Genomic DNA, 52403 nt, shown 5'->3' with positions numbered 1-52403 from the left:
GAAAACGCTGTGTGATGGCGTGCCTTTTGTAGAATGAACCGGCGAGTTACGATTTCATGCAAGGTTAAGTTGAAGAGACGGAGCCGCAGCGAAAGCGAGTCTGAATAGGGCGCATATAGTATGAGGTCGTAGACCCGAAACCAGGTGATCTACCCATGTCCAGGGTGAAGGTAAGGTAACACTTACTGGAGGCCCGAACCCACGTACGTTGAAAAGTGCGGGGATGAGGTGTGGGTAGCGGTGAAATTCCAATCGAACCTGGAGATAGCTGGTTCTCTCCGAAATAGCTTTAGGGCTAGCCTTGAGAAAGAGTCTTGGAGGTAGAGCACTGTTTGGACGAGGGGCCCTCATCGGGTTACCGAATTCAGACAAACTCCGAATGCCAAAGACTTGATTCTCAGGAGTCAGACTGCGAGTGATAAGATCCGTAGTCGAGAGGGAAACAGCCCAGACCGCCAGCTAAGGTCCCCAAGTATCCGTTAAGTGGAAAAGGATGTGGAGTTGCTTAGACAACCAGGATGTTGGCTTAGAAGCAGCCACCATTTAAAGAGTGCGTAATAGCTCACTGGTCGAGTGACTCTGCGCCGAAAATGTATCGGGGCTAAACGGATCACCGAAGCTGCGGACTGACACCGTAGGTGTCAGTGGTAGGAGAGCGTTCCAAGGGCTGTGAAGCCAGACCGGAAGGACTGGTGGAGCGCTTGGAAGTGAGAATGCCGGTATGAGTAGCGAAAGAAGGGTGAGAATCCCTTCCACCGAATGCCTAAGGTTTCCTGAGGAAGGCTCGTCCGCTCAGGGTTAGTCGGGACCTAAGCCGAGGCTGAAAAGCGTAGGCGATGGATAACAGGTCGATATTCCTGTACCACCTCCCCGCCGTTTGAGTAATGGGGGGACGCAGGAGGATAGGGTAAGCGCGCTGCTGGATATGCGCGTCCAAGCCGTTAGGCTGAAGAGGAGGCAAATCCTTCTCTTTAAAGCGGAGCGGTGATGGCGAGGGAAATATAGTACCGAAGTTCCTGATTCCACACTGCCAAGAAAAGCCTCTAGCGAGGCGGGAGGTGCCCGTACCGCAAACCGACACAGGTAGGCGAGGAGAGAATCCTAAGGTGATCGAGAGAACTCTCGTTAAGGAACTCGGCAAAATGACCCCGTAACTTCGGGAGAAGGGGTGCTCTTTTGGGTGAAAGCCCGAGAGAGCCGCAGTGAATAGGCCCAGGCGACTGTTTAGCAAAAACACAGGTCTCTGCGAAGCCGCAAGGCGAAGTATAGGGGCTGACGCCTGCCCGGTGCTGGAAGGTTAAGAGGAGTGCTTAGGCGCAAGCCGAAGGTACGAATTGAAGCCCCAGTAAACGGCGGCCGTAACTATAACGGTCCTAAGGTAGCGAAATTCCTTGTCGGGTAAGTTCCGACCCGCACGAAAGGCGCAACGATCTGGGCACTGTCTCAACGAGAGACTCGGTGAAATTATAGTACCTGTGAAGATGCAGGTTACCCGCGACAGGACGGAAAGACCCCGTGGAGCTTTACTGCAGCCTGATATGGAATGTTGGTGCAGCTTGTACAGGATAGGTAGGAGCCGTCGAAGCAGGAGCGCCAGCTTCTGTGGAGGCATCGGTGGGATACTACCCTTGCTGTACTGACATTCTAACCCGCACCCGTGATCCGGGTGGGAGACAGTGTCAGGCAGGCAGTTTGACTGGGGCGGTCGCCTCCTAAAGAGTAACGGAGGCGCCCAAAGGTTCCCTCAGAATGGTTGGAAATCATTCGCAGAGTGTAAAGGCACAAGGGAGCTTGACTGCGAGACCTACAAGTCGAGCAGGGACGAAAGTCGGGCTTAGTGATCCGGTGGTTCCGCATGGAAGGGCCATCGCTCAACGGATAAAAGCTACCCCGGGGATAACAGGCTTATCTCCCCCAAGAGTTCACATCGACGGGGAGGTTTGGCACCTCGATGTCGGCTCATCGCATCCTGGGGCTGTAGTCGGTCCCAAGGGTTGGGCTGTTCGCCCATTAAAGCGGTACGCGAGCTGGGTTCAGAACGTCGTGAGACAGTTCGGTCCCTATCCGTCGCGGGCGCAGGAAATTTGAGAGGAGCTGTCCTTAGTACGAGAGGACCGGGATGGACGCACCGCTGGTGTACCAGTTGTCTCGCCAGAGGCATAGCTGGGTAGCTATGTGCGGAAGGGATAAGTGCTGAAAGCATCTAAGCATGAAGCCCCCCTCAAGATGAGATTTCCCTTGGTTTATACCATAAGACCCCTGAAAGATGATCAGGTTGATAGGTCTGAGGTGGAAGTGTGGCGACACATGGAGCTGACGGATACTAATCGGTCAAGGGCTTAATCAAATGAATGTTTTTCAATTACTACTTCTCTTTTATCTGGTTTTGAGGGAATGAACCTCATTAAAAGGATCTTCTGCTAAGATCGCTCACGTCCTGTGAGCAACGCAGAAGTCAGCACATCCTGTGCAAGTAGTCTGGTGACGATAGCGAAGAGGTCACACCCGTTCCCATCTCGAACACGGCAGTTAAGCTCTTCAGCGCCGATGGTAGTAAGGGGCTTCCCCTTGTGAGAGCAGGACGTTGCCAGGCGATCAAGACATCCAAATGTGGGTGTCTTTTTTATTTAAACCGAAGGTTTATACATTATGAAGTAGCCTGAAAAATTATCCTCTTAAACAAGCGAGGATCAGGAGGACCAAGAAGATCAAGGAAGTGAGGGAGAGAGACTCGGAATGGGCTATGCCCATGAGAATCGATCGAGTGAAACTGACGAAGAGACGTTAAAAAAGTAAAAATTAATATAAATGAGAAGTACAATTATAAAGTTTACAATCCCAGCTCCCATTTATATTTTGAAGAATTGTGAGGGAAGTATTTTCTATATAAGTTGTTGGAAACTTTTCAGGTAACAAATATTGCAATGTAAGCCCAATTAAAGCGCCGTGGCTAACTATGAGAATTCTTTTTCCTTTATGCAAGCTGGCGATTTCTTCTATGAATTCAATTCCTCTACTAGCTACATCTGCAAATCTTTCCATTCCTAGGTCTAACTTACGCCAATCCATTCCCCATTTATTAATCCATTCTTCCTCAGTAGTTCCTTCAATTTCTCCGCAATTTATTTCTCGAATTCGCTTATCTGAAATCTGGATTGGTAAATTTATTTTATTACCTATAATCTTTGCGGTTTCAATCGCTCTCGATAAATCACTTGTAATCATCAAGTCCCAACTTTCTCCAGTTGAAAGCCTGTCTCCAAGTTTTATCGCTTGTTTTATACCCTCTTCATTTAAATGAATATCTGATATGCCTTGTGCCTTCCCAAGATAGTTCCACTCAGTAATACCATGTCTAATTAATCCGATAGTCGTCAATAATCACACCTCTGGGTATATTTGATTCAGGTAAAGATTTAACTGGACAAACCCATTTCAGAATAAAAATAAGTTAAGTTTTGTGACGAGAGGGCTGTTTTGGCTAAATCCATATCATACCCATAATTTCCCATGGCCTGTAAAATAGAAGCGATCCTATCTTGTCTTTTCCTTCTTATATTTGATTCTAATTGTATCTCTAAAGGGACTGTAGGGATTAAGTATTCTCCAATCCGAACGTTTTTAGAAAGATTCCAAATGTATTTACCACCTTCCCATATGCCATCACCTGTTAAAGAGTCAGGGATTCCGGCTGAATTAGAAATATGAACAACCTCTACGTTGCAACTATTAATTTCCCATCTAGCTTTTGTCCATGAAAAACCTGAAGGGAATATTTGCTCAAAGACTGGTTCTTCTATAGAAGATAACCAATCATTACTATTTCGATTTGTACATTTTGTGGAAAGGGAAAACTGATTAAGAAGTTCAGCGAATTGTGATACTCCTTCCTTATGTTTAACGTAAATATCAATATCCCCCGGTTCCATTATGCACCCTTGTAAGACAGAACCTGCTGATCCAACTAATATCCAGTCAATTTTAGTGTCAGATTGAAAATAAATTTCACATACTTTTTCTAAAGTACCTTTCCAATGCACATTCATTTATCTCACGCTACCTTTTTTATCCAACCCAATATTTTAAAACTTATACTTGGTAGTTCTCCATATAAACAAAAAAACCTTTAATATGGTGCAATTATTATTGTATATTTTTGCTTATAAGGGACAAATTACCTATGTGGAGGTGATTAGGGTGGATAACAAAAATAAACGTAATCAAAATCGTAATAACAACGCTAGAAACAACAACAATAACAATATAAACAATGAGTTTAATGAAGAAAATGTAAATGTTGAATTCGCAGCTGAAAATGATGCGCAGGATCTAATCGATAACGATAAAAGAAATCGTAATGACAATTGCTAGTAATAGAAAAAAGGGATGGCTCATGCTATCCCTTTTTTTTTTGATAAGAATAACAAGATTTTGGATGAGTAAAATGTTTATGGGCAAAAATAGCATTTCCTATATTATCGAGTATTAGAAAAATATAAAGAGCCGCCGTTATAGAAGCCACAAGAGGAAATCTTTAGCTTCTTAGTCAGAGGGCAAATATCCCAATCCACTATCCATTAAAGGCCTTGCCGGATTTTAAACTTAGTAGGATCATTCTCCCTGTCCTCCTTGAATAACATCTTTTCATTAGCTAAACTAATTAATAGAATAAACTCTTGCAACGAATCTACAGGAAATAGCGAATGGAAAAATCTTGTTACGCCTACGCTAGAATCCTCTAAGGAGAAGAAAAATGAGAGAAGAAGAAAAAATATTTAAAGGAATCCTTTTTGCACCTGGAGAGCCGGAGTTAAAAAAAATAAAGCTAAGAACCCATAACCTGTGTTCAGAATATAATCGAACATTTGAAGATGAAACTGAAAAAAGACAAGCGATCATTTCAAATATTTTCCATGAGATTGGAGAGAATGGCCGTCTACAAGGCCCTATTTATATCCACTACGGAAAACATACAGAAATTGGCGATCACTTCTTTGCAAACTTTAATTTAACTATTCAAGATGATGCGCGAGTCGATATTGGTGATCATTGTAGTTTCGGCCCAAATGTGACTATTGTTACACCCGTACACCCAATGCTTCCGGATGAACGCCGCGCAATTATGGATAAAGACGGTGTGCGGAAGCATATGTGTTATGCAAAGCCTGTTAAAGTTGGTAATGATTGCTGGTTTGGAGCAAATGTCGTTGTTTGTCCAGGAGTAACAATCGGGGATAATTGCGTGATTGGGGCAGGAAGTGTGGTTGTGAAGGACATTCCAAGCAATAGCTTTGCAGCTGGCAACCCATGCAGAGTAATCCGAGAAATCACTGAACGAGACAGCATGATACATAAACCAGAAATTTTGGATGACAATAGAATTATAGAATAAGAAAATTGCATACAAATTTTATAAAAATTTCAGCAAGGAGAAAGTTGCATAAAAATAGTTGACTTAATCCAATGTTTAATTGTTGTTGCAGAATTGTCTATATATGCTATAGTGAGAATATATATGATATTTCACCACTAGGGGAGCCTTTTTGAGGCTGAGACGCATTTTGCGGACCCTTAGAACCTGATCTGGTTCATACCAGCGTAGGGAAGTGGGTCTGCTTTTATTTATAATTATTTAAGCAAACCGCTTCCAACGCTCGTTTAGGAAGCGGTTTTTTCGTGGTAAATATCGTTAAAGTTCATTAAGAAAGTGAGGAGCTTTTATGCAAGAATACAAATTCCTTAAGAAATTAAGAAGTGAAAATCCGCTTGTTCATTGTATAACGAATATCGTTGTTGCCAATTTCCAAGCGAATGGACTTTTGGCGCTTGGGGCATCGCCTATTATGGCAGATGCTATTGAAGAGGTTGCGGAGATGTCGGCCATTTCAAGTTGTACTGTACTGAATATTGGAACGTTGAGGCGAGATACTGTGACTGCTATGTTATTAGCAGGAAAAAGTGCAAATGAACAGGGTGTTCCCGTAGTACTCGATCCAGTAGGAGCTGGAGCAACGGTCTTTAGAAAGGAAACAGTCAGTAAGATCCTTAAAGAGATCAATATTTCCTTAATAAGATGTAATGCTGGCGAATTGGCTGCTATTGCTGGCATTGAGTGGAGTGCTCGCGGTGTCGATGCTGGAGAAGGACAGGCGGATATTTCTACTATTGCGAAAGAAATGGCTCAAAAGCTAGGTTGTCTCATTGCCGTAACAGGTGAAATAGATATTTTAACTGATGGTACTAGATTGCTAGAAATTTCGGGAGGGCATTCTTTAATGTCTAAGGTGACAGGTTCTGGTTGTTTATTAAGTGCGGTAGCGGGAGCCTTTTTAGCCATTAGTAATAAAAATGATTTTGAGGCAGTTGCAGAGGCATTAAGCTTTTATAAAAAGGCCGGAGAAAGCGCATCAGAAAATGCTAGTGCGCCTGGCCAGTTTGCAGTACATTTTTTAGATGAATTAGCAAACTAAAAACATCAAGAGGAGGTACTTAAATGACAAACGTAGCTATGACGATTGCAGGATCTGACAGTGGAGGAGGGGCAGGAATTCAAGCCGATTTAAAAACTTTTCAAGAATTAGGAGTGTTTGGTACATCAGCATTGACAGCTGTAACTGCGCAAAATACTCTTGGTGTTCATGATGTTTTCCCAATTGATCCTAATGGGGTGAAAGCGCAAATACAAGCGATTATGGATGATTTCCACGTACGAGCAATTAAGACGGGGATGTTATTTTCTGCAAATATTATCTACGAGGTTGCTAGCATATTGAAAGAATATGAATCTCCCGCAATAATTATAGATCCCGTTATGGTCGCAAAAGGTGGAGCATCACTTTTACAAGAGGAATCCATTCAAGCGTTGAATCAACATTTATTACCAATGGCAACAGTCGTCACTCCTAATATACCAGAAGCAGAAATACTTGCAGACATGAAGATAGAAAACGATTGTGACGTGGAAGAAGCAGGAAAACGTCTGTTAAATATGGGAGCGAAAGCAGTCGTGATGAAAGGCGGTCATCTAAAAAATAAAACTTACTCAGAGGATTTATTCTTAGCCGCTGATGGGACAAGATTTACTCTTCGATCGAAGAGAATTCATACTGAAGATACGCATGGGACAGGTTGCACGTTCTCGGCAGCGATAGCAGCCTTTATGGCAAAAGGAAAGTCCGTTCAAAACGCTGTAGTCGAAGCGAAAATATTCATTCACGCAGCCATTGGCAATGGTCTTAATCTAGGAAATGGTCACGGGCCGACTAATCATTGGGCATATAGGCTTCATGGAGAAAAGGCTAGGAAGGATGTGATCATCGTTGAATAAAGAGATTTTAAAGCTATATTTCATAATGGGTAGTATGAATGCAAAATCTCCATTAGATGTATTAGAAGCAGCCTTGCAAGGCGGAATTACTTGCTTTCAATTAAGGGAAAAAGGCGACCATTCTTTACAAGGGAATGAAAAATATTTATTTGCGAAGAAATGTAAAGAGCTTTGTCAACGATATAATGTCCCGTTTATTATTAATGATGATGTGGAACTTGCAATCGCGCTGAATGCAGATGGAATTCATATTGGGCAGGAAGACGAAAAAGCAGAAGTTGTTCGAGAGCTGATCGGTCCAACTAAAATATTGGGTGTATCTGTACATAATCCTGATGAAGCTTTTATCGCTTTCAAAAATGGAGCTGATTATGTCGGAATGGGACCTGTTTACCCGACCTCTTCAAAAAGCGATGCGAAGGCGCCTGCAGGAACGAGTATGATTAAAAGGGTAGCCCAATTATATCCAAGTCTACCAATAGTTGGTATTGGTGGGATCACAGAAAGTAATTTTACGCCTGTTATAAAAGCAGGTGGTCTAGGAGTTGCCGTCATATCAGCAATTGCATCATCTGAGCAACCGGCGGAAATAGCAAAAGGTTTTCTTGAAAAAATAAATAGCTCCTTAAGAAGGGCGAGAGGATAACATGAACACAAGAAAAATGATCATAATGACGATGTTTGTGGCCATTGCCGTTGCAGGTTCTATTTTTGTTTCTTTCCCAGCGGGGATCGCTCGTGCCTATCCAATTCAGCATGCGGTTAATGTGATTGCGGCTGTTACTTTAGGACCTATACCAGCAGTAATTATCGCCTTTTTAACAGGGCTTGTTCGGGTGTTAACAGGAACGGGTTCCCTTTTAGCGTTTCCAGGGGGGATGATAGGAGCTTTGCTCGCGGGAGTTTTATATAAGAAGTATAAAAAGGTATGGACGGCTGGGGTTGGTGAACTAATCGGAACAGGCTTTATCGCTTCGTTATTTGCTGTACCATATGCAAAAATATTAATGGGTACAACAGTATCAGCATTCTTTTTCTTTCCGCCATTTCTTGTATCAAGCGCTAGCGGAATGGCGCTTGGAATCCTTCTTGCAGCTAGATTGAAAAGGGCTGGCGTATTAAATCATATAAATCCATTATCCGACTAAGATCAGGGGGAGCGATTGCTCTCCTTATTTTTTAAAAAAACTTTCATACTTTTCGAATTCATTTCTGTTTTTAGGGTATAGGTATATAGATATAGTATGAAGATTTTCCAACTAGAATGGGGGATTCAATGTTAGAAAATAGTTTTGTGATGGTGACCATCATTTTAGTAATTAATATTGTTTATGTATCATTTTTTACCGTTCGAATGATTTTGACACTGAAAGGCTATCGCTACATGGCGGCTTTTATCAGTATGATAGAGGTCGTTATTTACGTAGTAGGTCTTGGTCTTGTATTAGACAATCTGAATGAAATACAAAATCTAATTGCATATGCGGTTGGCTATGGGCTAGGTGTTTTAGTAGGCACTAAAATTGAAGAGAAAATGGCTCTTGGTTATATTACTGTCAATGTGATTACAAAAGAGTATGATAAAGATCTACCCAAACTTTTACGCGATGCTGGCTATGGAGTAACCAGTTGGGTGGCGCAAGGATTAGAAGGAGATCGGATGGCACTCCAAGTTTTAACACCAAGGAAAATGGAGTTGAAACTTTATCAGACGATTAAGGAACTGGATCCGAAAGCATTCATTATTGTGTATGAAGCTAAAACGATTTTTGGAGGGTTTTGGGTAAAAGCTGTTAAGAAAGGTAGGCTACATCGTGAAAAAGGAGTTTGAAGTCTTGGATAATGAAACAATTGAGGATTGTTTAACAAGAATGCAAAAGGAGGGATACACTCCAGTGAAACGAACAGAAAAACCAATTTTCAAAGAAGAAATACATAATGGACAGACTGATTATATTCCAATTGGCAGGAAAATTATTTTTAAAGGTGAAAAGTTAGTCTAAATACGAACGATTATAACAGCAAATGAAAAAAATGTTCGATTTTTAAATTGACAGAATCTCCTCATATTTGATATGATGAAGCTGTCATTGAAAGAACATTACAATTTTAACTGGATCGTTTCAATGAAAGAAATGACATACCATGAAAAATAAGGTGGTGTGAGTGAAGCTAAATCAAACTAAAGTGTTTTCATTTTAAGTATGTTGGTATAGCGTAACTCCACCCCTTTTCCTTTTTTGCCCTCATATATAATGGGAATAGGGCCCATAAGTTTCTACCTGATTACCGTAAATAATCAGACTATGAGGAAAGTCGTATTTGGGAAGCATTTGGATGCCTTTTCAAATGTTGTTATTAAGCCCAGATAGGTTACTTTCTTTATAAAAGTAATCTATTCGGGTTTTTTTATCCCGCATTAACTGGCTGTAAGACCCCCACTTCAAGAATTCGAGGAGTATCCAAGTATTGTAAGTGGGGGATCAACAGCCAGTAAAAGCCCGATTGGTTCAACTAACAATCAGTGGGGGATAAAAAAAACCCCCACTGATTGAAGTTTCACTTTATTTAAATTTAGACGGGGAGATGAATAATAAATGAAACCCGAAATTGGAATCATTATGGGCAGTACATCCGATTGGGAGACGATGAAACAAGCCTGTGATATTTTAGAAGAATTAAAGATTCCTTATGAGAAAAAGGTTGTATCTGCTCATCGAACACCTGATTATATGTTTGATTATGCAGAATCAGCAAAGGAAAGAGGATTAAAGGTGATTATTGCAGGAGCAGGCGGAGCTGCACATTTACCAGGAATGGTAGCAGCTAAAACGGTATTGCCTGTTATAGGCGTCCCTGTAGAATCAAAGTCTTTGAAAGGAATGGATTCTCTACTATCCATTGTGCAAATGCCTGGGGGAGTTCCAGTTGCTACAGTAGCGATTGGTAAAGCTGGAGCTGTAAATGCAGGACTTCTCGCTGCACAAATATTAGGGACAGAAAACAAAGAAATTCAGGACCGGTTAGAGAATAGAAGAAATGATTTAAAACAAGTCGTACTGGAAAGTAGTGATCAGCTTGTCTAATAGGATGATCGAACCTGGACAGACAATTGGAATTATTGGCGGAGGCCAGCTAGGAAAAATGATGGCATTATCCGCTAAAGAGGCTGGATTTCGAGTCGTGATCCTGGAACCATCTTTAGATTCACCCGCTGGGCAAGTTGCGGATGCGCAAATAATCGCATCGTATGATGATAAAAGTGCTCTTTTATCACTGGCAGAAGAGAGTGACGTTATTACATATGAATTTGAAAACATTGATTATGAAGCTTTAGATTGGTTGGCAAGCAAAACTTATATTCCTCAAGGTGCCGAACTTATTAAGATTACTCAAGATCGTATTTTGGAAAAACAAACATTAGTGGATGCAGGTGTAAAAGTCGCTCCTTATGATGCGATTTATAATCAAGAACAGCTATTGGAAGGATTAAAAACGATTGGGTACCCATCTGTTCTAAAAACATCTCGTGGCGGCTATGATGGGAAAGGCCAAATCGTAATTAGAGGCAATGAGGAACTAGATGAAGCAGCAACGCTTCTCGAAAGTGGTCCGTGTGTATTAGAAAAATGGATTCCTTTTGAAAAGGAAATCTCTGTTGTGATGACAAGAAGTACCACTGGTGAGTTGAGCTATTTTCCAATCGGGGAAAATATTCACGTTAATAATATTTTACATGAAACAATCGTTCCAGCGAGAATTACAGTCGAGATGGAAACAAAAGTCAATCAATTAGCCAAGCAAATCGCCGACCAACTTAATCTAATTGGAACACTAGCTGTTGAGATGTTTTTAACTAGTGATGGTGAAATCTTCGTCAATGAGCTAGCTCCAAGACCGCATAATTCTGGTCATTATACGATTGAAGCTTGTACGATCTCTCAATTTGGTCAACATATAAGAGCGGTTTGCGGATGGCCTCTCCAAGAGGTTAGATTATTGAAACCAGCCATTATGGTCAATATATTAGGTCAACATGTACAAAAAGTTATTAAAGAAATTCCGAAAAATCCCCGCTGGTCGATTCACTTCTATGGAAAAAATGAAGCGAAACATAATCGGAAAATGGGGCATATTACAGTTTTAACTGAAGATTTGGAAATGGACTTGAAAAAATTTGATGCTACAAATATCTGGTTTGAGGAGAAGTAAATTACATTCTGATCAATAGAGAGGGGAAAATTTCATGTATAAAGTGAAAGTCTTCGTAAGCTTAAAGGAAAGTGTAATCGATCCGCAAGGGACGGCCACAAAGTCGGCACTGCAAAAGCTAGATTTCTCTGAAGTTGAACAAGTTCGTGTTGGCAAGTTCATTGAATTAACACTGAACAAAACGGATAAAAATATCGAAGAAGCAGTTCATGAAATGTGTAAAAGTTTGCTAGTAAACGAGGAAGTCGAAGAATATGCTTTTGAAGTCGAGGAGGTTCAAGGGAAGTGAAGATAGCGATCGTAGTATTTCCTGGAACCAGTTGTGAAGCGGATGTTCGTAGTGTAATTGAAAATAATCTGGAAATACCAGCTGAATATGTGGGCCATGATTGTAATAATCTCGATTCTTTTGATGTTATCCTCCTTCCAGGCGGTGCTTCCTATGGTGATGCACTTCGACCTGGGGCGATCGCGGCTAGACAGCCAGTAATGAAGGCGATTCAAGAAGCGGCAGAAGCTGGGAAAACGGTACTAGGTATAGGCAATGGTTTTCAAATCCTTTTGGAATCAGGTCTCTTACCAGGGGTACTGCTGAAAAATAGTAATCTCAAATTTATATGTAAATCTATGAAACTAAAGGTTGTCAACAACGATACTATGTTTACAGCAAATTTTGAAGAAGCCGAAGTTATCTCGATACCAATTGCCCATGGATATGGTCAATATTATTGTGATCGAGATACTCTAAATATGTTACAAAATAACGATCAAATTGCTTTTACATATGTAAGTGAAAATCCTGGTGAAAGTATTGAAAATATTGCCGGAATAATCAATCAAGCAGGAAATGTACTGGGAATGATGCCACACCCAGAGCGTGCAACGGATTTATTATTCGGTAGCACAGATGGTTTAAGGATTTTTCAATCAATCGTTCGAAATAGGAGGGTGTCACATGACTAATGAACCAACTCCCACACAAATAAAAGAAGCTCAAATTTACCGTGAAATGGGCATGACCGATGAAGAATTTACTCTTGCAGAGGAAATGTTGGGAAGAACGCCTAATTATACAGAGACAGGTCTATTTTCTGTCATGTGGTCAGAACATTGCAGTTATAAAAATTCAAAACCGATTTTGAAAAAGTTTCCAACAGAAGGAAAACAAGTACTGCAAGGGCCCGGTGAAGGTGCAGGGATCGTGGATATTGGTGATAACCAAGCAGTCGTTTTCAAAATTGAAAGTCATAATTCCCCCTCTGCGATTGAGCCGTATGAAGGTGCAGCAACAGGAGTCGGCGGTATTATCCGTGATGTTTTTTCAATGGGAGCAAAACCGATTGCTTCCTTAAATTCTTTAAGATTTGGAGAATTGGATTCACCGCGAGTACGTTATTTATTGGAAAAAGCAGTTCAAGGCATTGGAGACTACGGAAATAAATTAGGTGTTCCTACTGTAGGGGGAGAAATTCAATTTGATCCAGCCTACGAATCTAATCCACTTGTAAATGCTATGGTTGTTGGTTTGATCAATCATGAAGATATGCAAAAAGGGCAGGCAAAAGGTGTCGGCAACCCAGTCATGTATGTCGGCTCCAAAACAGGTCGTGATGGAATCCATGGAGCAACATTCTCCTCATCCGAACTTGCTGATGAGGAAGAAAAGCAGGAAAGAGCAGCCGTTCAAGCAGGTGATCCTTTTACGGAAAAATTACTAATGGATGCCTGTCTTGAACTTGTAAAATCGGATGCACTAATTGGTATCCAAGACATGGGAGCTGCTGGTTTAACAAGTTCGGCAGCAGAAATGGCTAGTAAAGCAGGATCAGGAATTGAAATGAATCTTGATTTAATTCCTCAACGTGAAGAGAATATGACCCCATATGAAATGATGCTATCAGAGTCACAAGAGAGGATGCTCCTTGTCATCGAGAAAGGTCATGAACAAGAAGTTGTCGATCTTTTTAAAAAATATGATCTTGAAGCTGTCGTAGTAGGGGTAGTTACAGATGATCAAATGTTCCGTTTGCTTCATAAAGGAAAAGTAGTAGCAGAGGTTCCAGCAGATGCTTTAGCTGAGGATGCACCTGTTTATCATAAGCCATCAAAAGAGCCTAATTATTATCATGAATATAAAAAAATGGCTGTCGACATTCCAAAAGTGTCTGATTATAAAGAGACGTTAGTACAATTATTATCACAGCCTACAATTGCAAGTAAAGAATGGATTTATAGTCAATATGATCAGCATGTCGGCGGCAATACAGTTGTCAGTCCTGGATCAGATGCAGCGGTAGTTCGAATTGAAGGAACAAGAAAGGCTATCGCCATCACGACAGACTGTAATGCTAGATATATTTATCTTGATCCAGAAACTGGTGGGAAAATTGCCGTAGCGGAAGCAGCTCGAAATGTCGTTTGCTCAGGAGCTGAGCCACTTGCCATTACTGATGGTCTCAATTATGGTAGCCCTGAAAAACCAGAAATATTTTGGCAACTAGAAAAATCTGCTGATGGCATTAGTCAAGCTTGTCGTGCATTAAATAGTCCTGTCATTAGTGGGAATGTATCGCTTTTCAATGAAAAGGGTGGCAAAGCTATTTATCCAACACCCATCATTGGCATGGTTGGGCTCGTAAAAGATTTAGCTCATATTACAACGCAAACTTTTAAATCTGTTGATGATCTTATTTACATCATCGGCGAAACGAAGCCTGAATTTGGTGGTAGTGAACTGCAAAAGATGATTCAAGGGGATATTTTCGGAAAGGCACCTGAATTGGATTTGACGAAAGAAGTAACGAGGCAAAAGCAAATATTAAAGGCTATTCGGAATGGGGTCGTAGCTTCTGCTCACGATGTATCTGAAGGTGGGGCAGCTGTTGCAATCGCTGAGTCTCTATTTGGCACTAACTTAGGAGCAACTGTAACGCTTGAGGGTGATCCGACATCAGCATTATTTTCCGAAACACAATCACGATTTATTCTTTCAGTTAAAAAAGAACATCAACAATCATTTGAAGAACTAGTAGAGGATGCTCGATTAATTGGGACTGTTACCGAAGCTCCTTCACTCTTTATTCATAACGATGGGAAAGTCCTCGTTAACACTACTGTCCAAGAGTTAGAAACAGCTTGGAAAGGAGCCATTCCATGTTTGCTGAAATGAGAGGGCTAAACGAGGAATGTGGCGTTTTCGGGGTTTGGGGTCATCATGATGCAGCGCAAATAACCTACTATGGGCTACACAGTTTACAGCATCGGGGACAGGAAGGAGCCGGGATTGTTGTCACAGACGGTCAAAGGCTCAAAGGAATACGTGGTGAAGGTCTTGTTAATGATGTGTTCGATGAGAAGAAGTTGGCGACACTCACTGGGAAAAGCGCCATTGGACATGTGAAATATGGTGGGGCAGATAAGGGCGGGATTGAAAATGTTCAGCCCCTCCTATTCCATTCCCAAAGTGGAAGCTTGGCTCTTGCACAAAACGGCAATTTAATTAATGCGTTAGATTTAAAACATCAATTAGAAATGCAAGGGAGTATATTCCAATCGACATCTGATACAGAGGTTCTTGCTCACCTTATTAAGCGGAGTGGGTATCTTGCTCTGAAAGATAAAATGAAAAATGCCCTTTCGATGGTAAAAGGTGCTTATGCATTAGTTTTATTAACAGAAGATGAATTAATCATTGCTCTTGATCCGAATGGGTTACGCCCATTATCAATTGGACGCATTGGAGATACGTACTGTGTTTCATCCGAGACTTGTGCTTTTGATCTAATTGGAGCAGAATTTGTGCGAGATGTTGAACCTGGTGAATTAATCATTATTAATGATGATGGGCTTTATGCAGAGCCGTTTGCATTTTCAACTTCACGAGCGGTTTGCACGATGGAATATGTTTATTTTTCAAGACCTGACAGTGATATTCAAGGAATTAATATTCATACAGCAAGGAAAAACCTTGGGAAAGTGTTAGCTAGCGAAGCCAATATTAGTGGAGATGTTGTAACCGGTGTCCCTGATTCAAGTATTTCCGCCGCAATTGGTTTTGCAGAAAAGGCGGGAATTCCGTATGAAATGGGCTTGATTAAAAACCGTTATGTAGGGAGAACGTTTATTAAGCCATCCCAAGAACTTCGGGAACAAGGTGTGAAAATGAAACTCTCACCTGTTCGAAAAGTCGTTGAAGGCAAGCGAGTCATTATGGTTGATGATTCCATCGTACGAGGAACAACAAGTAAGCGCATCGTGACTATGCTGAAAGAAGCTGGTGCGCTTGAAGTACATGTCTGTATTAGTTCACCGCCGATGAAACATCCATGTTTTTACGGAATTGATGTTTCTACTCATGAGGAATTAATGGCTTCTGCCCATAGTGTCGAAGAAATGCGGGAGATCATTGGAGCTGATTCCCTTACATTTTTAAGTGTAGAAGGGATGCTAGAAGCGATTGGGCGAAAAGGGATTGATAAAAATTGTGGTCAGTGTCTCGCGTGTTTTACCGGAGAATACCCTACAGAAATTTATCCTGATACTCTTTTACCTTATCAAAAAGAGTTAAGTAGATAAGAAACACAGGAAATTCCTAGAATATGATTAGGAGGCTGCAAAAATGACAAATGCCTACCAACAAGCGGGAGTAAATATTGAGGCTGGATATGAAGCCGTAACGAAAATAAAAAAACATGTAAATAGAACCGCACGTCTTGGAGCTATCGGGCAGTTAGGCGGTTTCGGCGGTGTCTTTGATCTTTCCGCCTTACATTTAAAAGAACCAGTATTAGTTTCGGGCACAGATGGAGTCGGGACGAAGCTCAAGCTTGCTTTTATGATGGATCAACATCAAACCATTGGTATTGATTGTGTAGCGATGTGTGTCAATGATATTGTTGTACAGGGAGCGGAACCGCTTTATTTTCTCGATTATATTGGGATTGGCAAAACGATTCCTGAAAAAATCGAACAAATTGTTCAAGGGATATCGGATGGCTGTGTGCAAGCTGGTTGTGCGCTTATCGGTGGAGAAACGGCTGAAATGCCTGGATTATATGATGAAAATGAATATGACTTGGCTGGTTTCGCCGTCGGTGCATGCGAAAAATCTGAACTCATAACTGGTGAGAATATCCAGGAAGGCGATATTCTTATTGGTCTTGCCTCGAACGGCATTCATAGTAATGGCTACTCCCTAGTGAGAAAAATAGTCTTCGAACGTCATAATTTGAACTTAGATGAACAACTTCCTGGGTTAAAGGGTACGTTAGGAGAGGAATTATTAAAACCTACGAGGATTTATGTAAAAGCGATACTGGCAGCCTTACGTGAATTTGAAATAAAAGGAATGTCTCATATAACAGGTGGCGGATTTATTGAAAATATTCCAAGAATGCTGCCCGATGGGTTAGGTGCAGTGATTAGTCCGACATCATGGCCGATATTGCCTATTTTTGAACTGCTAGAAAAATATGGGGAACTAGAGAGAAAAGAAATGTTTAATATTTTTAATATGGGACTCGGATTTGTAGTTGCAGTTAATCCGAAAAATGCTGATCAAGCTATTCAGTTTTTCATTGAACAAGGAGAAAAGGCTTATAAAATCGGAACTGTAACAAAAGGCAATGACATTCAATTTATTCAAGAGGGGAAAGAGAATTGAAGCGGCTAGCTGTTTTTGCATCAGGGACTGGTAGTAACTTTCAAGCGCTTGTTGGCGCGGCTGCATCAAACGATTTACAAGCAGAGATTGCTTTACTTGTATGTGATAATTTAAATGCACCTGTTCTTGAAAAGGCAAAGCAAGTAGGCGTCCCTGTATTTGCCTTCAACCCAAAGGAATTTGATTCGAAAGCTGAATTTGAAGTGTCGATTCTTGAACAACTGCAATTCTATAATATTGATTTGATCGTGCTAGCAGGGTATATGAGATTAGTAGGAACAACTTTATTGGAGGCATATCCAAATAAAATCATTAATATTCACCCATCCTTACTACCATCTTTTCCTGGAAAAGATGCGATTGGCCAAGCGATTAGATCGGGTGTAAAGATAACTGGTGTTACGATCCATTATGTTGATCAGGGAATGGATACAGGTCCAATTATTGCACAAAAGGCAATAGCGATTGAGAAAGATGATACCCTTTCTGATGTTGAGGCGAAGATACATCAAGTAGAACATTCTTTTTATCCTGAAATAATAGGAAAGTTAGTGAATAGGAGGTTTGAAAGTGAAACGAGCGTTAATTAGTGTTTCTGATAAAACTGGAGTTGTTGAGTTTTCAAAGAGTCTTGTTGATTTAGGATTTGAACTTTTGTCAACAGGAGGAACGAAGAAAACATTGGAGGATAATGGGGTACCCGTTATTGGTGTGGAGGAAATAACTGGTTTTCCTGAAATTTTAGATGGTAGGGTGAAAACTCTTCATCCGTTTATTCATGGCGGACTTTTGGCAAGACGAAATATGGAAGACCATATGAAGCAGTTAGATCAGCAGGGAATCAAGCCGATTGATTTAGTTTGTGTCAATCTCTATCCTTTTCAAAATACGATCGAAAAGCCTGATGTTACTTCGGAAGACGCGATTGAAAATATCGATATCGGTGGACCATCAATGTTAAGAGCAGCTGCAAAAAATCATGAAGATCTAACTGTTGTTGTTGATGCAGATGACTATCAAAAAGTTTTAGAAGAAATGCGTGAAAATGGAGATGTATCAAACAGTACGAAACGAAAACTAGCAGCTAAAGTATTCCGTCATACTGCGGCATATGATGCCCTTATCGCAGAGTATATGACTGAATTAGTGGAAGAAGAGCAACCAGAGCGCGTAACTTTTACATATGAATTACAACAAAATTTACGTTATGGGGAAAATCCTCATCAAGGAGCAGCTTTTTACAAGCGACCTTTAGGATCTGAATTTTCCATTGCGAATGCAAACCAACTTCATGGTAAGGAACTTTCCTACAATAACATTCGTGATGCAGATGCAGCTTTACAAATTGTGAAGGAATTTAATGAGCCTGCAGCTGTTGCGGTTAAACATATGAATCCGTGCGGGATTGGCATTGGTCTCACTATTTCTGAGGCTTTCAGTAAAGCATATGAAGCTGATTCAACTTCCATCTTTGGTGGAATTGTTGCCTTAAACCGTGAAGTCGATAGTGAAACAGCACGACAACTGCATGAGATTTTCTTAGAAATCGTAATTGCCCCATCCTTTTCTGAAGAAGCTTTACAAATATTAAAGGCAAAGAAAAATATCCGTCTTTTAACAACTTCATTTACCGGCGTCAATCGAAACGAAAAGGTATTAACATCTGTCGAAGGTGGATTACTTATCCAAGATCAAGACACGTACACATATGAAGAGGCGAGCATCACTGTTCCAACAAAACGACAGCCGACAGAGGAAGAGTTAGCTGCCCTGAAATTAGGATGGAAAGTTGTTAAACATGTTAAATCCAATGCGATCGTTGTTGTCGGCAACGATATGACACTTGGGATTGGAGCAGGACAAATGAATCGTGTCGGTGCTGCAAAAATTGCCTTAGAACAAGCCGGAGAACGTGCTCAAGGTGCGGTAATGGCATCCGATGCTTTCTTCCCAATGAGTGATACGGTGGAAGAAGCAGCAAAAGCTGGCATCACTGCCATCATTCAACCGGGAGGGTCTATCCGTGATGAAGACTCAATCAAAGTGGCTGACGAATACGGAATTGCCATGGTATTTACAGGAGTGAGGCATTTTAAACATTAGGATAGGAGCGGGGAGAATATGAAAGTCTTGATTATCGGTAGCGGTGGGCGAGAACATGCCCTTTGTAAAAAAGTAAAAGCGAGCTCCCTCGTTACGCAAGTTTATTGTGCCCCCGGTAATGGTGGCATTGGGGAAGACGCGATTCTTGTACCTATTCAAGAAACGGATTTTGCAGATCTAATTGAATTTGCCAAAAAGGAAGAAATTGATTTAACAATCGTGGGTCCAGAAGTTCCATTAGTAGCTGGAATTGTCGATGAGTTTGAAGCGGCAGGCTTAAAAGTTTTTGGGCCTCGAAAAAATGCGGCAATTATTGAAGGAAGTAAGACATTTGCTAAAGAATTAATGAAAAAATATCATATACCAACTGCAGAATATGAAACTTTTACCTCCTATGAGTTGGCTAAGTCTTATATAGAAAAAACTGGCACACCAATTGTCATTAAAGCGGATGGCCTTGCTGCAGGAAAGGGCGTAGTCGTCGCCATGACGATGCAAGAAGCCGATACGGCGTTAAAGGATATGCTCTTGGACGCAAAATTTGGCGAATCCTCCGCTAGCGTCGTTATTGAAGAATTCCTTGTTGGTGAGGAATTTTCATTAATGGCTTTTGTTAACGGGGAGAATGTTTATCCAATGGTCATCGCCCAAGATCATAAGCGAGCCTTTGATGGTGATCAAGGTCCGAATACTGGAGGAATGGGTGCTTACACTCCTGTTCCACAAATTCCAGATTCCGAGGTTGATAGGGCTGTAAGAGAAATTCTAATTCCGACAGCGAACGCAATGATCCAAGAAGGCCGTCATTTCAAAGGGATTTTATATGCAGGATTAATTCAAACTGAAAAAGGTCCAAAAGTGATTGAATTTAACGCACGCTTTGGTGATCCGGAAACTCAAGTTGTTCTTGAAAGACTTGAAAGTGATCTTGTTCAGTTAGTTCTTGATTTATTAGATGGCAAGAAACCCGCGGTTCAATGGACAGATGATGCTGTCGTAGGAGTCGTACTTGCGGCAAAAGGATATCCTGGCGCATACCAAAAGGGCGTCGCATTGCCAAATTTAACAGTTCATGATTCTGATGTTTCCGTATTTCATGCTGGTACGGTACGCACGCAAAAAACAGAAGCGTATTTATCTAATGGAGGAAGGTTGCTTTTAACAACGGCGAAAGCAAAAACTATTTCAGATGCGTATGAAAAAGTATACAAGGAAATGCCAATCATAGATGAAAATGAATTTTTCTATCGTAGAGATATTGCAATAAAGGCACTGGGGATAGTGCCACTCAAAAGATAGAAAAATAATGATTGAAACACAGTCTTTTTCGGTGTATTCACAGGGTATATAATGAGCTTTAATAAAAGCAAGTGGAGAAAAATGTTTACCTTTCTCTGCTTGCTTTTTCGTTGTTACACAACATCTGTTTGTTAGTAACTTTTTCTTTACTCGAGACTAGGAAAATGTCTTTTATTACAATCTGATGAATTATTCAAATTAGTTACATAACCTTACTGCGGTAGAAATAATAGTATGTTAGAATAGTAACATAAAGGAAGTTCATTCCTAGGAGGAATAAATATAATGGATCAAAAATTCAGATGGAAAAATAAACAGATTCGTGAACAAGTATCTGTTCTTAATGGTCAAAATTCACCTACGATCCTCTTGAAGAATGCACGCTTTTTGCATTCCGTACTCCGCACTTGGATGGTAGCTAATATATGGATTTTACGTGATAGGATTGTCTATGTAGGAGAAGAATTACCACAAAAAATAGAAAACTGTGAAGTGATTGATTGTACAGGATTAACACTTGTTCCTGGCTATATAGAACCGCATGTTCATCCTTTTCAGCTTTATAACCCATTGGAATTATCAAGGTTTGCCGGGCAAACTGGAACTACGACACTAATTAGTGACAACATTCTTTTCTTTTTACATTTAGATAAAAAGAAAGCGTTTTCCCTAGTTAGTGAATTAAATCAGTTGCCTATTTCGATGTTTTGGTGGGGAAGATATGATTCGCAGACGGAAATGATTGGGGAAGAAACGGTATTTACAAATGGAGAAGTTAAATCATGGTTGGAGCATGATTCCGTTCTTCAGGGAGGCGAGTTAACTGGATGGCCGAAGCTGCTTGCCGGGGATGATCTAATGCTTCATTGGATTCAAGAAACAAAACGTCTCGGCAAAAAGGTGGAAGGCCACTTTCCGGGAGCTTCTGATCAAACTTTGGCAAAAATGAAGTTATTTGGTGCTGACGGTGATCATGAAGCTATTAATGGTGAAGAAGTATACCAACGACTTATGCATGGTTACATGGTTTCTTTGCGCCATTCTTCGATACGCCCTGATTTACCAGTGATCTTAAAAGATTTGCAGAGATTAGGTATTCATCAATATGATTCTATGATGCTTACAACAGATGGCTCCACTCCAGGTTTTTTAAAGGAAGGCATTATAGATCAGTTAATTCGCATTGCAATGGAACATGGAGTTCCTACAATTGATGCTTATCATATGGCTTCTTATAACATTGCTCGATATTTTAATATGTTGCCACACTATGGCATGATTGCAACGGGGAGGGTAGCTAACATAAACTTCCTTTCAAGCGAGAATGAACCAACACCTGTTTCAGTTTTAGCAAAAGGGGTTTGGATTAAAAAGGATGGAAAGGAAGTTAGTACAGCTGCTCATTTTTCATGGGAAGATTATGATCTAGGACCATTAAACTTAGATTGGGATATCCAAGCATCTGATTTACAATTCTCTATGCCATTTGGAATAGAAATGGTCAATGCTGTCATTACTAAGCCGTATAGAGTGTCGATTGATCTTGCAGTGGAACATTTGCGACAAAACCAGAACGAAAGCTTCTTTATGCTCCTTGATCGTAAAGGAAAATGGCGGCTTAACACAATGTTAAAAGGGTTTGCTAATTCTGTAAGTGGATTTGCCTCATCGTTCTCATGTACTGGGGATATTATTTTAATTGGGAAAGTAAAAAAAGATATGATCCTTGCCTTTAAACGTATGAAAGAAATCGGTGGCGGAATAGTCCTTGTGGAAAACGGAAAAATCATCCATGAAATTAGGCTACCACTTGCTGGTCTAATGTCTGATCAAAAACTCGAAGTATTAATGAATGAAGAAGGACAACTAAAGGAACTTCTCATCGACAGAGGCTATCCATTTAGCGATCCTGTTTATTCTTTACTTTTTTTCTCAGCTACACATTTGCCTTATATTCGAATCACGCCAAAAGGAATGTATGATGTTATGAACAAAACAGTACTCTTTCCAACATTAATGCGTTAAAATAGTAAATAACACTCTACATCCACTTAGGGGTTGGAAACAGAAATGATTTGGAAAAGGTTATCTATTTTACTAACATTCAGTTGCTTTTTAGTTTTAGTTGCTTGTAGTAACCAAGAGCAGGAAAAAAAGGAATCTCAAGAAAATCTTACTCCACCAAAAGAAGTTAAGGAGGAAGAAAGAGAACCTGCATTTGCTTATCCTTTAACGGGAGAGGGATCTGAAGAGGCCCGCACTCATCGCGCGATTGCAGTTACGATTAATAATCACGTTTTAGCACGTCCGCAAAGCGGGCTTACTAAGGCGGACATAGTTTACGAACTACTTGCAGAAGGATCTATAACAAGATTTTTAGCGATTTATCAAAGTGAGTTTCCAGACAGGTTTGGCCCGGTCAGAAGTGCGCGTGACTATTTTATTGACGTAGCAAAAAGTTACGATGGTTTGTACATTGCACACGGATATAGCCCGAGTGCAAAGGAAAGACTGGATTCGGGTGAGATCGATAATCTAAATGGTATGAAATATGATGGGAGTTTATTTAATCGCTCTACAGATCGAAAAGCGCCGCACAACTCATATATTTCTTATGAAAATGTTTTAAAAGGAGCAAATAAGGAACAGTACAGTATGCAAGGTGCTCCAGCATCACTGGAATTTCTCACAAAAAGCGATGTCGAAGAACTTCGAGGAGAAAAAATCAATCAAATTAAAGTTGCCTATAGTAAAGGCAGCGAGTTTACTGCCGAGTATCAATTCGATAAAGAAACGGAGAAATATTCGCGTTACTCTAATGGGGAGCAAACTGCAGATTTGGATACGGGAGAACCGGTACTCTTGGATAATGTATTAATTATTGAGACAGTCCATAAAGTATTGGACTCCAATGGGAGACGTTCCATCGATTTGACATCTGGTGGAAAAGCATTATTATTTCAAAAGGGAATTATGCGAGAAGTAGATTGGAAAAGTCAAGATGGTCAGATTTTGCCATTTGAAGATGGAGTCCCCGCTAAACTTACAGTTGGAAAAACGTGGATAAACGTTGTCCCTAATATGGATATTGTTACTAGTGTAGAATAGTGTCAACGAATGAATAAAGGAGAAACCGCCTCATGCAAATTGAAAAGTTAAGAGGAAAAGAATTAGACCAGCTTTTTGAAGCTATCCTTTCATTAAAAGATCTTGAAGAATGTTATCGTTTTTTTGATGATTTATGCACAATTAATGAAATTCAATCTTTGTCCCAGCGTTTAGAAGTAGCAAGAATGTTAAAGGATGGTAACACCTATCACAAAATTGAAACCGAGACAGGTGCCAGTACAGCAACGATTTCGAGAGTGAAACGCTGCTTGAACTTTGGTAATGATACGTATGAAATGGTGTTGGAACGGATTCAATCGGAAAAATAGTCTTAGTATATGGAAGTCTGGTACTCCTTTTTTCTAGGAACCAGACTCTTTTTTCTTTGCCGAGAAAATTGTAAAATTGGATGATGGAGAAGTTAAGAACAATCAAATGCTTTCATAAAGCTAATGATGCATTGCGGCTTAGCAAATTTTGAGGCTTCTTAAACAAAAAGTTAAACACGGTTTTGCTAGAAGCGCACGAAGTTTACACGTCGAAGAGCATTGCGGCTTAGCACTTATTAATTATCTTCTGTGTAGATAAGGCAAATGTTATAATGGTAGTTGGTCAGCAGAATGGAGGACTTTAAAAGAATGTACGATATAAAAAAATGGCGGCATGCCTTTAAGTTAGATCCAAATAAAGACATTTCGGATGAAATGCTTGAGAGGGTATGTGAATCTGGTACTGATGCCATCATCGTAGGTGGTTCAGATGGTGTTACGTTGGACAATGTATTGCACCTTCTTGCAAGAGTAAGAAGATATACTGTACCATGCGTCCTGGAAGTCAGTAATCTAGAATCGATTACACCGGGGTTCGATTTATATTTCATTCCATCCGTACTGAATACTCAAGATATTCGTTGGTTTTCTGGGCTTCACCATCAGGCAATGAGAGAATACGGTGAGCTAATCGATTGGGATGAACTCCTTGTGGAAGGCTATTGCATTTTAAATAATGATTGTAAAGTTGCCCAATTGACCGATGCTAATACAAACTTAGATGAAGACAGCGTGGTAGCCTATGCGATGATGGCAGAAAAAATGTTCCATATGCCCATTTTTTATATGGAATATAGTGGCGCCTATGGAGATCCTAAACTTGTGCAAAAGGTTAAGGAGCAATTATCTAAGACAACCCTCTTTTATGGGGGAGGTATAAAAACTGCTGAACAAGCGGAGGAAATGGCGCAGTTTGCTGATGTTATTATAGTTGGTAATATAATTTATGAAAATATAAATGAAGCATTGAAAACAGTCCAGACTATTGAATGACAATTACTATAAAATAAGTTATAATAGAACAAACGTTCCTTGTAGGTGGTGAAAGGTATGCAATTTTTAACAAATCGCCTTCTTGAGGGGTTAAATCCCGAGCAAAAGAAGGCAGTCCAAACGACAGATGGACCTCTATTAATTATGGCCGGTGCAGGAAGTGGTAAAACGAGGGTGTTAACGCATCGCGTAGCCTACTTAATGGTTGAAAAGGGTATAAATCCATATAATATTCTTGCGATTACCTTTACAAATAAAGCGGCACGCGAAATGAAAGAAAGAATTGGGAAAATCATGGGTGGAACGTCTGAAGATGTATGGATTTCCACCTTTCACTCGATGTGTGTACGTATATTAAGACGTGATATTGATCGACTAGGGTATAGCCGTAACTTTACTATACTAGATTCTACTGACCAATTATCCGTTATTAAAAGTATTTTAAAAGACCTTAACATTGATGCGAAAAAGTTTGATCCGCGCGCTCTTCTAGGTTCCATTAGCGGAGCGAAAAACGAATTAGTGACACCTTTAGAATATGATCAGCAAGCTGCGGGCTTTTACGCACAGACAGTTAGCAAGGTGTATAAAGAGTATCAACGAAGGCTTCGCCGAAATAACGCACTCGATTTTGATGACCTTATTATGGTAACCATTCAACTTTTTCAAAGCACCCCAGAAGTACTAGAATATTACCAACGAAAATTTCAATACATTCACGTGGATGAATATCAGGATACGAATCGTGCCCAATACATGTTAGTTAAAATGCTTGCGGCAAGACTTCGAAATATTTGTGTTGTAGGAGACTCCGATCAGTCGATCTATCGCTGGCGCGGAGCTGATATTGCAAATATCCTCTCTTTCGAAAAAGATTATCCCAATGCAAAAGTGATTATGCTAGAACAGAATTATCGCTCGACAAAGCGGATTCTAGAAGCTGCTAACGAAGTGATTAAAAACAATTTTAATCGTAAGTCGAAAAATCTATGGACAGAGAATGTAGACGGACAAAAACTTGTTTATTATCGTGCAGACGGTGAGCAAGCAGAAGCACAATTTGTAGCTGGGAAAATTAACGAACTAAGAAAATCTGGAAATAAGCGACTTTCCGATTTTGCGATACTTTATCGCACAAATGCTCAATCTCGTGTAATGGAAGAGGTTTTACTAAAATCAAATATTGAGTACACTATTGTTGGCGGGACGAAATTCTATGACCGTAAAGAAATTAAGGATCTACTAGCCTACTTGCGATTAATCGCCAATCCCGATGATGATATTAGTCTCCAAAGGATCATCAATGTACCAAAAAGAGGAATTGGTGCGACATCAATAGATAGAATTGGTGCCTATGCAAGAGAACGAGATTTTTCAATGTTCCAGGCGTTAGCTGAAATTGATTTTATCGGTCTAGCAGGCAAGGCTACGAATGCAGCAGCAGAATTTTACGAACTCATTAGAAATTATACGCAAATGCAAGAATACTTATCTGTAACTGAATTGGTAGAGGAAGTTCTAGAAAAGTCAGGTTATCGAGACATGCTTAAAGCTGAAAAAACGTTGGAAGCAGAGAGCAGGCTTGAAAATATTGATGAATTTTTATCTGTAACAAAAAGCTTTGAAGAGGGAAGTGACGATAAAAGCCTGATCGCTTTTCTTACAGATTTAGCGCTTGTTGCGGATATCGATCGCCTCGATGAAGATGACACAGCGGGTGAAGCTGTTACACTAATGACTCTCCATTCTGCAAAAGGTCTAGAATTTCCAGTCGTGTTTCTAATTGGGATGGAGGAAGGTGTATTTCCTCATAGTCGATCCTTAATGGAAGAAGAGGAAATGGAGGAAGAGCGAAGATTAGCCTACGTAGGGATAACTCGCGCTGAACAAGAACTATACTTAACCAATGCTCAGATGAGAACTTTGTATGGTCGAACAAATATGAATCCTGTATCGAGATTTATTGCTGAAATACCGGAAGAATTAGTAGAATATGCTCATGAAAAGACGATCAAGCCGTCATTTACAAGTAGAGCAAGCCTTGGAAACGAAAGAAGAAAACCAACAATTAGGCCTGCAGCTGTATCTAATTCTAGTAGTTCCGATTGGAGAGTAGGCGATAAGGCAGAACATAAAAAATGGGGAGTTGGAACAGTTGTAAGTGTTAAAGGGGATGAAGGAAATGTTGAACTTGATATTGCATTCCCTAGTCCAACTGGAATTAAACGACTTCTTGCTGAATTTGCTCCAATTCAAAAAGTATAGTTTTGTTCCCTGAATACATCTCACTTTTCCTAGGAAGGGCTGAAATTGATGAATCGTGATACAGCTGAAAAACAAATAAATAAACTTCATAATCTACTAAACCAATATAATTACGAGTATCATGTTTTAGACAATCCCTCTGTTCCGGATTCTGAATATGACAAACTCATGCAGGAATTAGTTCAACTAGAGAGTGAATATCCTGAGCTCATTACTCCATCTTCTCCTACTCAACGAGTCGGTGGTCAAGCATTATCAGATTTTGAAAAGGTACGCCATCAAACACAAATGTTGAGTCTGGCAAACGCATTTTCTGAATCGGATTTACGGGATTTCGATAGAAGGGTTCGCCAAGCAATCGATGACTCATATAGCTATGTATGCGAGTTGAAAATAGATGGACTGGCCGTGTCCCTTCGTTATGAAGAAGGACTATTTGTTCAAGGTTCGACAAGAGGTGATGGGACGATTGGTGAAGATATTACGTCCAATTTGCGTACGATCCGATCCCTCCCATTAAAATTGAAAGAACCATATTCGATCGAGGTTCGCGGAGAAGCTTTTATGCCTAAAAAGTCGTTTATAAAGCTTAACAAAGAAAAAGAAGCAAAAGGAGAGATGCTGTTCGCAAACCCAAGGAACGCGGCAGCAGGTTCTCTCAGACAACTAGATCCCAAAATCGCAGCTTCACGAAATCTCGATATTTTTCTATACGGAATTGGGGATTTTGGAACGATGGGGGTATCAACCCATAGCTCCGGGCTCGATTTGTTAGAAAGAGTTGGGCTAAAAGTAAACAAAGAACGCAAAAGATGCAATTCCATTGAAGAAGTTCTTCAATATATTGAAAGATGGACGAAAGATCGACCAAATCTCGATTATGAGATTGACGGGATTGTTATCAAAGTGGATTCTTTAGATCAACAAATCGACTTAGGAACTACAGCAAAATCCCCTCGCTGGGCGATTGCTTATAAATTTCCTGCGGAAGAAGTTGTAACGAAGCTAACTGATATCGAATTAAGTGTTGGCAGAACGGGTGTCATTACACCTACTGCTATTTTAGAGCCTGTTCGAGTAGCGGGGACAACTGTCCAGCGGGCATCGCTTCATAATGAAGATTTGATCCGTGAAAAAGATATTATGCTTGGCGATTGGGTTATCGTTAAAAAGGCAGGGGATATCATACCAGAAGTTGTTCATGTTTTAGAAGAACGAAGAAATGGTGAGGAGATACCATTTCATATGCCTACCCATTGTCCAGAATGTAGCAGTGAATTGGTACGCTTAGATGGTGAAGTTGCACTTCGCTGTCTTAACCCTAAATGCCCTGCCCAGAGAAGAGAAGGACTTATTCACTTTGCCTCCCGAAATGCTATGAATATTGAAGGACTTGGCGAAAAAGTCATTAGTCAGCTGTTTGCACTTGAACTTGTCAAGGATCCTGCTGATATTTATTCATTAACGGAAGACCAACTACTAAGCATGGAAAGAATGGGTGAAAAATCAGCTGCTAACCTTCTAAAGGCGATTGAAGTATCTAAATCTAATTCTTTAGAAAAGCTGCTCTTTGGACTTGGAATTCGCCATGTCGGAGCAAAAGCTGCCGCTACACTTGCTGAACACTTTGAAACGATGGACAAGCTAGCTGTTGCAAAAACAGAGGATCTACTTCTAATTGATGAAGTAGGAGAGAAGATGGCAGACGCAATTTCTACTTATTTCGAAAATGAAGAAGTTGAACAACTTCTAGTAAAACTGAAAAATGCTGGAGTTAATATGGAGTATCTTGGCCCTAAGCGAAGCGAAACAGTCAATATTGATTCTATTTTTAATGGGAAAACAGTTGTTTTAACGGGGAAATTAGAAAAAATGTCCAGAAATGATGCGAAAGCAAAAATTGAATCAATGGGTGGAAAAGTGACTGGAAGTGTTAGTAAAAAAACGGATTTAGTAATTGCGGGTGAAGAGGCTGGGTCTAAATTAACCAAGGCAGAAGAACTGGGAATAGAAGTCTGGGACGAAGAAAAACTTTTGGAGGAACTTGAAAAATAAGGATTAGGTGGAAAACCAATGAAAAAATGGTTTATGTGTGTTTTAACAGTTGTGCTTTTGAGCGGTTGTATCCCGTCATTTGAAAAAGATAATCAAATTGTTCAGGAAAGCGATGAAAATAAAGAAACATCGATCATCCCAAATTACCAAATTTCTGACTCTCTATACCGTACAATTATTCCATTCAAGCCTAGTAAGACAAGGGGAATGGTTGTTTCCAATTTATACTCATCCTACGATATAAGAGAATTCGAAACGGGACTAATGAGAGTAGCTAAAGAAGACTTCTCTACAGACAAATACTTGTTTCAAGAAGGACAAATATTGGATCAAGAAACTGTAAGAAGTTGGCTAAATCGGAAATATACAAAAGCGCAGATGAAAGAACTTAAATTAGAAGAGGAAGAAAACGTTGGCTTAAACCCAGTTAATGATGAAAAAGGGTCTGTAGAAGAGCAGAATCAAAAAAGTCCAATTTATCTAGCTCATATTTTAGAACACGATTATATAGTGAGTAACGATAATAAGGGAAAACTAGGTGGGATTGTTATTGGACTTGCCTTAAACTCAGTTCATTACTATCAAAAGGAGAAATATGGAGCCACCTTTGAACAACCAATTCTCCATGATAAATTAGCTGAAGAAGGGAAAAAGATGGGAGCAGAAATATTAAAGCGACTGCGTTCTATGGAAGGGGTCGGTGATATTCCGATTACCATCGCACTATTTGAGCAAAGTAGCCGAAATGCAGTCATCCCAGGAACTTTTTTTGCTTACGCCCACGCTGATAAAGGCAGTTCGTCTCTCGGAGATTGGAAATCGATCGATGAGAAGTTTTATCTTTTTCCATCATCTAATGCAGAGGAAGATAAGCGAGATGACGTTGCTCGTTTTATGAGATTTAAAGATGACATTGAGAAGTATTTTCCTAATTTTAACGGAGTTATTGGCAGAGCTTTTTACAAAGATGAACAATTTGTCAATTTGAAAATTGAAATCCCTATTCAGCTATATGGAGAAGCGGAAGTCATCGGTTTTACACAGTTGGCCACTTCCTTAGTAATGGATCACTTTTCTAAATTCACTGTAGAAGTAAATATTACATCGATTAATGGAGCGGAAGCATTAATTGTCAAAAAAGCTGGTGACGAAGAACCATATGTTCATATATATTAAATAGGACAGAGGCAGGTGTTGAGTTAAAAGTGAGCTTCCCCGTATTCCTGGAGAGCATTTGCGCACGCTTTTGCTCTTGCTTGCTCTCTTGCTTTTTTGATATGATCAATATTATTGCTAGTGTACGAACAATACGGAGGTGTAAGACATGTCAAGGATTTCTAAAGAACAAGTGACACATGTTGCTCATTTGGCTCGACTCGAAATGAGTGAGGACGAAGTAGAAATGTTTACTGAACAACTTGCCGAAATTATTGAAATGGCAGAAAAATTAAATGAATTGAATACGGAAAATATTGAGCCAACATCCCATGTTTTTACTCAAAAAAATGTGTTGCGCGAAGATAAGCCAGAAAAAGGCTTGCCGCTTGAAGATGTAATGAGAAATGTTCCACATCACGAGAATGGCCAAATTAAAGTGCCATCTATTTTAGAATAAGGAGGGAGGCTGGAATATGTCATTATTTGATCATTCAATTAAAGATTTACATGAACTTTTACATAAAAAGGAAGTTTCCGTTTCTGACCTTGTCGATCAATCATTTAAACGGATTGAAGAAGTAGATGGTAAGGTCCAAGCTTTTTTAACAGTAGACGAGGAAAATGCTCGGAATAAAGCAAAAGAGCTTGATGGCCGTGTAGATGAACAGCTACTCTTTGGAATTCCTGCTGGTATTAAAGATAATATTATTACAAAAGATCTTCGCACAACTTGTGCAAGTAAAATGCTAGAAAATTTTAATCCGATTTATGATGCTACCGTAATGGAAAAGCTAAATCAAGCCAATGTTATTTCAGTTGGAAAGCTAAATCTTGATGAATTTGCGATGGGATCGACAACTGAAAATTCAGCTTTCCAAATTACAAAAAATCCATGGAGCCTAGACCGAGTTCCAGGCGGATCTTCAGGTGGATCTGCAGCAGCCGTAGCTTCTGGCCAAGTTCCATTTGCTCTTGGAACAGATACAGGCGGTTCCATCCGTCAACCTGCCTCTTTTTGTGGAGTGGTAGGAATGAAACCTACATATGGACGTGTATCACGCTATGGACTAGTAGCGTTTGCTTCATCACTAGATCAAGCGGGACCGATTACGAGAACAGTAGAAGATAATGCTCATGTATTACAAGTAATTTCAGGACTAGATTCTCATGATTCTACTACTGTCAATAAGGAAGTACCAAATTATACTGAAAGCCTAACTGGCGATGTAAAGGGCTTGAAAATTGCCGTTCCTAAAGAATATCTTGGCGAGGGAATTGGTGAAGAGGCACGTGAAGCTGTACTTTCAGCATTAAAGGTATTGGAAGGATTAGGAGCAACATGGGAAGAAGTTTCTCTTCCACATTCTGGTTACGGGGTTGCTTCGTACTTCTTGCTTGCATCATCTGAAGCGTCAGCAAACTTAGCGCGCTTTGATGGGGTCCGCTACGGATACCGAACTCCAGATCCTAAGAATTTAATGGAATTGTATAAAAAGAGTCGTTCTGAAGGATTTGGCAATGAAGTGAAGCGCCGGATCATGCTTGGAACTTTTGCACTTAGCTCTGGTTTTTATGATGCTTATTATAAAAAAGCGCAACAAGCTAGAACTTTAATCAAGCAGGATTTCGACAATATTTTTGAAAAATACGATGTAGTGATTGGACCAACAACTCCAACGCCAGCTTATAAAATTGGTGAAATGGTTGACGATCTAGTCACAATGTATGCTCGAGACTTGCTCACAATACCTGTGAATCTAGCAGGACTACCTGGAATCTCTGTTCCATGCGGATTTACAGAAGGACTTCCATTGGGACTGCAAATTATTGGAAAACATTTTGATGAACAAACCGTTTATCGTGTTGCTCATGCATTTGAACAAGCAACCGACTATCATAAGCAAAAACCACAATTGTAAGGGGGGAAAAACATGAACTTTGAAACAGTAATTGGGCTTGAAGTCCACGTAGAATTAAAAACTGATTCGAAAATCTTTTCACCAGCTCCGAATCAATTCGGATCTGAGCCGAATACAAATACATCTGTTATTGATTTAGGTTATCCAGGAGTCCTACCTGTACTAAATAAACGTGCAGTAGAATTTGGTATGAAAGCAGCGATGGCTTTGAACTGCCAAATCGCGACTGAAACAAAATTTGATCGTAAAAACTATTTTTATCCAGATAATCCGAAGGCTTACCAAATTTCACAATTTGACAAGCCGCTTGGTGAACATGGCTGGATAGAAATTGAAGTTGACGGAGTGAAAAAGAAAATCGGGATTACTCGGATACATCTTGAAGAAGATGCTGGTAAATTGACGCATGCTGAAGACGGCTCGCTAGTTGACTTAAACCGTGCGGGAACGCCTTTAATTGAGATTGTTTCCGAGCCAGATATACGTACACCTGAAGAAGCCTATGCCTATTTGGAAAAATTACGCTCCATTATTCAATTTACAGGTGTTTCGGATGTCCGTATGGAAGAAGGTTCATTGCGTTGTGATGCGAATATTTCTTTACGACCATATGGGCAAGAAAAGTTCGGAACGAAAGCAGAGTTGAAAAACCTTAACTCTTTCAACTTCGTTCGAAGAGGTCTAGCTTTTGAACAAAAACGTCAGGAAAAAGTTTTGTTATCGGGTGGCGAAATTCTGCAAGAAACCCGTCGTTACGATGAAGCGACAGGTGAGACAATTCTTATGCGTATCAAAGAAGGCGCAGACGATTATCGTTACTTCCCTGAACCTGATCTTGTCCAATTATATATTGATGATGAATGGAAAGAACGAGTTCGTAGTGAGATCCCTGAATTACCAGATGCACGTAAACAGCGCTATATTGAAGAACTTGGCTTACCAGCCTACGATGCAATGGTTTTAACATTAACTAAAGAAATGTCCGATTTCTTTGAAGAGACGTTAAAAACTGGTGCAGATGCGAAACAAGCCTCTAACTGGTTAATGGGCGAAGTGTCAGCATATTTGAACTCGGAACAAAAAGAACTGCATGACACTGCTCTTACTCCAGAAGGTTTAGCAGGCATGATCAAACTTATTGAAGATGGAACAATTTCATCTAAGATCGCAAAAAAGGTCTTCCGTGAACTGATTGAAAATGGCGGGGACGCTGAAACGATCGTTAAAGAAAAGGGTCTTGTCCAAATTTCTGATGAAGGTGCCCTTCTGCAAATTATTTCTGGAATCCTTGATGAAAATCAGCAGTCTATTGAGGATTTTAAAAATGGAAAAGGCCGTGCACTTGGATTCCTAGTCGGACAAGTCATGAAAGCTACAAAAGGCCAAGCCAATCCGCCAATGGTCAATAAGTTGCTTAAAGAAGAAATGGAAAAACGTTAAGAATAGAGTGCAAGTTATCCACCTTTGGATAGCTTGCATTTTTTTTGGAGGGTGGAAAATACTCTCGTATAGCGAGAAATACTCTCGTATGTCGGAAAATACTCTCGCATGGCGAGGGATACTCTCGTATAGCGAGGGATACTCTCGTATAGCGAGGGATACTCTCGTATAGCGAGGGATACTCTCGTATAGCGAGGGATACTCTCGCATAGCGAGAAATACTCTCGTATAGCGAGGGATACTCTCGCATAGCGAGGAATACTCTCGCATAGCGAGGGATACTCTCGTATAGCGAGGGATACTCTCGTATAGCGAGGGATACTCTCGTATAGCGAGGGATACTCTCGCATAGCGAGAATTACTCTCGTATGGGAAAGAATCTCACACTATAGAAAATCACGCGTATAAAGCACAGTCTTTTTCAGTGGATTGTCCCCCAACCAATCGATATAATAACTATATATTTATTCACCGAAAGGAGCAGTATTATGAATCTAGAACAGTGGTTTCAAAAAGGAATACCAGCTCAAGAATATATTCGTTCCATGCAGAATCATCAAGAAAGTACAATGAAAATTTTAGAACAGTTTCAAGTTCCTTCTAAAGATGAGGCTTTTTTCTCGGTATTAAGGCAAGAAAATTTGCGTGTTATTGTCATCACGGAAGATTGGTGTGGAGATGCGATGCTGAATGTCCCAATCTTACTAAAGCTTGCTGAAGAGGCAGGAATAGAAGTAAGGATGATTCTTCGCGATCAAAACTTAGAATTAATCGACCAATATTTAACGAATGGAAAATCACGTGCTATTCCAATCTTTGTTTTTATTGATCAAGAAGGACAGGAACGTGCAGTTTGGGGACCAAGAGCAGAGTCCATTCAAACTTACGTTGATGGAATGCGTGCTCAACTCCCACCAAAAGAAGACGAGCAGTTTGAAGAACAGCAAAAAGAAATGTATGCGAAAATGATGGAGAAGTATACAGCCGACAATTCTTTTTGGGCTGATGTTTATGAAAGTATTAAGACAAGACTACAAAAATAGTTATTAAAAATGAGGTGTTGGATGATGGAACAAGTAATAGATCAATATTTGCAATATTTGCGCTTACATAGAGAGACGCCGACTATTAATTATTTGCAACGCCTCATTCAGCACCATTTAACTTTAGTTCCTTATGAATCATTTAGTAAATTTCATTATTTTTCATTGGCACCCGATTTTATCCCGCCACTCCCGTTATTTGTACATAATTTAACAGAAAAAGGTTGGGGTGGCACTTGTTTTACTCTTAACATTAATTTTGCTCGCCTTCTTACAGAACTAGGATTTACTTGTTCTTTTGTCAGAGTGGAACCGGGCCATCTTGCTATAATGGTAGAAATCCGGGATAAAAAGCTGTATGTAGATGTTGGCTACGGCTCACCTATTATGAAACCAGTAGATTTAGAGGCGAAGCCCATCCACAAGATGCATGGTTTTGGAGAAGAAATCATAATTTCTAAACAATGCTCGAATTTATATGAAATCGATCGTCGTTCCAATGGAAAAACTTTTGTAAACAAACAAATCAATTGGACGGCACTTTCAGAAACAGATATTTCAGAAGATATCCGGATGTCCTATCTTGACGATGATGAAAATATTACAATGAGAAGAATTACTGCTGTTCGTTTTAATGGTCACCAGTGTTTTTATCTCCGTAATCAAACGATGAAAGTAATGACATTTCGTAATATTAGTGAAGTTAGGATGGATAACTGGGACAGGTGGTTAAAATTAGTTCGAGATGTCTATCAGATTGAAGAAGAATCCATTAGGGAATCGATCGATTTTCTCAAAGAAAGGGATATTACATTATTTTAGATTCATAGATTGTCAAAATGAATATAAAAGGTGATGAAAAGAATGAGTGCTTCTGATCAATTACGTGTTATGACTTATAATTTAAGAAACAACAGTGATGTTCCACCCAATTCTTGGGATGAGCGTAAAGGATTGATTCAAGAGTTAATTCAGCGAGAAAACCCTGACATTATTGGTACTCAAGAAGGACTTTATCCGCAGGTAAAGGATATGGAGGATCTACTTCCAAACTATGGTTGGATTGGGCTTGGCAGAGATGGCGGAAGCAATGGTGAATTTATGACGATTTATTATAAAAAGAGCCGTTTCGACGTGTTAGAATATAATCATTTTTGGCTTTCAGAAAAACCTGAAACGATGGGCTCTATTTCTTGGGATAGTGGATGTACACGAATGGCAACATGGGCTCGATTGTTTGATAAAGTAACGAAAAAAAGTTTTTATCATTTAAATACTCATTTAGACCATGTATCTGAGGAAGCTCGAATTAAAGGTGCAGAAGTGATTATCCAAAAAGTGGAGAACTTCAATTCAAAGCTCCCGATTATCGTTACTGGCGATTTTAACACAGTGGCTGGATTAGAGACCCATCAAACTTTTATAAATCAAGGTGAGTTTGTTGATACTTGGGAGGATGCAACCGAAAGGATAAACGAAGAGTTAGGAACTTTTAATGGTTTTCAAAACCCTTCTGGTGGAGAGGGCCGAATTGATTGGATTCTCTACCGAGGGAATGTCAACACAGAGTCTGTTAAAATTGTCAATGATCTACCTGATGGAAGATTTCCAAGTGATCATTTTCCAGTGATTGCTGATTTGACTAATCACGGTTGACCGATTGAAATATTTCATTGAGTTTGATGATAGCTACTGCTAAAAATCCTCATTCATAGCCATAAGTACAAATGGTGATCAAATTGTGGTCATTATAAACAAAGGACTGTCCAATTTAGGACAGTCTTTTCATTCTATACTCAGAAATTGTTTTCGATAGGTTCTAAACAGAACAAGGATTACAATAGATACAATGAAGGAAGTAATGATTCCAATAATGATAAAGAGAAAAAAATCGGTTCCAGGCAGATTCATAGAAAATGGTGTTAAGCTAAGAACCAATAAATCGATAATAATACATGCAGTTAAAATTTTTTTTGTTTTTTTAGCCAGTTCGTTAAAATGATATTTACTCGCTAATTCAATCAACCCTTGAAATAAAAAATAGATAAAGATAAGTGCAAGCAATTGGATAGCTGTTGATCCTAGTAATAAGGTAAACACATCACTAGATGGTTCAAATCCTTCTGACAAACTGATTTCCCTCATAAACATAGCCGGAATAGAGACGATCGCGAGGATGATAGCGACTTTTTTTGCTTTCGAAAATGTATGAGAGAACGAAACTAAATCATTCATGGCAGATGCGACAATAAAGTAACCAATAAAATCTGGCAACAGGTCAAAATGATTAATTTTAAAGCTAAGGAAAACAAGTAACATTCCCCAGAAAACTTTTGTCATCGCTTTTGCTATTCCGTTCACTAGCGTGCCTCCTTTACAATTTCTATAATGTCTTTTTCGTTAAAATACGGAGAATGGTTAATGGGAACTGTAAGTCTGAATGGTTTATCATCCTCGTCTTTCCCCTTTATCATTAAATAAAATTTATATATATGGAGACGATTCGGATCTGTTTGATTAAAATTAAGGTGATAATTAATTGTTAAGGGCTCACCACTATTTCGTGTAAATGGTGTAAACTGATCGATTTTTTCCTTAAGTTTACCAGATTCATATTTTACTTCATTTATCTCCAGCGATAAGCCAGATTGGAGGTTATCAATAAAAGGAACTTGGATCTCGGTCACTTCTATATTTGTTTCTGCTATTAATAAATAAGAACCGCTCCCATCACTAGAACTGCTGCTACTCTGAGATAGAAGTGGTGCATCACGATTATCCACAAAGAAATGTATATCTCCAACCTCTTTCCGTTTTGATTCTCCATTAGTAAAGAAAATATCCAATTCATTTATTTGCATATCATTTTTGATTTCTTCCAAAATTATATCTGTTATTTCAAAGTCGGCAACTTTGTGAAGATAATGGTTGTAGGTGCCCAAGGTTCTATCATATGTTGCTGGTAATTGAATATCTGTCCCTGGTATCATAACCCAAGCAATTCCTACATTATCGCTACGGTTCGTGAGATAATGGAATTCAAAATAGTACCCGTTAAGTAGTGGTACTTCACTGCGATGTAAAAATATAATTGGTTCCTCAAGCTGTTTACTCGAATATACGACATAATTCCCAATTACACTTGCAATCACAAGCACAATACTAAACAAAAGCAAGATTTTATTTCTTTTCAACGCCGATCTGCCCCCTTCAAAAATATATTCAATAAAAAAACAAATAAACCTTTCAAAAAGTGTAGGGTTTTATAATTATATGACGTTTATTAATATAGAAGTGTGTAAAATGGAGGAGTGCTCTACCATGAAGAAAAAAAGTATTGTATTTTTCCTTATCTTGATTATTGTAATATTGGGATACATAAAAAAGAACGAACTTTAGATGACTTTTTCTCCTATGCCTGTTTTGATTGAAGGGGAAGCAGCAATTGTAGTAGACGAAACAACTGGAGAAATTATTTTTGCAAAGAACGAACATCAGAAGTTTTATCCAGCAAGTACTACTAAGTTATTAACAGCTTTAGTCGTTTTGGATAGAAGTTCACCTCATGAGAAAGTAACAGTGGGTGAGGAAGTTTATTTACAAACAGAAGGGGAATCACGAGCTGGTTTATTTGAGGGGCAGGTTCAGTCGGTGGAGGCGTTCTTAGGTGCGATGCTTTTGCAGTCTGGCAATGATGCAGCACGGTCACTTGCCGTTTATATTGCTGAAAAAGAGAGTAATCGCGAATTATCGTCACTCGAGGCTATTAATTTTTTCGCCAAATTAATGAATGAAAAGGCACTAGAAATTGGAGCAACGGAGTCTTACTTCGTTAATCCACATGGGCTTCATGATCCTAAACATTATTCGTCAGCAGTAGATTTGATGATAATCGCGAAGGTTGCAAAGGAAAATGAGGTTATTTCTAACATTGTAAATCAGGCTTCCTATTCTACTAAAACCCATACATACACAAATAGGAATCAATTACTAAATCCAAATAGCCCTTATTATTATGAAAATGCGACTGGCCTTAAGACAGGTTTTACGGATGAAGCAGGTTATTGCCTCGTTTCTACTGCTGAAAAACAAGGTCAGTCCTTAATTGCTGTTGTACTTCATTCCGGAAAAGAAGCTGTTTGGGAAGACTCAATCAACTTGCTTAATTATGGGTTTCAAAACTTAAATTAAAAAACTGTAGGGGTGACTATAAGTAACCACGTCTATATAAATGCAAAGGGGGGAGAGAAGATTTGGATGATGTACTCATTGAAAAAATAAAAAATGGGAATGAACATGCCTTTCGTGTACTAGTAGAAAAGTACCGAAACGTGATTTTCCATGCAGTATACGGCGTGTTACGCAATGAAAAAGATGCGGAAGATGCTACGCAAGAAGTGTTCATGAAAATCTATACTTCTCTCCCCCAATATGAGAAGCAAGGATTTAAAACATGGATTACGAGAATTGCGGTCAATCATGCGATTGATATGAAGCGTAAGAAAGTAAGAAGAAAAGAAGACCAACAAGTTGAGTACGATGAGATAGGTCTTGCTCCCCAGCCTTCGCCGGAAAATGTAGAGTTGAAGATCATTAAAAAGGAAAGACAACAGCTGCTCAGACAGCGAATTAAGGAACTCCCAGATAATTATCGAGAAGTTGTAGAGGAATTCTACTTAAATGATCGAACTTATCAAGAAATTGCTGAAAAACAGCAAGCGCGAGTGAAAACTATTGAAGTAAAGTTGTACCGTGCACGACAATGGATGAAAAAGCACTGGAAGGAGGATGAATTTTCATGAAACATATGACATACGATAATTGGCTTCAATATGTAAATGACGAACTTGATGAAGAGACACGTAACCATTATGAAAACCATCTTTATAGCTGTGACGACTGCTTAGAACTATATTTACAAGCAGTTGAAGCAAATGAATTCCAGTTGCCCGAATTGACAACTAGTTTTACGGATTCCGTTATGCAACAGGTACAAGGTATGGTTAAAGGCGAAAAAGATACTAGCAAAGCAGTTACACAAAATAAATTCAGGAAGCAGACAATCACCCATTACATTTTAGCTGCTGCGATGACATTGATCCTTATGTCTACTGGGGTGTTTTCTCAGTTAATGAACGTTGCTGGGACGATTGAAAATAATGAAACTAAGCAGCCAGAATCATTTGTTCACTCATTTTTAAATAAAAAGGATTCTATTTTAGATAAATTTGAAAACAACTTTAAGGAGGGAAATCAATAATGAATAAAAATCCGTTTATTGCCTTTTTACTCGCCTTTTTCCCTGGCGGGGGGCTCATGTATATTGGAAAAATATTACGTGGATTGTTTTATACAGCGACTGTTTTTGGTATACCACTTTTTGCAGTCTTGCTCACTATTGCATCTAATGAAGAAATTTTCCTTCTTATCGCGCTAGGAGGCTTACTCTTCTATGTCGTTAACTTTATCGATACGACTGTTACTGCGTCTAAATTATATAATGAATCGAACTTAAATCAGGATGGAGCCGTAACTGGAAAACCTGAAAAACCCCATGATTCAGAGAGGTTTTTCACGATTATCCTTTCCTTTATACCAGGTCTCGGTCATTTTCAATTAGGTTTGGTTTATCGAGGAATGACCCTGTTAGTAGCTTTTTTCGGGGCAGCGATTATGATCTTTTTCGTCACGATGATGACGGGAAGGGGAGAGTTTCTTATCTTTCTCGCTGCACTGCCAATCATTTGGTTCTTCGGTTTCTTTGATGCTATCAAGCAGTTGGAAAAGAAGAAAAATGGTGAGAAGTTAGAGGATAAATCCATTCTAGATGACTTGGAAAATCGGAATTCAGAAGGTAAGAAGAGCAAAGCTATTGCTACCTTATTGTCGATTATTCCCGGAGCAGGGCATCTTTATCTCGGGTTGCAAAAGCGTGGAATTCAATTAATGGCAGCCTTTCTTTTCTCCATTTATATATTGGATGTATTAAGGTTAGGGATCTTTCTCTTTATCGTTCCGATCATTTGGTTCTTTAGCTTTTTTGATGGATTACAGAAGGCTACGAGGATAGATGAAGACTTAGAAAATGAAGATGTGCCGCTCGTATCATTTTTTGTCAATCATCAAAAATGGGTTGGAATTGGCTTGATTGTGCTTGGACTTTATTATTTCGGAACTCAAGTTGTGATGCCAGTTGCATCCCCTTATTTAAGAGAATTACTTCATATCGATATTGACTATTGGTTTTACGGTTATTTTCAAACAGCATTCCTTTGCATTTTGTTAATTGGCGGTGGAATAAAATTAATGATGGGAAGAAAATCACAGTCCTCGAAAAAAGAAGGTGAAGAAAAATGAGAACGTGGAGAGTCGGCTCCTTTTCAATGGGAGGAGCCCTTGTTTTTCTAGGTGTATTCTTGATGTTGCAACAGTTTCTCGGATGGGATCCCGCCTTCGTTATCATGACTTGGTGGCCTGTTCTTCTCATTATTCTAGGAGTAGAAATTCTAGTATATCTATGGTTTTTTCGCAAAGAGGATAGCCGTGTGAAATATGACTTTATTAGTATTATCTTTATCGGAGTCATTGGGACTGCTGGGATTGGTATGGCTATTTTGCAGTCAGTCGGCTTGCTTGATTTAGCGAATCAGTTCGTTTCCGCTGAAGTTCGTGTTGACGATTTACCAAAATATGAAGAACAGCAATTGGACGGCATTACCCGCATTCAAGTGGAAACCGGTGCATACCCGATTGTCTTTGAGGGAACAGATAGCAAGGAAATTTCCATATTTGGAACTTATCGTGGCGAGACAATGGGGAAAAAATCATTTATTGAAAAGGTTTCAGACTATGCTTTTATCGAAAAAAAAGGTGATACTATTTTTGTGAAATTTAAGGAAACCCCATATAAACTTTTATACGGTGGTAATTTTAGTAATTTAGATATTACTATGTTAGTACCTAAAAATCTAAAGTTAGAAGTGACAGGAGGCGGTTATGTTAACGTCAATCCGAGGGGAATAGAGAACAATTGGGATTTTAATAGAATGGGTCATATTGAGGTAAAAGCTGATATAGAGTCGAATATGAAAATAGATGTGCGAAATACTTATTTATCCGAAGCAGCAGATTGGGAGCAAATAAAGCAAGGCAAGGATGATGACGATCAAGTTCAATCCGCAACAAGAAAGTATGGAGACGGAAAGTATCTTTTAACAATCGAGTCTGCAGATTCTGTATCGGTTACAGAGTAAAGATAAAAGGAAGTGGCTGTCTAAGTTAGGTTAACTAACTTGACAGCCACTTCTTTTTTTGTATTGGGACGCAATCACGTCCTTCCTTCGAAGCACCTTTTACGAAACCTTAACAAAGCTTTACAAGGTATTCATTTTAAATTGATATGTGCGGTGTAAAATCAGCGTGTACTCATTAATAAGCAAGTTGTTTTTAGAAAGGAGAATTATCTTTACTTTAGGATCAGTCAGCAAAGAGCCATTTAACGATTAAGTAATGAGGAAGCTGGTGAATAAAACGTTGGAAAAAGCAGGGACACTTTCAAGGAATTCATATCCAATAAAAACAAAGTTACATAGCAACTTAAGAAAACTCCAAAGGTCTATAAAAAGGAATTATCTTCTATATTTATTGGTTTTTCCGGTAATCGTTTATTTTGTGATCTTTAAATATATTCCTATGTATGGCGTCCAGATAGCATTTAAAGAGTTTATTGCTACTGAAGGGATAACGGGGAGCCAATGGATAGGGACAGAACATTTTGAAAGGTTCTTTAATAGTCACTATTTTTGGAGATTAATTAAGAATACTTTAGGTATCGGTGTTTACCAATTGCTTGTCGGATTTCCCATTCCTATTATATTAGCTCTATTAATTAATGAAGTAAGGAAAAATGCATTTAAACGCTTTGCCCAAACCATTACATATGCACCGCATTTTTTATCCGTCATTGTTTTAGTAGGTATGTTGTTTTTATTCCTATCCCCTTCAAATGGAATTATCAATAAATTAATTGTTTTGTTTGGAGGAGAACCCATATTTTTTATGACGGAACCGAGTTGGTTTAAAACAACTTACGTATTTTCCGGTGTGTGGCAACAAATGGGGTGGAGTTCCATTATTTATTTAGCAGCTCTGTCAGCAGTTGATCCACAACTACATGATGCTGCAAAAATCGATGGTGCTAGTAGAATTCAAAGGATATGGCATGTAAATATTCCAGCTATACTGCCAACGATCATTATTTTGCTCATTTTACAGTCGGGCGATATTTTAAGTGTTGGTTTTGAAAAGGTGTTTTTAATGCAAAACGAGTTAAACATGGAATCTTCGGATGTTATAGCGACTCATATATATAGGTCTGGTATTCTAGGTGCTCAATATGATTACTCTGCAGCAATTGGACTTTTTGAATCAGTAGTCAACTTTATCATATTAATTATGGTTAATAACTTTGCAAAGAAAACGAGCTCTACTAGTCTTTGGTAATACGGAAAGGAAGGATTGAATGGTTAAAGAAAGTTATGGTGATCGACTTTTTGGAGCTTTTGTTTATGTAGTTCTTTCCATTATTGCAATTATTGTCATTTACCCGCTTCTTTTTGTTTTAAGTGCATCCCTTAGTGATCCTTCTGCCATTTTAAAAGGGGATATTTGGTTATTGCCTAAGGGTTTTACAATTGATTCTTATATTAAAGTTTTTCAAAACGATAAAATTTTAATCGGTTATAGAAATACGATTTTTTACACTGTGTTTGGCGTAGTGATTAATTTATTGCTTTCCGTCATGATCGCTTATCCTTTAGCAAGAAAGGATTTTGTCGGTAAAAATATAATTACTTTGTTTCTTGTATTTACAATGTTCTTTAGTGGTGGAATGATCCCTACATATCTATTAATCAAAGATTTAGGAATGCTGAATACAATATGGGCTGTCTTAATCCCTGGAGCTGTATCTGTTTACAACGTCATTATTATACGAACATTTTTTCAATCCATACCGATTGAATTGCAAGAGTCTGCTGAAATAGATGGATGTACAAGCATACAGTATTTGATAAAAATATTGCTTCCATTATCTAAACCAGTTATTGCAGTAATGGTTCTATTTTATGGAGTTGGACATTGGAATGCGTTCTTTGATGCTTTAATTTATTTAACGGATCAGACCAAGTTCCCTCTACAACTTTTTTTACGGGACATGCTCATTAAGGATGACATGTCTGATATGGCACAGATAAATGATGACACTGTTGCACGCTATTTAATGCAAATCGAGGGGATAAAATATGCCGTTGTTATCGTGGCAAGCATACCGATGTTAATCCTCTATCCATTTTTACAAAAGTACTTTGTTAAAGGTGTGATGATTGGTGCCTTGAAAGGTTAATGAACGAAGCCTTTAAAGGGGGGATGCCATGATTTATAAATTTAAATCCTAGTAAATCTATTTAAAAAAGGGGAGAAATGAAATGTATAAGAGAAAAATTGTTGCTGGACTGTTGATCGCAATAATGGTGTTAATGGCTGCCTGCGGTAATAAGGAGAAAAATATAGAACAATCTGGTGCAGAAGCGAAAAAAGTACTTAATGAATCGGGTTTTCCAATCGTAAATGAACCTGTTGAATTAACTTTTTTTACAGGGAAATCTGCGACGAATGGCGATAAATTTGAGGAAACTCTTGTCTGGAGTGAATATGCTGAAAAATCGGGTATAAAAGTTAACTTTGAACTAGTGCCCTTTGAAAGTTTAACAGAAAAAAGGAATCTTTCCCTTGCTGGCGGAGATTATCCAGATGCTTTTTACTCAGCTCGAGTTTCATCTGCAGATTTAGCAAAGTATGGAAAGCAAGGCACTTTTATACCACTTAATGACTTAATCGATAAATATGCGCCAAACTTTAAAAAAATATTAGATGAAAACCCAGATGTAAGAAAAGGATTAACAATGCCTGATGGTAATATCTATTCTTTCCCATCTTTCTATGACCCATCTTTTTTACCGATGTTAATTGGAACGCCGCTTTGGGTTAAAGAAGAATGGCTAGATCAATTAGATATGAAGGTACCAGAAACAACGGAGGAATATTATACATATTTGCAAGCTGTTAAAGAAACAGATTTAAATGGTAATGGGCAACTGGATGAAATACCATATAGCGGTGTCGGAGTTGGTGCCTTGCTTGATCAATTAAAAGGAGCTTGGGGAGTAGGCAATCGTGGGTTGGGACATAAGTATATTGATGTTGATCCAGGAACAAACGAGCTGCGCTTCTTCCGTTTGGATGAAAAATATAAAGAGCTACTCGAATATGTCAATAAACTATACAAAGAAGGGCTTATAGATCAGGAAATATTTACTCAAGAAAGTACTCAACAATATGTAAAGGGAGCGGATAACAGACTAGGTTCAACAATCGTTCCCAATCCTGCAACTTTGATGAATGATGATGGCTTTATCGGCTTAGGAGCCTTAAAAGGACCGCATGGAGACCAACTGTATACACACTTAAAAGTTCCTATGGTACATGTTGGAGCATTTGTTATTACGGATAAAAACCCACATCCTGAAGCAACAGTTAGATGGATGGACTATTTTTACAGTGATGAGGGGGCAACCTTCTACTTTATGGGCAAAGAAGGAGAGACGTACGAAAAATTAGCAGATGGAAGTTTGAAATACAATGAAGACATTACAAATAATCCTGACGGCCTAACACAGGATCAAGCCTTGTCAAAATATTTTACTTGGCTTGGAGGCAGTTATCCAGGCTATGTAAAAAAAGAATGGTTTAACGGATCCGAAACCCTTCCGAATGCTGTCGCAGCTGGTGAAAAGGCTAGTCCTTATATTATTGATGAACTTTGGAACTCCTTTAACTTTACGGATGATGAAACAAGATTTTTACAAACACAGGGTGAAGATATTCATACTTTTATTGGTGAAATGGAAGCAAAATTCATAACTGGTGACACTTCCTTTGATGAATGGGATCAATACGTAGATAAGGTTAATAAAATGGGATTGGATAAATATATGGAAGTCCAGAATGAAGCATATAAAAGGTATATGGGTGAATAAGTTTTAAAATATAAAGGCTATGAAATTTCGGTTTCATAGCTTTTAAATTTGGACAAATATTCATAATCAAGACAGTCATGAATTTTCGGTAAAGCAAACTACTTGGCGATTAACTCTGCCGAAGTTGAGTTGTAAAACAATCATACAACTGATAAACTTTAGCTCTCTGCTTGTCTCACTTAATGGATTTTAATCCAAAAAAAAGGTATGATATTGTCAATAGACAAGACTGTATAGGAATTGGCAAGGCAATACCTATTTATTAATGATAGGGTGATGAGAGTGAATAGAGCAAGAATTATTTATAATCCGACTTCCGGTAGGGAAATTTTCAAGCGTAGTCTTGCGGATGTTTTACGAAAATTAGAGGAAGCTGGTTATGAAACGTCCTGTCATGCTACAATTGGTGAAGGCGATGCGATTAGAGCAGCAAAGGTAGCTGTTGAAAGAAAGTATGACATTGTTATTGCTGCTGGCGGCGATGGAACAATTAATGAAGTTGTGAATGGATTAGCAGAGCAAGACTATCGCCCAAAGCTCGGCATTATCCCCACCGGTACAACCAATGATTTTGCGAGAGCTCTTCAAATACCTAGGGATATTGATGCGGCTGTCGATGTTATTATTAAAAATGACACAATCCCCGTGGATATTGGTCGAATGAATGATCATTATTTTATTAACATTGCGGGCGGGGGCAGATTAACAGAGTTGACATATGAAGTTCCAAGTAAGTTAAAAACTGTTCTTGGTCAGCTCGCTTATTATCTAAAAGGGATTGAAATGCTGCCTTCTATTCATGCAGCAGAGGTAAGTATTGAATATGATGGTAAGTTATTTGAAGGCGAAATTATGCTTTTCCTAGTTGGATTAACGAATTCGGTTGGTGGCTTTGAAAAACTTGCACCAGATTCTTCTGTAAATGACGGCTTGTTTACATTAATGATACTGAAAAAAACAAACCTCGCTGAATTTATTAGGATTGCATCATCAGCTCTTCGTGGCGAGCATATCAATGATCCGAATCTAATTTATACAAAGGCCAATTACATTAAAGTAAAATCTCCAGTAAAAATGCAGTTGAATATTGATGGGGAGTATGGTGGGCTTTTACCAGCTGAATTTTCTAACCTTTATCGCCACTTAGAGGTGTTCGTACCGATTGATAAAATTAGACCTCAAGATAAAGTGTGATCTCTTTCCACGTGGTATTAGATTAACCAAATAAAAGGTGGTAGTTTAAATGAATATTACGATCTGGAATGAAAACAAACATGAAAAAATGAATCCAAAAGTAAGCGAAGTCTATCCAGAAGGCATTCACGGAGCTATTGCAGAAGCCTTTGAAGGTACAGGACATACGGTCCGTACAGCAACTCTTGAACAACCAGAGCATGGACTTACAGAAGATGTTTTAAAAGAAACCGATGTATTATTTTGGTGGGGACATATGGCTCATCACGAAGTTTCTGAAGAAATCGTGAATCGTGTTCATAAACGTGTACTCGAAGGAATGGGTCTTGTTGTATTACATTCTGGGCATTTCTCGAAAATTTTCAAGAAATTAATGGGGACTTCCTGTGATTTAAAATGGCGAGAAGCTGATGACCGCGAGAGACTTTGGGTTGTTGACCCATCCCATCCAATTGCCGAAGGGATCGGTGAATATATTGAGTTGGAAAAGGAAGAAATGTACGGTGAACACTTTGATATACCTGCGCCAGATCAGTTAGTATTTGTAAGCTGGTTTGAAGGTGGGGAAGTATTCCGTTCAGGATGTACATACCAAAGAGGAAATGGTAAGATCTTTTATTTCCGTCCTGGTCATGAAACTTATCCAACTTACTATAATAAAGAGGTCCGAAAGGTATTAATTAATGCTGCTAATTGGGCGAAGCCAGTTGATCGTTCCTACCCAACCTATGGAAATGTAAAACCTTTAGAAACAATCTCTCCTAAATGAGAAATTTCTAGTTACAAGGAGCCGACGTCCTAGTTTATTAGGGCGTCTCTCTTTTAGTAGAAATTAGCCAAGTTTTTTGTTCAGATATAGGGTTGATAACGGGTGGCACGAATAATTTTATGAAAAAGTGAAAAAATATAAAAAAAAGGGCTTGTATTATAATCATAATATGGTATATTACTAATTGAGAATGAATATCATTATCTACAGAAGGCTTAATAAGTCTTTATTTTTTTGAATTCGATTGATAATCATTATCAGTTGAGGATGTTACATAATAACCAGGAGGGAACAAAATGAGAAAGATTAGTTTTATACTAGCACTATTAGTGCTAACAATTGGATTAGCTGCTTGCGGGGCAGATTCCAAAAATGAAGGTGAAGGTAAAGAAAATAATGGAGGAAATAGTGAGCAAGCTGAGACTATGACTCTTAAACATGAATTAGATGAAACTACTTTCGATAAGAATCCTAAGAAAGTTGTAGTTTTTGACTTTGGTGTTCTAGATACAATGGATAAATTGGGAATTGAAGTTATCGGTCTTCCAAAAACAAGCATTCCTAATTATTTGTCAAAATATGAAGATGATAAATACGAAAACGTTGGAAGCTTAAAGGAACCAGATTTTGAAAAAATTCATGCATTAGATCCAGATCTAATTATCATTTCTGGACGTCAATCAAGTCTTTATGATCAATTTAAGGAAATTGCACCAACGATCTATATGGGCTTGGATACAACAAAATACATGGAATCATTTAAATACAATGTGGAAACAATCGGGGAAATCTTTGGAAAAGAAGATCAAGCCAAAACAGAATTGACTGCTATTGATGATAAAATTAAATCATTATCCGATGAAGTATCACAGTTAGATGGGAAAGCATTAGTTATGCTAGCTAATGAAGGCAATATGAGTGCATATGGATCTAATTCTCGTTTCGGAATTATCCACGATGTTTTTGGATTTAAACAAGCAGATGAAAATATTGAGGCTACAACACATGGTCAAAGTATCACTTCAGAATATATTTTAGAAAAAAACCCTGATTATCTCTTTGTTATTGACCGCAGTGCAGCGATTGGGGGAGAAGTAAAGGCAAACGAAACAATCGAAAATGATTTAGTGAAGAAAACAAACGCCTATAAAAATGGAAAAATCATTTATCTTGATCCTGAAAGCTGGTATCTCTCAGGTGGCGGGCTTGAATCTGTCGCTATCATGGTAGACGAAATCGAAGGTGCCCTTAACAAGTAACAGGTACTAATTGAAATTTGATAAATTCTGATGAATGAAAAGCTGTTTCAAAAGTAGAAAATTTACTTTTGAAACAGCTTTTTTTATTTTTTATAAAAGATTCTGGAGACCACTAATCCTACAACACCTAATAGTATAAACAAGGCAGCCCTAATGGCGACTGAGACAAAATGAATATCTATTAATATGATCTTCCCAAGTGTCACAAATAAAATTCCTACACCAACATATTTACTCTGTTGAATTTTAGTAGAATGACCTACTACCATGAAAAAGACCGCTACTGCCACCCAAAGAACGCTCGTAATAAAACGTTCCTCGTTTTGGCTTGCGTCTCCAGCGATTAGACTTGAAATCATGGAAGTAAAGACTAATATTAAAATCGCTAAATAAGGCGTTCCCATACTATAAGCTAATGATTTTTCCTTTTTGGTGGAAGCAGGAAGGTGAAGGATGCCATAGCCTGTTGCAACTATAAAAATAATCCAGTGTAACATCTCCCAAGAAAGCCAATTTGAGATAGGATAGTTCGCCATCATGAAAAAGCATATCACATAAGTAATTAGAAAGAGCAGGAAATGGAAAACACTTTTATATTTTTGTGATAGGAACATGAAGATAAGACTAGAGCCGATAATAACCTCAAAGCTAAGCTCTGGAATGAGCATTTCTGTGAAAAAGAGGAGGCTAGCCAAAATATTGGCAACAAAAATCGGCGCACGAAGCTGGTCTTTCTGATAAAAGTAAAAGCTGGAACTATAAATAATAAACATAGCAGCAAAAATAACTGCGGATTCCTGATCTGTTAAAACGATAGAAAGCCATAATGACGATAACATTAAGCTCGAAAATAAACTATATGCTTGGCACTTTAACATATTCTTTGTCTTTAAAAATCCGTAAAGAATAGAGAATTGTTGAATAACGACTGGGGAGACCGCGAGCCATTTAAGTTCAACAGGAATTTGGACGATAAGATAAAATATTAATAAGGACATATGCAAGAAAATAGCAGAAACAATGTATAGTATTTTATAGCGATATCGCAAGGCAAGCCAAAGAAATAGTGTGTAAAGAATCGTTTCATATAAGATGAATAAAGGAATATTGGATACAGTATTTTCAATTAAAAATGGTACAAAGACACCGCCAACTGTGGAAACAATACCAATTCCTTGAGATTTGTATTTGTACGTGAAAAAGAGTCCCAGTCCAATCCAAATAACATTCAGAACAAAAGAGACTGTTGGGCCAGTCATACCATATAGTTGATGCATCGCAAAAGTTGTGAACATAAGAGTGGGGATGGCACCGCCAACTAAAACTTGGCCTAAAATCTTGCGATGACGTTTTATTTGCAACATCCCGATGAGGATTAAGCCAATTGCGACTGAAAAACCCATCATTATTTTAACGAGATTTGTTATGAGTCCAAAATCGGAGACAGCCTTAAACCCCCATAAAAGTCCAATTATGAGGACAAAAATAAACAGTCTTGGCAGTATCTTTTGGAAGATTAATACATCCCATTCGATCGGTTTGCTCTCTGTATGTTCAGTTGGTTTTACAGGAAGTGGTGAAGCAATGTTTTTTGGCTGCATTGTTACATTTAAGCGCTCCTCAAGATATTTAACTCGGTTTTCTAAAAATTGAACCCGCTCTTCTAAAGACGGCTTCTCCTCCATGCACGTTCCTCCTTTCAAAAAAGTGTAGTATACTACTATATTAAGCAATGTTTGTGAATATCCTTCTTTTTGGCTGTATTTCGGGTCGTGACAGGCACGCCCCGAAAAATGTCGAATCTTTATTTAGGAAAGGAGATTGTTTTGACTTGTTATCTCAATGGTTAAAAGACTCTAATTATACGGTCGTATTAACGGGAGCAGGTATGTCAACAGAAAGTGGTTTGCCTGATTTCCGCTCTTCTAACAATGGGTTATGGACAAAGGAAGATCCAAGTAAAATAGCAAGTACAGAGGCATTGAATCAAAACGTTGAGATGTTCTTTGAATTTTATCGTTACCGTGTATTAGGTCTTAATGAGGCCCATCCACATAAAGGTCATGAAATTTTAGCGAAATGGGAAAAGGCAGGACTGATCAAGAGCATTATTACGCAAAATATTGATGGTTTTCACTCAGAGGCGGGCAGCGAGAATGTGATTGAATTGCATGGAACGATGAAAAAGGTTCATTGTCAAACATGCGGTAAGGAATATGGTAATGAAAAATATGCAAAGGAAGAATTTATTTGTGAATGTGGCGGGACCTTAAGACCGTCTGTCGTATTATTCGGGGAAATGTTGCCAGAGGATGCATTAATGAAAGCTGCTGAAGAAAGTGAAAAAGCAGATTTGTTTATCGTTCTTGGTTCTTCTCTAACGGTTTCACCAGCTAATCAATTTCCATTAATCGCTAAACAAAATGGGGCTAAATTTGTCATTATCAATATGGAACCAACTGAACTGGATATGTTTGCTGACCTTGTCGTTAATGAACGTAAAATTGGTGAAGTCCTGAAAGAACTAGATAAATAAGGAAATCCCTCCACTTATTTGCGGAGGGACTTTTTGTAACACTGATTATTTCAGATCTTCAATAGAATTAACATCTTCCATATAAGTTGGAACAGTCAAACCAATTTTAACGTTTTCCATGCTAATACCAAGATCTAAAAATTTACCTTCAAATTTTTCTGCATATGATTGGTGAGTAACTGGCAACCACCCAGCAAGAAGAGCATCAGCACTTCCATCCGCAACCGCTGTCCACATTGGACCAGCTTCTACTTGGGAAATTGTTACCTTATAACCGAGGTCTTCTAATACGATTTTCATTACATTAGTACTAGCAATTGTACTATCCCATGCAACATAGACAAGTTTAAATTTGTCACCGTCCACTTTATTTACGCCTTCGGTCCATTTTTCCACTTTTTCTTTGTTCTCATCGATCCAGTTTTGAGCAGCGACTTCAGGTTTTTCACCTTCTTGAATATCAACCATGATCGCTCCCATGTCAGCGTCTTCCCATTTGAATTGAGATAGGACTTTGAAAGCCTCTGGATGATCTTCCTCTAAGCCTAGGCGGCCGATCGAATGAATTTCTTCTGCTCCACCGTATGAACCTTTAGGGTCATCTAAATATTTTAAATCATATTTGGAGAACATCCA

General features: G+C 38.8%; 49 protein-coding genes, 2 rRNA genes and 2 riboswitches (1 of these 53 running past the window's edge). Of the genes, 45 read left to right on the top strand and 6 right to left on the bottom strand.

The window, feature by feature from the left end:
- Together BN1243_RS21380 and rrf are read left to right on the top strand one after the other, a co-directional pair.
- Window positions 1-2341: ribosomal RNA gene (locus BN1243_RS21380) — 23S ribosomal RNA — on the top strand.
- Window positions 2342-2477: 136 nt separating this feature from the next.
- Window positions 2478-2593 (top strand): 5S ribosomal RNA (rrf, locus tag BN1243_RS09440).
- A gap of 206 nt (window positions 2594-2799) precedes the next feature.
- Here rrf and BN1243_RS09435 read toward each other — a convergent pair.
- Window positions 2800-3378, bottom strand: a complete 579-nt coding sequence (locus BN1243_RS09435; RefSeq protein WP_062106240.1) for a histidine phosphatase family protein — start codon at window positions 3376-3378, stop codon at window positions 2800-2802.
- A 38-nt stretch (window positions 3379-3416) separates the two neighbouring features.
- A complete protein-coding gene (locus tag BN1243_RS09430; RefSeq protein ID WP_062106238.1) occupies window positions 3417-4046 on the bottom strand; it encodes a nucleotidyltransferase family protein in 630 nt (209 codons plus the stop codon).
- Between the two features lie 151 nt (window positions 4047-4197).
- Between BN1243_RS09430 and BN1243_RS22310 the strand changes: the two genes are divergently transcribed.
- The 31 genes from BN1243_RS22310 (at window position 4198) to BN1243_RS09280 (ending at window position 36569) form a co-directional block, all read left to right on the top strand.
- Complete coding sequence (locus BN1243_RS22310; protein WP_195892099.1) at window positions 4198-4371, top strand: hypothetical protein; 174 nt, start codon at window positions 4198-4200, stop codon at window positions 4369-4371.
- 382 nt (window positions 4372-4753) lie between these two features.
- On the top strand, window positions 4754-5392 hold the full coding sequence (locus BN1243_RS09425) for a sugar O-acetyltransferase (protein ID WP_062106236.1): 639 nt from the start codon (window positions 4754-4756) through the stop codon (window positions 5390-5392).
- A gap of 129 nt (window positions 5393-5521) precedes the next feature.
- Window positions 5522-5622, top strand: a riboswitch (TPP riboswitch).
- Window positions 5623-5720: 98 nt separating this feature from the next.
- Complete coding sequence (gene thiM / locus BN1243_RS09420; protein WP_062106234.1) at window positions 5721-6470, top strand: hydroxyethylthiazole kinase; 750 nt, start codon at window positions 5721-5723, stop codon at window positions 6468-6470.
- Between the two features lie 23 nt (window positions 6471-6493).
- A complete protein-coding gene (gene thiD, locus BN1243_RS09415) occupies window positions 6494-7327 on the top strand; it encodes a bifunctional hydroxymethylpyrimidine kinase/phosphomethylpyrimidine kinase (RefSeq protein ID WP_062106232.1) in 834 nt (277 codons plus the stop codon).
- Window positions 7320-7973 (top strand): thiamine phosphate synthase, encoded by a 654-nt coding sequence (gene thiE / locus BN1243_RS09410; RefSeq protein WP_268258068.1) that lies wholly within the window; start codon window positions 7320-7322, stop codon window positions 7971-7973. The genes thiD and thiE overlap by 8 nt, the downstream gene beginning before the upstream one ends.
- Window position 7974: 1 nt before the next feature.
- Complete coding sequence (gene thiW / locus BN1243_RS09405) at window positions 7975-8475, top strand: energy coupling factor transporter S component ThiW (protein ID WP_062106230.1); 501 nt, start codon at window positions 7975-7977, stop codon at window positions 8473-8475.
- A gap of 116 nt (window positions 8476-8591) precedes the next feature.
- A complete protein-coding gene (locus BN1243_RS09400) occupies window positions 8592-9158 on the top strand; it encodes a DUF2179 domain-containing protein (protein ID WP_407638853.1) in 567 nt (188 codons plus the stop codon).
- Complete coding sequence (locus BN1243_RS09395) at window positions 9142-9330, top strand: NETI motif-containing protein (protein ID WP_062106226.1); 189 nt, start codon at window positions 9142-9144, stop codon at window positions 9328-9330. The genes BN1243_RS09400 and BN1243_RS09395 overlap by 17 nt, the downstream gene beginning before the upstream one ends.
- 223 nt (window positions 9331-9553) lie before the next feature.
- Window positions 9554-9654, top strand: a riboswitch (purine riboswitch).
- A gap of 270 nt (window positions 9655-9924) precedes the next feature.
- Complete coding sequence (purE, locus tag BN1243_RS09390) at window positions 9925-10413, top strand: 5-(carboxyamino)imidazole ribonucleotide mutase (RefSeq protein ID WP_062106224.1); 489 nt, start codon at window positions 9925-9927, stop codon at window positions 10411-10413.
- Window positions 10406-11539, top strand: coding sequence for a 5-(carboxyamino)imidazole ribonucleotide synthase (gene purK, locus BN1243_RS09385; RefSeq protein ID WP_062106222.1), 1134 nt, complete (start codon window positions 10406-10408; stop codon window positions 11537-11539). Before purE ends, purK begins: the two co-directional genes overlap by 8 nt.
- A 34-nt stretch (window positions 11540-11573) precedes the next feature.
- A complete protein-coding gene (purS, locus tag BN1243_RS09380; RefSeq protein WP_062106219.1) occupies window positions 11574-11828 on the top strand; it encodes a phosphoribosylformylglycinamidine synthase subunit PurS in 255 nt (84 codons plus the stop codon).
- Window positions 11825-12502 carry a phosphoribosylformylglycinamidine synthase subunit PurQ gene (gene purQ, locus BN1243_RS09375; RefSeq protein WP_062106217.1) on the top strand — a complete coding sequence of 226 codons (678 nt, stop codon included), beginning with the start codon at window positions 11825-11827 and terminating at the stop codon, window positions 12500-12502. The genes purS and purQ overlap by 4 nt, the downstream gene beginning before the upstream one ends.
- Entirely contained in the window at window positions 12495-14708 is a 2214-nt protein-coding gene (purL, locus tag BN1243_RS09370) for a phosphoribosylformylglycinamidine synthase subunit PurL (RefSeq protein WP_062106216.1), read from the top strand. The genes purQ and purL overlap by 8 nt, the downstream gene beginning before the upstream one ends.
- Entirely contained in the window at window positions 14693-16114 is a 1422-nt protein-coding gene (purF, locus tag BN1243_RS09365) for an amidophosphoribosyltransferase (RefSeq protein WP_062106214.1), read from the top strand. The genes purL and purF overlap by 16 nt, the downstream gene beginning before the upstream one ends.
- 43 nt (window positions 16115-16157) lie before the next feature.
- Window positions 16158-17201 (top strand): phosphoribosylformylglycinamidine cyclo-ligase, encoded by a 1044-nt coding sequence (purM, locus tag BN1243_RS09360; RefSeq protein ID WP_062106212.1) that lies wholly within the window; start codon window positions 16158-16160, stop codon window positions 17199-17201.
- The gene (purN, locus tag BN1243_RS09355; RefSeq protein WP_062106210.1) at window positions 17198-17791 is read left to right on the top strand and encodes a phosphoribosylglycinamide formyltransferase; all 594 of its coding nucleotides are present in this window, start codon (window positions 17198-17200) and stop codon (window positions 17789-17791) included. The genes purM and purN overlap by 4 nt, the downstream gene beginning before the upstream one ends.
- Entirely contained in the window at window positions 17772-19304 is a 1533-nt protein-coding gene (purH, locus tag BN1243_RS09350; RefSeq protein WP_062106208.1) for a bifunctional phosphoribosylaminoimidazolecarboxamide formyltransferase/IMP cyclohydrolase, read from the top strand. The genes purN and purH overlap by 20 nt, the downstream gene beginning before the upstream one ends.
- An 18-nt stretch (window positions 19305-19322) precedes the next feature.
- Window positions 19323-20603, top strand: coding sequence for a phosphoribosylamine--glycine ligase (purD, locus tag BN1243_RS09345; protein ID WP_062106206.1), 1281 nt, complete (start codon window positions 19323-19325; stop codon window positions 20601-20603).
- A 282-nt stretch (window positions 20604-20885) separates the two neighbouring features.
- Complete coding sequence (locus BN1243_RS09340; RefSeq protein ID WP_195892154.1) at window positions 20886-22628, top strand: adenine deaminase C-terminal domain-containing protein; 1743 nt, start codon at window positions 20886-20888, stop codon at window positions 22626-22628.
- 45 nt (window positions 22629-22673) lie between these two features.
- Window positions 22674-23711: a DUF3048 domain-containing protein gene (locus BN1243_RS09335; protein ID WP_062106202.1), complete on the top strand. Its 1038-nt coding sequence runs from the start codon at window positions 22674-22676 to the stop codon at window positions 23709-23711.
- Window positions 23712-23743: 32 nt separating this feature from the next.
- Window positions 23744-24040 carry a YerC/YecD family TrpR-related protein gene (locus BN1243_RS09330; protein WP_062106200.1) on the top strand — a complete coding sequence of 99 codons (297 nt, stop codon included), beginning with the start codon at window positions 23744-23746 and terminating at the stop codon, window positions 24038-24040.
- 309 nt (window positions 24041-24349) lie between these two features.
- On the top strand, window positions 24350-25033 hold the full coding sequence (gene pcrB, locus BN1243_RS09325) for a heptaprenylglyceryl phosphate synthase (protein ID WP_062106198.1): 684 nt from the start codon (window positions 24350-24352) through the stop codon (window positions 25031-25033).
- Between the two features lie 57 nt (window positions 25034-25090).
- The gene (gene pcrA / locus BN1243_RS09320) at window positions 25091-27298 is read left to right on the top strand and encodes a DNA helicase PcrA (RefSeq protein WP_062106197.1); all 2208 of its coding nucleotides are present in this window, start codon (window positions 25091-25093) and stop codon (window positions 27296-27298) included.
- A gap of 48 nt (window positions 27299-27346) precedes the next feature.
- Window positions 27347-29353, top strand: a complete 2007-nt coding sequence (gene ligA, locus BN1243_RS09315; RefSeq protein ID WP_062110534.1) for an NAD-dependent DNA ligase LigA — start codon at window positions 27347-27349, stop codon at window positions 29351-29353.
- Window positions 29354-29371: 18 nt separating this feature from the next.
- On the top strand, window positions 29372-30529 hold the full coding sequence (locus BN1243_RS09310) for a CamS family sex pheromone protein (RefSeq protein WP_062106195.1): 1158 nt from the start codon (window positions 29372-29374) through the stop codon (window positions 30527-30529).
- A gap of 148 nt (window positions 30530-30677) precedes the next feature.
- Complete coding sequence (gatC, locus tag BN1243_RS09305; protein ID WP_062106193.1) at window positions 30678-30968, top strand: Asp-tRNA(Asn)/Glu-tRNA(Gln) amidotransferase subunit GatC; 291 nt, start codon at window positions 30678-30680, stop codon at window positions 30966-30968.
- 16 nt (window positions 30969-30984) lie between these two features.
- The gene (gene gatA / locus BN1243_RS09300) at window positions 30985-32430 is read left to right on the top strand and encodes an Asp-tRNA(Asn)/Glu-tRNA(Gln) amidotransferase subunit GatA (protein WP_062106189.1); all 1446 of its coding nucleotides are present in this window, start codon (window positions 30985-30987) and stop codon (window positions 32428-32430) included.
- Between the two features lie 12 nt (window positions 32431-32442).
- On the top strand, window positions 32443-33870 hold the full coding sequence (gene gatB / locus BN1243_RS09295) for an Asp-tRNA(Asn)/Glu-tRNA(Gln) amidotransferase subunit GatB (protein ID WP_062106186.1): 1428 nt from the start codon (window positions 32443-32445) through the stop codon (window positions 33868-33870).
- 488 nt (window positions 33871-34358) lie between these two features.
- Window positions 34359-34913, top strand: coding sequence for a thioredoxin family protein (locus BN1243_RS09290; RefSeq protein WP_062106183.1), 555 nt, complete (start codon window positions 34359-34361; stop codon window positions 34911-34913).
- A gap of 24 nt (window positions 34914-34937) precedes the next feature.
- Window positions 34938-35735, top strand: coding sequence for an arylamine N-acetyltransferase (locus BN1243_RS09285; RefSeq protein ID WP_062110532.1), 798 nt, complete (start codon window positions 34938-34940; stop codon window positions 35733-35735).
- Between the two features lie 42 nt (window positions 35736-35777).
- Window positions 35778-36569, top strand: a complete 792-nt coding sequence (locus BN1243_RS09280; RefSeq protein WP_062106180.1) for an endonuclease/exonuclease/phosphatase family protein — start codon at window positions 35778-35780, stop codon at window positions 36567-36569.
- A gap of 129 nt (window positions 36570-36698) precedes the next feature.
- Here the strand turns inward: BN1243_RS09280 and BN1243_RS09275 are convergent, their stop codons facing one another.
- Both BN1243_RS09275 and BN1243_RS09270 read right to left on the bottom strand, forming a co-directional pair.
- Window positions 36699-37274 carry a hypothetical protein gene (locus BN1243_RS09275; RefSeq protein ID WP_062106177.1) on the bottom strand — a complete coding sequence of 192 codons (576 nt, stop codon included), beginning with the start codon at window positions 37272-37274 and terminating at the stop codon, window positions 36699-36701.
- The gene (locus tag BN1243_RS09270) at window positions 37274-38107 is read right to left on the bottom strand and encodes a hypothetical protein (RefSeq protein ID WP_062106174.1); all 834 of its coding nucleotides are present in this window, start codon (window positions 38105-38107) and stop codon (window positions 37274-37276) included. Before BN1243_RS09270 ends, BN1243_RS09275 begins: the two co-directional genes overlap by 1 nt.
- Before the next feature lie 220 nt (window positions 38108-38327).
- Here BN1243_RS09270 and BN1243_RS09265 point away from each other — a divergent pair, with 220 nt between their 5' ends.
- The 11 genes from BN1243_RS09265 (at window position 38328) to BN1243_RS09215 (ending at window position 49231) form a co-directional block, all read left to right on the top strand.
- A complete protein-coding gene (locus BN1243_RS09265) occupies window positions 38328-39104 on the top strand; it encodes a D-alanyl-D-alanine carboxypeptidase family protein (RefSeq protein ID WP_062106170.1) in 777 nt (258 codons plus the stop codon).
- Window positions 39105-39166: 62 nt separating this feature from the next.
- On the top strand, window positions 39167-39715 hold the full coding sequence (locus BN1243_RS09260; RefSeq protein WP_062106168.1) for an RNA polymerase sigma factor: 549 nt from the start codon (window positions 39167-39169) through the stop codon (window positions 39713-39715).
- On the top strand, window positions 39712-40173 hold the full coding sequence (locus tag BN1243_RS09255) for an anti-sigma factor family protein (protein WP_062106166.1): 462 nt from the start codon (window positions 39712-39714) through the stop codon (window positions 40171-40173). Before BN1243_RS09260 ends, BN1243_RS09255 begins: the two co-directional genes overlap by 4 nt.
- On the top strand, window positions 40173-41270 hold the full coding sequence (locus BN1243_RS09250; protein WP_062106164.1) for a hypothetical protein: 1098 nt from the start codon (window positions 40173-40175) through the stop codon (window positions 41268-41270). The genes BN1243_RS09255 and BN1243_RS09250 overlap by 1 nt, the downstream gene beginning before the upstream one ends.
- Window positions 41267-42166 carry a LiaF transmembrane domain-containing protein gene (locus BN1243_RS09245; RefSeq protein ID WP_062106162.1) on the top strand — a complete coding sequence of 300 codons (900 nt, stop codon included), beginning with the start codon at window positions 41267-41269 and terminating at the stop codon, window positions 42164-42166. Before BN1243_RS09250 ends, BN1243_RS09245 begins: the two co-directional genes overlap by 4 nt.
- Before the next feature lie 256 nt (window positions 42167-42422).
- Window positions 42423-43415: an ABC transporter permease gene (locus BN1243_RS09240; protein ID WP_084781866.1), complete on the top strand. Its 993-nt coding sequence runs from the start codon at window positions 42423-42425 to the stop codon at window positions 43413-43415.
- Between the two features lie 19 nt (window positions 43416-43434).
- Entirely contained in the window at window positions 43435-44316 is an 882-nt protein-coding gene (locus BN1243_RS09235) for a carbohydrate ABC transporter permease (RefSeq protein ID WP_062106160.1), read from the top strand.
- Window positions 44317-44398: 82 nt separating this feature from the next.
- Window positions 44399-46009: an extracellular solute-binding protein gene (locus BN1243_RS09230; RefSeq protein ID WP_062106158.1), complete on the top strand. Its 1611-nt coding sequence runs from the start codon at window positions 44399-44401 to the stop codon at window positions 46007-46009.
- Window positions 46010-46291: 282 nt separating this feature from the next.
- Window positions 46292-47203 carry a diacylglycerol kinase gene (locus BN1243_RS09225; RefSeq protein WP_062106155.1) on the top strand — a complete coding sequence of 304 codons (912 nt, stop codon included), beginning with the start codon at window positions 46292-46294 and terminating at the stop codon, window positions 47201-47203.
- Between the two features lie 49 nt (window positions 47204-47252).
- Window positions 47253-47972, top strand: a complete 720-nt coding sequence (locus BN1243_RS09220; RefSeq protein WP_062106153.1) for a ThuA domain-containing protein — start codon at window positions 47253-47255, stop codon at window positions 47970-47972.
- 296 nt (window positions 47973-48268) lie between these two features.
- Complete coding sequence (locus tag BN1243_RS09215) at window positions 48269-49231, top strand: siderophore ABC transporter substrate-binding protein (RefSeq protein ID WP_062106150.1); 963 nt, start codon at window positions 48269-48271, stop codon at window positions 49229-49231.
- A gap of 83 nt (window positions 49232-49314) precedes the next feature.
- On the opposite strand, the gene BN1243_RS09210 is transcribed toward BN1243_RS09215, so the two are convergent.
- Complete coding sequence (locus BN1243_RS09210) at window positions 49315-50916, bottom strand: DUF2339 domain-containing protein (protein WP_062106148.1); 1602 nt, start codon at window positions 50914-50916, stop codon at window positions 49315-49317.
- 146 nt (window positions 50917-51062) lie between these two features.
- Between BN1243_RS09210 and BN1243_RS09205 the strand changes: the two genes are divergently transcribed.
- Window positions 51063-51767 carry an NAD-dependent protein deacylase gene (locus BN1243_RS09205; RefSeq protein ID WP_062106146.1) on the top strand — a complete coding sequence of 235 codons (705 nt, stop codon included), beginning with the start codon at window positions 51063-51065 and terminating at the stop codon, window positions 51765-51767.
- 45 nt (window positions 51768-51812) lie between these two features.
- Here BN1243_RS09205 and BN1243_RS09200 read toward each other — a convergent pair whose 3' ends face one another.
- A protein-coding gene (locus tag BN1243_RS09200) for a glycine betaine ABC transporter substrate-binding protein (protein ID WP_062110529.1) crosses the window boundary here: on the bottom strand, window positions 51813-52403 show its 3' portion. Its footprint extends 321 nt past the window's final position; the window shows 591 of its 912 coding nt (coding positions 322-912); the start codon falls outside the window, past its right edge; its stop codon occupies window positions 51813-51815.

Origin of the sequence: Bacillus niameyensis, assembly GCF_001375535.1 — a bacterium.
Taxonomy (GTDB): Bacteria; Bacillota; Bacilli; order Bacillales; family Bacillaceae_C; genus Lederbergia; species Lederbergia niameyensis.
Note: the sequence above shows the minus strand (reverse complement) of the source record. Positions and strands in the feature narration are given on the sequence as shown.

Coding starts and splice junctions, on each gene's coding strand:
- BN1243_RS09430 (WP_062106238.1), bottom strand. CDS start 4,046: ATGAATGTGCATTGGAAAGGTACTTTAGAAAAAGTATGTGAAATTTAT.
- BN1243_RS09425 (WP_062106236.1), top strand. CDS start 4,754: ATGAGAGAAGAAGAAAAAATATTTAAAGGAATCCTTTTTGCACCTGGA.
- thiM (WP_062106234.1), top strand. CDS start 5,721: ATGCAAGAATACAAATTCCTTAAGAAATTAAGAAGTGAAAATCCGCTT.
- thiD (WP_062106232.1), top strand. CDS start 6,494: ATGACAAACGTAGCTATGACGATTGCAGGATCTGACAGTGGAGGAGGG.
- thiW (WP_062106230.1), top strand. CDS start 7,975: ATGAACACAAGAAAAATGATCATAATGACGATGTTTGTGGCCATTGCC.
- BN1243_RS09400 (WP_407638853.1), top strand. CDS start 8,592: ATGGGGGATTCAATGTTAGAAAATAGTTTTGTGATGGTGACCATCATT.
- purE (WP_062106224.1), top strand. CDS start 9,925: ATGAAACCCGAAATTGGAATCATTATGGGCAGTACATCCGATTGGGAG.
- purS (WP_062106219.1), top strand. CDS start 11,574: ATGTATAAAGTGAAAGTCTTCGTAAGCTTAAAGGAAAGTGTAATCGAT.
- purL (WP_062106216.1), top strand. CDS start 12,495: ATGACTAATGAACCAACTCCCACACAAATAAAAGAAGCTCAAATTTAC.
- purF (WP_062106214.1), top strand. CDS start 14,693: ATGTTTGCTGAAATGAGAGGGCTAAACGAGGAATGTGGCGTTTTCGGG.
- purM (WP_062106212.1), top strand. CDS start 16,158: ATGACAAATGCCTACCAACAAGCGGGAGTAAATATTGAGGCTGGATAT.
- purD (WP_062106206.1), top strand. CDS start 19,323: ATGAAAGTCTTGATTATCGGTAGCGGTGGGCGAGAACATGCCCTTTGT.
- BN1243_RS09335 (WP_062106202.1), top strand. CDS start 22,674: ATGATTTGGAAAAGGTTATCTATTTTACTAACATTCAGTTGCTTTTTA.
- BN1243_RS09330 (WP_062106200.1), top strand. CDS start 23,744: ATGCAAATTGAAAAGTTAAGAGGAAAAGAATTAGACCAGCTTTTTGAA.
- pcrB (WP_062106198.1), top strand. CDS start 24,350: ATGTACGATATAAAAAAATGGCGGCATGCCTTTAAGTTAGATCCAAAT.
- pcrA (WP_062106197.1), top strand. CDS start 25,091: ATGCAATTTTTAACAAATCGCCTTCTTGAGGGGTTAAATCCCGAGCAA.
- ligA (WP_062110534.1), top strand. CDS start 27,347: ATGAATCGTGATACAGCTGAAAAACAAATAAATAAACTTCATAATCTA.
- BN1243_RS09310 (WP_062106195.1), top strand. CDS start 29,372: ATGAAAAAATGGTTTATGTGTGTTTTAACAGTTGTGCTTTTGAGCGGT.
- gatC (WP_062106193.1), top strand. CDS start 30,678: ATGTCAAGGATTTCTAAAGAACAAGTGACACATGTTGCTCATTTGGCT.
- gatA (WP_062106189.1), top strand. CDS start 30,985: ATGTCATTATTTGATCATTCAATTAAAGATTTACATGAACTTTTACAT.
- gatB (WP_062106186.1), top strand. CDS start 32,443: ATGAACTTTGAAACAGTAATTGGGCTTGAAGTCCACGTAGAATTAAAA.
- BN1243_RS09290 (WP_062106183.1), top strand. CDS start 34,359: ATGAATCTAGAACAGTGGTTTCAAAAAGGAATACCAGCTCAAGAATAT.
- BN1243_RS09285 (WP_062110532.1), top strand. CDS start 34,938: ATGGAACAAGTAATAGATCAATATTTGCAATATTTGCGCTTACATAGA.
- BN1243_RS09280 (WP_062106180.1), top strand. CDS start 35,778: ATGAGTGCTTCTGATCAATTACGTGTTATGACTTATAATTTAAGAAAC.
- BN1243_RS09265 (WP_062106170.1), top strand. CDS start 38,328: ATGCCTGTTTTGATTGAAGGGGAAGCAGCAATTGTAGTAGACGAAACA.
- BN1243_RS09255 (WP_062106166.1), top strand. CDS start 39,712: ATGAAACATATGACATACGATAATTGGCTTCAATATGTAAATGACGAA.
- BN1243_RS09250 (WP_062106164.1), top strand. CDS start 40,173: ATGAATAAAAATCCGTTTATTGCCTTTTTACTCGCCTTTTTCCCTGGC.
- BN1243_RS09245 (WP_062106162.1), top strand. CDS start 41,267: ATGAGAACGTGGAGAGTCGGCTCCTTTTCAATGGGAGGAGCCCTTGTT.
- BN1243_RS09240 (WP_084781866.1), top strand. CDS start 42,423: ATGAGGAAGCTGGTGAATAAAACGTTGGAAAAAGCAGGGACACTTTCA.
- BN1243_RS09235 (WP_062106160.1), top strand. CDS start 43,435: ATGGTTAAAGAAAGTTATGGTGATCGACTTTTTGGAGCTTTTGTTTAT.
- BN1243_RS09230 (WP_062106158.1), top strand. CDS start 44,399: ATGTATAAGAGAAAAATTGTTGCTGGACTGTTGATCGCAATAATGGTG.
- BN1243_RS09220 (WP_062106153.1), top strand. CDS start 47,253: ATGAATATTACGATCTGGAATGAAAACAAACATGAAAAAATGAATCCA.
- BN1243_RS09215 (WP_062106150.1), top strand. CDS start 48,269: ATGAGAAAGATTAGTTTTATACTAGCACTATTAGTGCTAACAATTGGA.
- BN1243_RS09210 (WP_062106148.1), bottom strand. CDS start 50,916: ATGGAGGAGAAGCCGTCTTTAGAAGAGCGGGTTCAATTTTTAGAAAAC.